Origin of the sequence: Ancylobacter sp. G4_0304 (assembly GCF_047501495.1) — a bacterium.
GTDB lineage: Bacteria > Pseudomonadota > Alphaproteobacteria > Rhizobiales > Xanthobacteraceae > Ancylobacter.
The window spans coordinates 53,660-111,330 of the sequence record NZ_JAZDRM010000013.1; the positions used below are offsets into that span (position 1 = coordinate 53,660).

Below are 57,671 nucleotides of genomic sequence, written 5' to 3' on the forward strand. Positions count from 1 at the left end.
CGGTGCCCTTCGGCACGTCCTTCAGGACGAAATCGGGCGAGCCGCTGCACCATTTGAAGCTCGCCTGAAAGGCGAAGGCGGGAGAGGCGACGGCGAGCAGGAGCCCCGCGGCAAGGACGGTGGACCCCAGGCGAGACAGGCTGCGAGTCATGAGGATGTACCGTGTTGAGGACACAACCAACGGTATCATGATGGCTGTCGTCCGCAAGGTGCCGCGCCGGCGAAAGCGGCCGTCTTTTCACGCCGCGCGCGCGAGGCCCAGCAGCCGGTCGAGGTCGATGTGCGCGGCGAGGTGGGCGGCCAGCGCGTCGAGCGTCTCATCCACCTGCGCCTCGTAATTCAGCGCGCTCGGTCCGGCGCCGAGGCGGGCGAGCCAGGTGCCGCGCTGGCGGTCGTCGCTGAACAGGCCGTGCAGATAGGTGCCGGCAATGCGGCCGTCAGGGGAGAGCGCGCCTTCCGCGCCTTCTCCATCGATCTGCGCGAACGGGCGAGCGCGGCCGGGGCCGGTGGTCACGCCCATATGCATTTCATAGCCGGAGAACGGTACCTCATCCTGCGTGCGGCCGGTGACGGCGACGAGGCGCTTATCGCCGGCAAGCACGGTGTCGACCTCCAGAAGCCCGAGGCCGGCAACGGTGCCGGGCGGGCCTTCCACGCCGTCCGGGTCGGACAGGGTGCGGCCGAGCATCTGGTAGCCGCCGCACAGGCCGAGCACCCGCCCCCCACGCCGGACATGGGCGAGCAGATCGATGTCCCAGCCGGCGCGCCTGAGATCGGCAAGATCGGCCATGGTGGATTTCGAGCCGGGCAGGATCACGAGGTCGGCGTCGCCCGGCAGCGCCGTGCCGGCGCGGATGCGCAGCACCTCGACCATGGGTTCGGCGTCGAGCGGGTCGAGATCGTCGAAATTGGCGATGCGCGGCAGGATGGGCACGACGATGCGCAGCCGCGCGCCGGGTTTCGCCGGGCGAGGGCCGTCGAGCCCCAGCGCATCCTCGGCCGGCAGCCGCGCCGCTTGCGGGAAGAACGGGATGAGGCCGAGCGCGTCCCAGTCGGTGCGGGTCCCAATCTCATCCATGCCGCTGGAAAACAGCGCGGGATCGCCGCGAAAGCGGTTGACGAGGAAGCCCTTGATCATTGCCGCATCGTCCGGAGGCAGCACAGCTTTCGTGCCGACAAGACTGGCGATCACGCCGCCGCGGTCGATGTCGCCAATGAGAATCACCGGCACATTCGCCGCGCGGGCAAAGCCCATATTAGCGATGTCCGCCGCGCGCAGGTTGATTTCCGAGGCCGAGCCCGCGCCCTCGACAAGCACGAGGTCGGCCTCGCTGCGCAGCCGGGCGAAGCTCTCCAGTACCGGGGCGAGGAGGGCGGGCTTGAGCCTCTGGTAGTCGGCCGCCGTCGCGGTGCCGTGGACGCGGCCCTGCACAATCAACTGCGCGCCGACATCGCTCTGCGGCTTCAGCAACACCGGGTTCATATGCACGGAAGGGGGAATGCGCGCGGCGCGGGCCTGCAGCGCCTGAGCCCGGCCGATCTCGCCGCCGTCCGGCGTCACGGCTGCATTGTTGGACATGTTCTGTGGCTTGAACGGGCGCACCTTCAGCCCGCGATTGGCGAAGGCGCGGGCGAGGCCGGCGACGATCAGCGATTTGCCAACATCCGAGCCGGTGCCCTGAAACATCAGCGCGAGGGCGCTCATCGCGAACCCTCGCGCTGGAGACGTGCGCTCAGCCCTGCCGGGCTTCGAGATAGTCGACGCGGCGTTCCAGATTGGCCTCGCGGACCATGCCGGGGATCAGGAACAGGTCGATGATCTGCCCGATGCCGAGCAGGCCGACGGTCAGCAGCCAGAGCGCGCCGGTCCAGTAGCGTCCCGTGTAGAAGCGATGGATGCCGCAGACGCCGATCAGGCCGAACAGCCAGAAAAGATAGGCGACGGGGGTGGAACGCATCGAAGCGTTTCTCCATGAACAAGCCACGCCGCAACAGCCGGCGTCCCCCATAAAATAGGCATGCTGTCCCCAAATTTAAGATCCGCTGGGGAAGCTTATTTTTATACATTAATATATTGACTTTTAAGAGAAAATGTGTTATGCGCCGGCTAGTACCCATCTGGGGCGCCCGCGCCCCAGATGGGTACTAGCCGGACAACGATCTTCCAAACCTTTGATTTTAAAACGATTTTTGTCTTTTGTCAATTTTCTGCGCCGGTTCATGGTCCGTGTCCTCGATGCCCTATTAATAGAGATAATTATACGTCTTTTTCTTGGATAAGTCAATGAAAATAAAGGGTAATTTCAGAATTCGATGCCCTGCTGCGCCTTCACGCCCGCGCTGAAATGATGCTTCACCATCGCCATCTCGGTGACGAGATCGGCCGCTTCCACCAGCGCCGGCTTGGCGTTGCGGCCGGTGACGATGACATGGAGGTTCGGCCGACGCGCGCTGAGCGTCGCGATCACCTCGTCGAGCGGCAGGTAGTCGTAGCGCAGGGCGATGTTCAATTCGTCGAGGATGACGAGGCCGATCGCGGGGTCGGCCATCAGCTCGCACGCCTTGTCCCAGGCGCGGGCGGCGCTCGCTTTGTCGCGGGCGAGGTCCTGCGTCTCCCAGGTGAAGCCCTCGCCCATCGAATACCAGCGCACGCGCGGGCCAAAGCTCTCCAGCGCGTCGCGCTCGGCGGAATGCCAGGCGCCCTTGATGAACTGCACCACCCCGACCGAGCCGCCATGGCCGAGCACCCGCAGGGCAAGACCGAAAGCGGCGGTGGACTTGCCCTTGCCGGGGCCGGTGTGGACGATCAGCAGGCCCTTCTCGATCGTCTTCGAGGCGACCTCGGCGTCCTGCACCTGCTTGCGCTTGGCCATCTTGGCGCGGTGGCGCTCGGCCTCGGCTTCCGAGAGTTCGCTCATCATTTCACCTTCATAGGCAGGCCGGCGACCATGAAGATCACGGTATCGGCCTTTGCTGCCACCATCTGGTTCAGCCGGCCCTGGGCATCGCGGAAGCGCCGGGCCAGCGCGTTGTCCGGCACGATGCCGAGCCCGACCTCGTTCGACACGACGAAGCTCGGCCCCGCACGTCGTGCAAGCCGATCGGCCAGCGCCGCGCTTTCCGCAGCGACATCGGCCTCGGCCAGCATGCGGTTCGACAGCCAGAGGGTGAGGCAGTCGAGCAGCAGCACGGCGTCGGCGGGGACCTCGTCCAGGGTGCGGCAGAGGTCGTGTGGCGCGTCATGAGTCACCCAGCCCGCGCCGCGCCGGGAACGGTGGAGCGCGATGCGCTCCACCATCTCGTCATCATAGGCCTGCGCCGTGGCGATGTAGTGCCACGGCGCGCCCAAGCCTTCGGCCAGTGCCTCGGCATGCGAACTCTTGCCGGAGCGGGCGCCGCCGAGGACGAGGGTGAGGGCCACCGCGCGAACGCCTTCGCCGCTCAGCCCGGAACCACCTGTCCGACCAACGCGGCAAAGCCGATGCCGGCCACCGCGGCGCCGGCAAGGCGCGGGGCGAGGGCCGAGAAGGCGCGCCCGGCCACCACCGCCACCCCGATGGCGAGGGTGGACTGGATAATCACCAGGCCGGCCAGATAGGCATAAAGCGGGGTGGGCTCGGCACCGACGATGGATTCGCCATAGGCGTAGCCATGGAACAGGCCGGCCACGGCGAACAGCGCCAGCCACGCGCCCGTGGCGACGCGAACGCCTCCCGCCAGCAACACGCCCGCCAGCAGCACGGATGCGGCGATGACAAGCTCGGCCGCCGGCAGGTCGACCAGCGCCAGATGCAGGCCGACACCCGCCGCGGAAGCCGCGACGAACGCGACCGGCATCCAGAGCGGCATGGCGCCGACGGCCGTGGCGACGCCGACCGCGACCAGGAAGGCGAGATGATCGACCCCGATCACCGGATGGGCGAGACCGGAAATGAAGCCCTCGGCAAAGGTCGAGGGCATGGCGCCGTCCATGGCGTGATGAGCGGCGGCGGGGGTGGCGGCAAGCGCGAGCGCGGCCGGAACCGCCGCCAGAAGCGCAAGCATGCGCGAATACGAAGACGTCATTGTCATCATCCTATGGCCCGCCTTTGCCGGCAGGCCGGAGAGGGAAAGGGTTACGCCGCCCGCTGGGCGAGGCGCGGACGCAGCCAGCCGGCGAGGCCGCCCAGCAGCACCCAGAACACGAAGCTCGCCACGATGCTCGCCACCACGAAGCTGTGGTGCAGCGATTCCGGGATCGGGCTGTCATGGCTGTCGGGCTGCGGCGCGCCGATGGCGTGCGGCGCCACGATCAGCGCGACGCCCAGCACCGCCAGAAGCGGCGTGCGGCCGAAGGCGATCAGCGCCAGCCCGGCGGCGGTGGCCGCCGCCGTTCCCACCCACCAGACCTGCCGCGCGGCAAGGTCGGCGGCGGGCATGGCGGGCAGCTCCGGGGGCAGGCCGAGCCCGGGCGCGAGGGTGAACACGGCGAAGCCGGCAAGCCCCCACAGCACGCCCTGATGCCAGCCCTTGAGCCCGCCGGCAATCTCGCTCGCGGACACCAGCAGCAGCGCGAAGCCGAAGCCGGTAAGCACGGTGAAGATCACCGTGAGCCCATTGCGCTCGAAGCCGTCGGCCGGGGCCCATTCGTCCGCGCCGTGGGAATGCTCGTGCGCGGCGGTGCCGGGGGCGTGCTCATGCGCGGTCGTTTGCGCCGGCGCTTCTTCACCCGCAGGCTCGAAAGTCTCCGCCTGAAGAATCAGCGGAACGGTGGTGAAGAGGTGAAGCCCCGCGCCGGCAAGGCCGGTGCCGATGCCGGAAAGCGCGGCGACGAACAGAATCGTCCTGAAGACAGACATGGAACGTCCCCCGGTTCAGTGGCAGGGGAAGGCGTTCGCGTGGCGCACGTCATGCGTCGCATTATGCGCGGCGCTGACATGGGAGAAGCCCACGCCGCCGAGAACGACAACGCCGAGCAGGGCGGCGAAGGTGATCTGGATCGCGCGGGAGGCCGGGGATTCGGCGGAAAGGCTGGGGGCGGACGTGGTCCGTTCGGTCGTCATGACAGGCTCCTTTGGCCCTCCACCCGAGGGCCAGTGCGGGTTGCGTCGTCGGCCGGTCTCCTGGCTCGCGGGTCCTCGCCCGTTCCCCGCCTTCCCGGCGCCAAGGCGCCAGTGGCATGTGGAGTGGGCTCGCCGCTTACAGTTGCGGGGGCAGCCGCGGATTCGGCATCCCTCGAAGACCGAGCAATGCCCCACCGCGTTCCCGTCTTGCGTCCCGTGTGGATCACGGGAACCGACGACAGGGCGCGACTATAGCCGCCGTCGCCCCGCCTGCAAATGGAAGATGTGGCGGCATTGGGGCACATCGGCGTTGCGCGGCGCCGCGTTGACATTCCAGCCCTGCGCTCCTTAAGTGCGGCGACCGACGGTTCCTTCCTGCCAGGGAGGGATGAAAAGGGAATGCGGTGAGGGGGCCTTGCGAGAGGCGCCCGATTCCGCGGCTGCCCCCGCAACTGTAAGCGGCGAGCCCGTGCCACAAGTCCACTGGAGCGATCCGGGAAGGCGGCATGAGGGCTGTGACCCGCGAGCCAGGAGACCTGCCGTCGGTTCGGTCCTCATGCCGGCGGGGTGCCCGGCATCGGAGAGCCCCGCGTTTTTGCGCGGGCTCGCGCGGAATGGCTCCGCGGCCGGCGCATCCCGTTCCGCCCTTATGGCCCTCGTGGAGACGCCGCATGACCGCCGCCGCAACCCTTTCAAAGGTGCCGTGCACCATCGTCACCGGCTTTCTCGGCTCGGGAAAGACCACGCTGATCCGCCATGTGATGGAAAACGCCAAGGGCCGCCGCCTCGCGGTGATCGTCAACGAGTTCGGCGATGTCGGCATCGACGGCGAAATCCTCAAGGGCTGCGGCGTCGAGGCCTGCCCGGAGGAGAACATCGTCGAGCTGGCCAATGGCTGCATTTGCTGCACGGTGGCGGATGATTTCGTGCCCGCGCTTGACGCCATCCTCGCACTGAGCCCGAAGGTCGATCACATCCTGATCGAGACCTCGGGCCTCGCTCTGCCCAAGCCGCTGGTGCAGGCGTTCCACTGGCCGGCGATCAAGAGCCGCGTCACGGTGGACGGCGTGGTGGCGGTGGTGGACGGCGACGCGCTCGCCTCCGGCCGGGTGGCGCACGACCACGACGCGCTGGCCGAACAGCGCGCGACCGAGGTGGTGCTCGACCATGACGACCCGATCGAGGAGGTGTTCGACGATCAGATCGCCTGCGCCGACCTCGTGGTGATGACCAAGGCCGACCTGATCGACGCCGATGGCGCCGTGCGCGCCCGTGCCGCGCTCGATGCCGAACTGCCGGCGGGCGTGCGGGTGGTGAGCGTGACGCAGGGCCGGCTCGATCCCGCCGTGCTGCTGGGCCTCGGCGTGGGGACCGAGGACGATATCGAGAACCGCAAGACCCACCATGACGACGAACTCGACCACGACCACGACGATTTCGACAGCTTCGTCGTCGACGTGCCGGAAATCGCCGACCCGGCGGAATTTTCCGCCCGCGTCGCCCGCGCGGCGAGCGAGGCCGATGTGCTGCGGGTGAAGGGTTTTCTCGCGGTGGCGGGCAAGCCGATGCGGCTGCTGGTGCAGGCGGTGGGCCCCCGCGTGGCGCACCAGTTCGACCGCCCGTGGGGCGCCGAGCCCCGCGCCGGCCGGCTGGTGGCCATCGGGCTGAAGGGGCTCGACCGCGCGAGGGTCGAGGCCATTCTCGCCGGGCAACCGGAAACGGTCTGAGCGGCAGGGCGGCGATCGCGCGGAAATCGGACCGCGCGGACATTACCCTGCGGGCGATCCCGGCTCTCGCTAGGCTCGGCCAGGACGAGCGGATGAAACAGGCTCATGCACATTCTCGCCACCACCAGCGCTTCGCTCGACGATCTCGCCGAGCCGGTGGACCTCGCCCAGACGCCGGGCGAGATGGTGGTGGTGTCGTTCACCGACAGTGATCTGGGGGCAATGGCCGCCGCCTATGAAGGCGAGAGCGACAAGCTGCCGAGCCTGCGCCTCGCCAGCCTGCGCGATCTCAAGCACCCGATGTCGGTCGACCTCTGGATCGACCGCGTGGCCGCCCATGCGCGCCTTATCGTGGTGCGCCTGCTCGGCGGGCTGGACTGGTGGCGCTATGGCGTCGACCGGCTGAGCGCGCTGGCGCGCGAGAAAGGCATCGCGCTCGCCGTGCTGCCGGGGGAGGATCGCGACGATCCGCGCCTCGGCGAAGCCTCGACCCTGCCGGTCGAGGAACTGGCCGCGCTGCTGGGCTATTTCCGCGCCGGCGGTCCGGCGAACATGCGCGCCCTGCTGCACCGTATGGCGGGCCATGCCGGGGTGGTGCTGGACGCGCAGCCGCCGCAGCCAGTGCCGCTGGCGGGGTTTTATACGTGGAAGGGCGGCCCCTCACCCCGCCCGCTCCACGACGGGGATATCCGTCCCGTCATCCCCGTCATCTTCTATCGATCCATGTGGCTCGCCGGCGATACCGCGCCGGTCGATGCGCTGTGTGTGGAGCTGGCGGCGCGGGGCCTCGAACCCTGCCCGATCTTCGTCGCCAGCCTGAAGGAGCCGTCCTCCATCGCCTTCCTGCGCGAGGCGCTCACGGCGCGAAAGCCGGCCGTGATCCTGACACTGACCGCCTTCGCCGCCGCCGAGCCTGGGGAGGCCACCGTGCTCGACGCGCCGGGGGTGCCGGTGCTGCAGGCGGTGGTGGCGACCACGCGGCGCGAGGCGTGGCGCGAGGGCGCGCGCGGGCTGACCGGCGCGGACCTTGCCATGCATGTCGTGCTGCCCGAGCTCGACGGGCGCGTCCTCGCTGGCGCGCTCTCGTTCAAGGCGCCGGCGGAGCGTGAGAGCGTGCCCGGCTTCGCGGCGCTGGTGAACCGCGCGGAGCCGGACCGGGTGGCGCAGGTTGCTGACCGGGTGGCGGCGCTGGCGCGCCTTGCCGCGCTTCCTGCCGCCGAAAAACGGATAACGGTTCTCATGCCGGAATATGCCGGCGCACCGGGCCGTACCGGCTGGGCGGTGGGGCTCGACGTGCCGGCGAGCGTGCGGGCGCTGCTCGATGATCTGCGCGCGGCGGGCTATCGCGTCGAGGGCGCGCCTTCGGACGAGCGGCATTTGCTGGAGATTTTGGGCGGGCGCGCCCTTACCCAATCCTCTCGGGCGTTCCCGGGTGAACGGGTCGGCGATGTGCGCCCAGTGGATGCCTCTCCCTCGGTTCACCCCGCCGCGACGCTCGACCTCGCCGCTTACCATGCGCGCCTTGCGGCACTGCCCGACGAGGCGCGTGCCTCGCTCCACGCGGCATGGGGCGCGCCGGAGGACGACCCGGATCTCATCGGCGGCGCCTTCCGGTTCTGCGCCCGTGCCTTCGGCAACGTCACCGTGGCCATCGCGCCCGATCGCGGCAGTTATGCGGAGCGGCGGGCGCAGTATCACGACCCCGCGCTGCCGCCGCGCCATGGTCTTGTCGCCTTCGGTTTCTGGCTTCAGGACCACGCCGACGCGCTGGTGCATATGGGGGCTCATGGCACGCTGGAATGGCTGCCGGGCAAGCAGGCCGCGCTGACCGGCGCGTGCTGGCCCGAGCTGGTTCTGGGCCGCCTGCCGGTCGCCTATCCGTTCATCGTCTCCAATCCCGGCGAGGCCGCGCAGGCCAAGCGCCGCATCGCCGCCGTGACGCTCGGCCATCTGCCGCCGCCGCTCACGGAGGCCGCGCTTGCCGGCGAGGCGCAGGAGCTGGAGCGGCTGGTCGATGAATACGCGCAGGCCGAGGGGCTCGACCCGCGCCGTCGCGAGAAGCTGGCGCGGCTGATCGTGGAAGAGGCCCAGCGCACAGGATTTGCCCGCGACGCCGGGCTGGAGGGCCAGCCCGAGACCAATGAGGCGCTGCGCCGGATCGATGCCTTTCTGTGCGACCTCAAGGATTTGCGGCTCAAGGACGGCTTTCACGTCTATGGGCGCGGCCCCTGCGGCGCGGCCGAGCGTGACGGGCTGCTGGCCGCGCTGGCCGGACGCCGCGTCCCGCCGGGCCCGGCCGGTGCGCCGGGGCGCGGGCGATCCGATGTGATGCCGACCGGCCGCAACCTCTACGCCAGCGACCCGCGCGCGCTGCCCACCCCGACCGCCATGGACCTTGGCCGGCTGGGCGCGGACGAGGTGCTGCGCGCCTATATGCAAGCCCATGGCGACTGGCCGCGCGCCCTGGTGCTCGATTTGTGGGGCAGCGCGACGCTGCGCACCGGCGGAGAGGAGATCGCGCAGGGGCTGGCGCTGATCGGCGCCCGGCCTGTCTGGGACCCGGCGACCGGCCGGGTGACCGGCGTCGAGGTGCTGCCCTGCGCGGTGCTGGGGCGCCCGCGCATCGATGTCACCTTCCGCATCTCCGGCCTGTTCCGCGATTTGTTCCCGGCGCAGATCGCGCTGCTCGACGCCGCGCTGCGCGCAGTGGCGCGGCGGGACGAGAGCGCGGAGGAGAACCCGCTGGCGGCGGCCGGCGAGGACGCGCCGCGCATCTTCGGCACCGCGCCGGGCGCCTATGGCGCGGGGCTCGACATGCTGGAGGCCGACGCCTCACGCGAGGCGGTGGGCGATGCCTATCTCGCCAGCGCCTCCCACGCCTATGGCGGCGCGGAAGGGGAGGCGCGGCCGGTGCCCGGCGCGTTCGTCGCGCGGGTGGCGGCGGCGGACCTTCTGGTGCACGGCGCCGACGACCCCGGCCGCGACCTGCTGGAGGGCGATGGCGACCTCGCCTTCATCGGCGGCTTCGCGGCGGCGGCTTCAAAGCTCGGCCGGCTCCCGGACCTCGTGGTGCTCGACACCGCCGATCCCGCCCGCCCTAAGGCCCGGCCACTGGAGCAGGCTCTGGCGCGGATCGTGCGCGGGCGGGTTCATCCGCGTTACATCGCGGGTCTCACGCGCCACGGCCCGCGCGGTGCGGCGGAAATGGCGGAGACGGTCGACCGGCTGGTTGGCTTCGCGCAGGTGACGCGCGCCGTGCCCTCCCATCTTATCGAGCTGGTGCACGACGCCTATGTCGCCGACGAGGCGGTGCGCGCCTTCCTTGCGCAGTCCTCGCCCGAGGCGGCGCGCTTCATCGCCGCGCGGCTGGAGGAGGCCCGTCGCGGCGGGCTCTGGCATCCGCGCCGCAATGATGCGGCCTTCCATGGCGAGGCGCTGCGGGCGGCGGCGGGGAGCGCGGGATGACGGCTTCCCTGCGCCGAGGCGCCTGCCCGAGCCTGCCCGAGCCGATGAAGACCGGCGACGGGCTGCTGGCCCGCCTCGTCCCCGCCGAACCGCTCACCCCGGCAAAGCTTGCCGGCCTCGCCCGGCTGGCGCGCGAACTGGGCAATGGAGTGGTGGAAGTGACCGCGCGCGGCAAGTTGCAGCTCCGCGGCCTCACCCCGGAAACCGCGCCGCGTCTTCCCGCCGCCATCGCGGCGCTCGGCATCGCGGTGCGGCCGGGGCTGGCGGTGGAAGTTCCAGCGCTGGCGGGACGGGCGCTGGACGCCGCCTTCGACCCCCGCCCGCTGGCCCGCGCGATCGAGAGCGGCGCTGCGCCTTGCGCTCCGGAGCTGGCGCCGAAAGTCTCGGTGGTGGTGGATAGCGGCGGCGCGCTCAACCTCTCGGCGCTCTCCGCCGATCTCGCGCTGACGGTCGGCGACGAGCCGGGATCGGTGCGGCTGGTGCTCGCCGGCCAGCCGATCGGCACCCTACCCGAGGCGGAGGCCGCCGATATGGCGGTCGCGCTGCTGGCGCGCCTCGCCATGCGCGGCCCGGCGGCCCGGATGGCCGAGCTGATGCGCGAGGAGCTCCAGATCGAACCGCAGGACGCGGCGCCAGTCCAAACCGCCGAGCCGGTCGGGCTTCACCCGCTGCGCGAGGGCGGGGTGGCACTAGGCCTCGCACTGGCTTTCGGCCATGGCCAGGCGGATGCGCTGGAGCGGCTTGCCGCTTACGCCGAAGCCGAGGGCGTGGCCGGCATCGAGCCGGCCGCTGGGCGGGCGCTGCTGCTATCAAGCCTGAGCGCGGACGCCGCCGCCCGGCTGTGCGAGCAGGCGCACGGGCTCGGTTTCATCACCAATCCGGCCGATCCGCGCCGCGCCGTCTTCGCCTGCGCCGGCCGGCCCGCCTGCGGCGCCGCAACGCTGGAAACCCGGCCGCTGGCGCTCGCGCTCGCCCCACTCATGCGGGGGCGCACCCTGCATGTGTCGGGCTGTCCCAAGGGCTGCGCGCATCCCGCGCCCACCGCTTTCACCATCGTGGGGCTGGACGAAGGGGCCGGGATCGTGGTCGAAGGCTCCGCGCGCGCCGCACCCGCCGGGATCGTGCCGGTGGCAGAGTTGCGCGCGAGGATGGAATCCATGCTGGCCGCAGAGGGGCAGGAATGACGGCGACCGACGGTTCCGCGCCGTTCGACTATGTCCGCGACGGCACCGCGATCTATGAGCGCTCCTTCGCCATCATCCGCGCGGAGGCCGAGCTCGGCCGCTTCACGCCCGAGGAGGCCGATGTCGCGGTGCGCATGATCCATGCCTGCGGGCTGGTGGAAGCTGCCGCCGCCATCGACTTCGCGCCCGGCGCCGTTCGGGCGGGCCGCCGCGCGCTCGCCGCTGGCGCGCCGATCCTGTGCGATGCGCAGATGGTGGCCCACGGCATTACCCGCGCCCGGCTCCCTGCCGGCAATGAGGTGATCTGCACGCTGAACGACCCGGCCGTGCCGGAGCTTGCCGCGCGGCTCGGCACCACGCGCTCGGCGGCGGCGCTGGAACTGTGGCGCGACCGACTGGAGGGCGCGGTGGTTGCCATCGGCAATGCCCCGACCGCGCTGTTCCATTTGCTGGAAATGCTCGATGCCGGGGCGCCGAAGCCGGCGGTGATTCTCGGCATTCCCGTCGGCTTTGTCGGCGCGGCGGAATCCAAGGACGCGCTGGCGGCCGGCGATCACGGCGTGCCGTGGATCGTGGTGCGCGGGCGGCTCGGCGGCAGCGCGATGACGGCGGCCGCGGTCAACGCACTGGCGAGGCCCGGCATATGAATTCCGGCCATCTGATCGGTGTCGGCGTGGGACCGGGCGACCCGGAGCTGATGACGCTCAAGGCGGTGCGGGCGCTCCAGCACGCCGATGTGGTCGCCTATTTCTCCAAGCTCGGCAATGCCAGCCACGCGCGCGCCATCGCTCACACCCATTTCCGCGCCGGCATCGAGGAACTGCCGCTTGGCTATCCCGTGACCACCGAGATGCCGAAGGACGAGACGCCCTATCGCGCGGCGATCGACGCCTTCTACGAGCAGGCCGCGCAGGTGGTCGCGGGCCATCTCGACGCCGGACGCACCGTGGCGGTGCTCTCCGAGGGCGATCCGCTGTTTTACGGCTCCTATATGCACCTGCATGTGCGGCTGGCCCATCGCTACCCCACGGACGTGATTGCCGGGGTCACCGGTATGTCCGGCTGCTGGTCGCAGGCCGGCACGCCGATCACGCAGGGCGACGACGTGCTGAGCGTGCTGCCCGGCACACTCTCGGAAGACGCGCTCACCGAGCGGCTTGCCGGAACCGATGCGGCGGTCATCATGAAGGTCGGGCGCAACCTGCCGAAGATCCGCCGCGCGCTGGCCCGCGCCGGCCGGCTGGATCGGGCGCTCTATGTCGAGCGCGGCACCATGACAGGGGGCCACCATGTCCCGCTGGCGACGCGACCGGAGGAGCCCGCGCCCTATTTCGCCATTGTGCTGGTGCCCGGCTGGGAGAAGAAGCGGTGAGTGGAACTCTCTATGTGGTCGGCCTCGGGCCGGGCGATCAGCGCTTCCTCATTCCCGAGGCGGCGGACGCGCTGGCGCTGGCCGAGGCGGTCTATGGCTATGGCCCCTATGTCGAGCGCGTGCCGGCGCGCGAGGGGCAGGCGCGCCATGCCTCGGACAACCGTGTCGAGCTGGAGCGCGCGCAGGACGCGCTGGCCCATGCCGCCTCGGGTGCCCGCGTCGCCATGGTCTCGGGCGGCGATCCCGGCGTGTTCGCCATGGCGGCCGCAGTGATCGAGGCGATTGAACAGGGGCCGGAAAGCTGGCGGCAGATCGAACTGCTGATCGTGCCGGGCATCACCGCCATGCTGGCGGTCGCGGCCAAGGCCGGCGCGCCGCTGGGGCACGATTTCTGCGCGATTTCGCTGTCGGACAATCTGAAGCCGTGGGAGGTGATCGAGAAGCGCCTCCGGCTCGCGGCGCAGGCGGGGTTCGCCATGGCGTTCTACAACCCGGTCTCCAAGGCGCGCCCGCACCAGCTCGACACCGCTTTCGACATTCTGCGCGAGGAGCTGCCTTCGAGCGTGCCGGTGATCTTCGGCCGCGCGGTGGGGCGGCCGGACGAGCGGCTGCGCGTCGCCCCGCTCGCCCATGCGCGCGGGCACATGGCGGACATGGCGACCTGCATCATCGTCGGCTCGATCGAAACCCGAATCGTGGAACGGCCGGGCAAGCGGGCGCTGGTCTATACGCCGCGCCGGGCGGTAGATGCATGAGATCGGGATGCATGAGGGCGCGGCTGCCGGCGCTCCAGCCAGGCCAGCGCGTCCTCGATGGTCGCGACGCTCTCCACCGCCGGCCGCGCCGGGCGGGCGAGCATGATCACCTCGATGCCGAGCGCGCGGGCGGCGGCGATCTTGGCATAGGTCTCCGGTCCGCCGCTGTTCTTGGCGAGCACGGCGTCGATGCGGTGGCCGGTGAGCAGGTCGCGCTCGTCCGGTTCCGCGAAGGGGCCGCGCGCTTCGATGTATGCGGCGGAGGGCAGGGCGAGGCGGGGCTCGACCGGATCGATGCTGCGGATCAGGTAATGGTGCTGCGGGGCGCTCTCCAGAGCCTGCACCTCGTTGCGGCCCAGCGCAGCGAACACACGGCGCGGGGCGGCTCCCAGAGCGGTCAGCGCCTCCGCGAGGCTTGCCGCTTCGCGCCAGATGTCGTCGGGTTGCGGCTTCCAGGGTGCGCGGGCCAGCGCCAGCAGGGGAACGCCCGCGATCTGCGCGGCTTCCGCGACATGGGCCGACATGATGGCGGCGAAAGGGTGGGTGGCATCGATCACGGCATCGATGCGCTCGGCTTCGAGATAGGCGACAAGTCCCTCCACCCCGCCAAAGCCGCCGGTGCGCGTCGGCAAGGCGAGCGCCAGCGGGTTGCGCGTGCGGCCGGCAAGCGACACGCTGGCCTCGAATGCGGGCCGGGCCGCCAGCGCCTCGGCGAGGCGACGCGCTTCGCCCGTGCCGCCCAGAACCAGCACGCGCAGCCGCGCGTTCGAGCCTGAAGGCGTGTCGATGTCGGAAGCCGCCATGCCGGACTGTGATCCTCTCGCGCAAGGCGTCGAGCCTGTAGCAGGCCGGCGCTGGTTGTCCATCGTCGGCATCGGCGAGGACGGGCTCGCGGGGCTGTCGCCGGCCGCGCGGGCGCTGATCGAGCGGGCCGGTATCGTCTTCGGCGGCGCCCGCCATCTGGCGCTGGCCGGCGAGGCTGTGCGCGGGCGGGCCGTCGCGTGGGCCAGCCCATTCGAGGAGGGCGTGCGCGAGGTGCTGGCGGCGCGCGGAAAACATGTCTGCGTGCTGGCCTCCGGTGACCCGTTCCTCCATGGCGTCGGCTCGGTGCTGGCGCGCCATGTGCCGGCGGAAGAGATGCAGGTGGTACCGGCTCCGTCCGCCTTCAGCCTTGCCGCCTCGCGGCTCGGCTGGGCGCTACCCGATATCACCTGCCTGTCCGTCCATGGCCGACCGCTCGATCTCATCCGCCCGCATCTGCATCACGGCCGCCGGCTGCTGGTGCTGACCTCGGATGCCGACGGCCCGCGGGCGCTGGCGGCGCTGGTGACGGCGGCGGGGTTCGGCGGCTCGCGGCTTCATGTGCTGGAAGCGCTGGGCGGCGCGCGGGAGCGGGTGCGCGGCGTCGCGGCGGAGGCCTTCGACCTCGCGGACATCAACCCGCTGAACGTGGTCGGCCTTGAGGTCGAGGCGGGAGAGGGCGCCCGGCTCATCGCGCTGACGCCCGGCCTGCCGGACGAGCTGTTCGAGAATGACGGCCAGCTCACCAAGCGCGAGATAAGGGCGACGACGCTCGCTGCGCTGGCGCCGCGCCGGGGCGAGCTGCTGTGGGACATCGGCGCCGGGGCGGGCTCGGTCGCGATTGAATGGATGCTCGCCGATCCCTCGCTGAGGGCTATCGCGATCGAGGAACGCGAAGCGCGCGCCGCCCGTATCGCCCGCAATGCCGGCGCGCTCGGTGTCCCCGGCCTCGTGCTGGTGCAGGGCACCGCACCGTCGGCGCTGGCCGGGCTACCGGCGCCGGACGCGATCTTTATCGGCGGCGGCGCGAGCGAGGCGGGTGTGATGGACGCCGCGCTCGACGCGCTGAAGCCCGGCGGGCGGCTGGTGGTGAACGCGGTGACGCTGGAGACCGAAGCGCTCCTGCTGGCGCGCCATGCCGCGCTCGGCGGCGAACTGATCCGCATCGCGGTTTCCCGCGCCGCACCTGTCGCGAACATGACCGGCTGGCGCCCCGCCATGCCGGTGACGCAGTGGAGCTGGGTGAAGCCGACGGGGACGGCGCGATGATCGTGGCCGGGGTCGGCAGCCGTCGCGGCGTGACCGCGCAGGAGGTCTGCGCGGCGGTGCGCGGCGCCATGGAGCGCCATGGCGTCAAGCTCCACGAAATTTCGCTGATGGCGACCCCGGCGCAGAAGGGCAGCGAAGCCGGCATCATGCGCGCGGCGCTCGATCTCGGCCTTTTGCTGGTGATGGTGCCGCAATCGCAGATGGAAGCCGCCGGCACGCGCGTGCTCTCCCATTCCGAACGGGTGGTGGCGCTGATGGGGGTGCCCTCGGTGGCGGAGGCCGCCGCGCTTGCCGCCGCCGGGCGGCGCTCCACCCTGATCGGTCCGCGCTTCGTGCTCGGCCCCGTGACCTGCGCGCTGGCGCGTGAGGCGGAGGCATCATGACCGTGCATTTCATCGGCGCCGGTCCCGGCGCGGCCGACCTCATCACCCTGCGTGGGCGGGACCTGATCGCGCGCTGCCCGGTGTGCCTTTATGCCGGCTCGATCGTGCCTCGCGAGATGCTGGACTGGTGCCCGCCGGGTGCCCGTCTCGTCGACACCGCGCCGCTGTCGCTGGACGAGATCGAGGCGGAGTTTCGCGCTGCCGATGCCGCCGGGCTTGATGTGGCGCGGCTGCAGTCGGGCGACCTGTCGATCTATTCGGCGGTGGCCGAGCAGATCCGGCGGCTGGAGCGCGCCGGCATCGCCTATACGCTCACCCCCGGCGTGCCGGCCTTCGCGGCGGCGAGCGCGCTGCTGGGGCGCGAACTGACCGTGCCGGGCGTCGCGCAGAGCGTGGTGCTGACCCGCGTCTCCGGACGCGCCTCCGCCATGCCGCCGCGCGAGACGCTGGAGGCCTTCGGCCGCACCGGGGCGACGCTCGTCCTTCACCTCGCCATCCATGCGCTCAGCGAGGCGGTGCGCGAGCTGGCGCCGCTGTACGGCGCCGACTGCCCGGTCGCCGTGGTGGTGGAGGCGACGCGCCCGGCGGAGCGGGTGATCGCCGGCACGCTCGGCGACATCGAGGACCGCGTCGCCGCCGAGCCGGTGGAGCGCATGGCGCTGATCCTGGTCGGCCCGGCGCTGGCGGCGGACGGATTCCGCGAGAGCGCGCTTTACGACGCCCATTACCAGCGCCGGTTTAGGGGGCGCGAATGAGCGCGCGCCTTCGTCGACGGGTGATTTCTTCCTTCTCCCCGAGGAGGAGAGGGGGCATGGCGCGCCATGCTGAGGCCAGCGCATCAGGAATCGCGCAATGAGTCCCCGCGGCCTGACTTCCCAAGGCTTCATCATCGCCGCGCCGCGCTCGGGCTCCGGCAAGACCACGGTGACGCTCGGCGTCGTGGCGGCGCTGGTACGGCGAGGCCTGCGCGTGCGGGCGGTGAAGTCCGGGCCGGACTATATTGATCCCGCCTTCCACGCCGCCGCCAGCGGCCTGCCGGGGCTCAATCTCGACAGCTTCGCCATGGCGCCGGAACTGGTCGATGCGCTGGCGGGCGACGCGGCGCGCGAGGTGGACCTCGTGATCATCGAAGCGTCGATGGGCCTGTTCGACGGCATTGCCGGCGAACCGGGGCGCAGCGGGGCTGCCGCCGATCTTGCCGCGCGGCTGAAGTTGCCCGTGGTGCTGGTGCTCGACATTTCCGGCCAGTCGCAATCGGCCGCCGCCGTGGTGCGCGGCTTTGCCGGCCACGATCCCGGCGTGCGAATTGCGGGCGTTGTGCTCAACAAGGTGGCAAGCGAACGCCATCGGGTGCAGGCGAGCGAGGCGATCGCTGCGATCGGTATTCCGGTCGTGGGCGCGATCCCGCGCGATGCAGCGGTGAGCCTGCCCGAGCGCCATCTCGGCCTGGTGCAGGCCGCCGAGCATCCCGCCTTGGCGGAGCATTTCGATCGGCTGGCGCAGATGGCGCAGGCGCATATCGACCTCGACGCGCTGCTGGCGCTTGGTGCGCCCGTGGCCGCGCGCGTGTCCGCGCCGGTGCCGCTGCCCCCGCCCGGCCAGCGGATCGCGCTCGCCAGCGACGTCGCCTTCAGCTTCACCTACCCTCATGTGGTGGAGGGCTGGCGGCGTGCCGGGGCGGAGATCGTGCCATTCTCCCCGCTTGCCGACGAGGCGCCGCGTAGCGATTGCGATGCCTGCTGGCTGCCGGGTGGCTATCCCGAGCTCCATGCCGGCCGGCTGGCGGGCGCCGCGCGATTCCGCGACGGGGTGCGGGCGTTCGCCGCGGCCGGTGGCATGGTTCATGGAGAATGCGGGGGCTTCATGCTGCTTGGCGAGGCGCTGGAAGATGCCGATGGCCAGACCCACGCGATGCTCGGCCTGCTCGGCCATGCCACCAGCTTCCGCAAGCGCCGGCTCAATCTCGGCTATCGCCGTGCGGTGACGCTGGCGGCCTCCGGCATCGGTCCGGCGGGGCTGCCCCTGCGCGGCCACGAATTCCATTATGCCAGCGTCACACAGGCGGGCGACGATGCGCCGCTGGTCGCGCTGAGCGACGGGCAGGGTAAACCGATGGGCGAGGCGGGCGGCCGGCGCGGGCCGGTCTCCGGCGCGTTCTTCCACCTCATCGCCACGGAGTGAGCCAATGACCCTGTTCCGCCGCCTGATCGTCCTTCTCGCGGGCTTGTTCGGCATGGCCGGGGTCGCCGCCGCCGCCGCCGGCGCCCATGCCTTTTCCGACCCCGCTTTGACGACCGCTGCCACTTTCCTCATGATCGGCGCCTGCGCGCTGGCCGCGACCGCCGCGCTCGCCATCGCGCAGGGGCCGGGCTGGTCCTTCGCCGACGTGTCCGGCGGGATGATCGCGCTGGGCACGGCGCTGTTCAGCGGCGCGCTGGCCGGCCGTGTCGTGTGGAACGTGGTGATTTTTCCCATGGCGGCGCCGACGGGCGGTACTATTCTGATGGCCGGATGGCTGGTGCTGGCGCTGGCCGCGTTCAGGAGGCGGAGCGGCTGACGGCAAGTTGGCCAAAAGGTTGCATAAGGGAAACCGATATCCGCCGATGGGGGCCCGCGCCGATGGCGCCGGTCCGACGGGCCATCGCTTAGGGAGCAGATGCTGCACATGACAGTCGAGGTCGAGGAAAAGATGCTGGACAAGCCGGAGACCCTCTCGCGCGCGATCGCCGACGGCGACGATGTGGCGAAGTTCCGCGCCCAGGTGATTTCCAAGCTCACCTATGCGGTGGGCAAGAATCCGGCGGCGGCGAGCGACCGTGACTGGTTCCTCGCCACGGCCTTCGCCACCCGCGACCGCATCGTCGACCGCTGGATCACCTCGACGCGGCAGACCTATTCGGAAGGCCGCAAGCGCGTCTACTACCTCTCGCTGGAATTCCTGATCGGCCGGCTGCTGTTTGATGCGCTGACCAATCTCGAACTGCTCGACACGGTGCGCGCCGCGCTCGGCGATCTCGGCGTCGATCTCGACCGGCTGCGCCAGGTCGAGCCGGACGCGGCGCTGGGCAATGGCGGCCTTGGCCGTCTCGCCGCCTGCTTCATGGAAAGCATGGCCACGCTCTCCATCGCCGCCTATGGCTACGGCATCCGCTACGATCACGGCCTGTTCCGGCAGGTGGTGAAGAACGGCTGGCAGCAGGAATATCCCGAGGACTGGCTGTCCTTCGGCAATCCGTGGGAATTCGAGCGCCCCGAGGTCTATTACGATATCGGTTTTGGCGGCTCGGTCGAGGCGGTGCCCGCCGGCGGCGACCGCAAGAAGCAGGTCTGGCATCCGGCCGAGACCGTGGAGGCGGTGGCCTACGACACGCCGATCGTCGGCTGGCGCGGCAAGCACGTGAACACGCTGCGCCTATGGTCGGCCCGCGCCGCCGACCCGCTGCGGCTCGACGCCTTCAACCAGGGCGACCATGTCGGCGCGCTGGTAAACCAGGTGAAGGCCGAGGCGATCTCCAAGGTGCTCTACCCGAGCGACGCCACCCCGGCGGGGCAGGAGCTGCGGCTGCGGCAGGAATATTTCTTCACCGCCGCCTCGCTGCACGACCTGATGCGCCGCCACATCGACAGCTTCGGCGACGTGCGCTCGTTGCCCGACAAGGTGTCGATCCAGCTCAACGACACCCACCCGTCGATCGCCGTGGCGGAGCTGATGCGCCTGCTGGTGGATGAGCACGACATCGCCTGGGACGAGGCGTTCGACATCACCACCCGCACCATCTCCTACACCAACCACACCCTGCTGCCCGAGGCGCTGGAGACGTGGCCGGTGCCGCTGATGGAGCGCGTGCTGCCTCGCCACATGCAGATCATCTACCTGCTGAACGCCAAGCACCTCGAAAAGGTGCGCGCCCAGTTCCCCGACGATGACGGCCTGCTCTCGGCCGTGTCGCTGATCCAGGAGGACCATGGCCGACGCGTGCGCATGGGCAACCTCGCCTTCCTCGGCTCGCACTCGATCAACGGCGTGGCCGCGCTGCATTCCGACCTGATGAAGGTGACGGTCTTCAAGGATTTCTACCGCATCTTCCCGGAGCGGATGAACAACAAGACCAACGGCATCACCTTCCGCCGCTGGCTCATGCAGTCCAATCCCGGCCTGACAAAGCTGCTGGTCGAGGTGTGCGGGCCGGAAGTGCTGGACGATCCCGCCCAGCTGAAGAAGCTGGAGCCGCTGGCCGGCGACAGCGCGCTGCACGACCGGCTGGCGGCGGTGCGCCGGCAGAACAAGGTGGCGCTCGCCCGCATCATCCGCGACCGGCTCGACATCAAGGTCAATCCCGGCGCGCTGTTCGACGTGCAGATCAAGCGCATCCACGAATATAAGCGCCAGCTGCTCAACGTGCTGGAGACCATCGCGCTCTACGATGCCATGCGCGCCAACCCGGCCCGCAACTGGGCGCCGCGAGTGAAGATTTTCTCCGGCAAGGCGGCGGCCAGCTATCACATGGCCAAGCTGATCATCAAGCTGGCCAATGACGTGGCGAAAGTGGTGAACGACGATCCCACCGTGCGCGACCTGCTGAAGGTCGTGTTCCTGCCGAACTACAACGTCTCGCTCGCCGAGAGCATCATCCCGGCGGCGGACCTCTCCGAGCAGATTTCCACCGCCGGCATGGAAGCCTCCGGCACCGGCAACATGAAGATGGCGCTGAACGGCGCGCTCACCATCGGCACGCTCGACGGCGCCAATGTCGAGATCAAGGAGCATGTCGGCGACGACAACATCTTCATCTTCGGCCTCACCGCCGAGGAGGTGGAGCAGCGCCGCATCGCCGGCATCGACGAGTTCGGCGCCATTTCCGCCTCGCCGCATCTGGGCGAGGTGCTGACTGCCGTCGAATCCGGCGTGTTCTCGCCCGACGAGCCGGACCGCTTCAAGCCGCTGGTCGACGCGCTGCGCCACCACGACTACTTCCTGGTCACGCCGGACTTCGATGCCTACTGGGATGCGCAGCGCCGCGTCGATGCGCGCTGGCACGCCCGCTCGGAATGGTGGACGTCGAGCGCGATCAACACCGCGAATATGGGCTGGTTCTCCTCCGACCGCACCATTTCCGAATATGCGAAGGACATCTGGAACGTGCCTGTCCGCGCGCCGCGCTGAGCCACGCGCCGAAAGGTCGCACGAACGCCGTCCGGCCTTGCCGGGCGGCCCTTGGGGGAAGCCGGGTGAACCCGGCGGGGGCGTTTCACGCCCCGTGCGGCAGTGAAGTGATTGCGGATAGTGGACTTTGTTTCTGCAGTAACGGAACCTGTACTGCGTCCGTGTCTTGATGGCAGGGATCCGCAGGAAAGGTCGTTGCTGATGCATGCGTGGCAGGCGCCAGATCACGAGGTCGACGCACTGGTTGGCGGTCGCCATGACGATCCTTTCGCCCTGCTAGGGCCGCACGAAGACGGGACGGGTCTGGTCATCCGCGCTTTCGTGCCCCACGCCGTCACGCTGGAGGCGATCGAGGACGATGGCGGCGTCATCCTCACGCTGGACCGCCGGCGAGACGCCGGCTTCTTCGAGGGACGCATCGAGGCGCGCCCCGCCTGGGCGCGCTATCGCCTGCGGGCGCGCAACGCGGGCGGGCAGTGGGAGCTGCGCGACCCCTATTCCTTCGGTCCCGTGCTCGGTCCGCTCGATGACCACCTGCTGATCGAGGGCACCCACCGTCTGCTGTATGAGCGCCTCGGCGCCCATGTCTGCACCCATGAGGGCACAGAAGGCGTGCGCTTCGCGGTGTGGGCGCCCAATGCCGCCCGCGTGTCGGTGGTCGGCGACTTCAATGAATGGGACGGGCGCCGCCACCAGATGCGCAAGCGCGTCGACAGCGGGCTTTGGGAGCTGTTCGCGCCCGATGTCGCCGAGGGCACGGTCTACAAATACGAGATTGTCTCCACCGACGGCCGGCTGCTGCCGCTGAAGGCCGATCCGTTCGGCTTTCGCGGTGAGTTCCGCCCGGCGACCGGGTCGATCGTCGCCCGCACCGACCAGTTCACCTGGGACGACGAGGCGCATGTCGCGGCGCGCGCGGAAGGCGAGGCGATCGCCCGGCCGATGTCGATCTATGAGGTGCATCTGGGCTCCTGGCGGCGCGGCGAGGGCAACCGCTTCCTGACCTATGACGAACTGGCCGACCAGCTCGTGCCCTATGCGGCGTGGATGGGGTTCACCCATATCGAACTGCTGCCGGTCTCCGAGCATCCGCTGGATGCCTCCTGGGGCTACCAGCCGATCGGCCTGTTCGCCCCGACCAGCCGCTTCGGCGACCCGGCCGGCTTCGCCCGCTTTGTCGACCGCGCGCACCGTGCCGGGCTTTCGGTGCTGCTCGACTGGGTGCCGGCGCATTTCCCGACCGACATTCACGGCCTCGCCCATTTCGACGGCACCGCGCTCTACGAGCACGCCGACCCGCGCCGCGGTTTCCACCCGGACTGGAACACGGCGATCTACGATTTCGGCCGCCACGAAGTCGCGAATATGCTGATCGCCAACGCGCTGTACTGGCTCGACCGTTTCCACATTGACGGGCTGCGCGTCGATGCGGTGGCCTCGATGCTCTACCTCAACTATTCGCGCAAGGATGGCGAATGGGCGCCCAACCCGGACGGCTCCAACGACAACAAGGACGCCGTGGCCTTCATCCGCCGCGCCAATGAGACCGTCTATGCCGAGCATCCCGGCACCGTGGTGATCGCCGAGGAATCCACCACCTGGTCCGGTGTTTCCACGCCTATCTATGCCGGCGGGCTCGGCTTCGGCTTCAAGTGGAACATGGGCTGGATGCACGACACGCTCGACTACATGTCGCTCGATCCGGTGTACCGCCCGTGGCACCACGACAAGATCACCTTCGGCTTTACCTATGCCTTCACCGAGAATTTCGTGCTGCCGATCTCCCATGACGAGGTGGTGCACGGCAAAGGCACGGTATTCACCCGCATGGGCGGCTCCGACGACTGGCAGCGCTTCGCCACCCAGCGCGCCTATTACGCGCTGATGTGGGCCTATCCCGGCAAGAAGCTGCTGTTCATGGGTCAGGAATTCGCCCAGCGCGGCGAATGGAGCGAGGAGCGCTCGCTCGACTGGCATCTGGTCGGGCAGGGCGAGCATCATGCCGGCATGCAGAAGCTGGTGCGCGACCTCAACCACCTCTATCGCGACCTGCCCGCGCTTCATGTCGGCGACTGCCGGCCGGACGGTTTCCGCTGGATCGTGGTCGACGATGCCGCGCAGTCGGTGTTTGCCTGGATGCGCCTCGGCGCGGAGAGCGACCCGCCGGTGGTGATGGTGTCGAACTTCACCCCGGTGCCGCGGCCGTTCTACCGGCTCGGCCTGCCGCAGGCGGGCACATGGCGGGAAATACTGAACACGGACAGTGCCGATTACGGCGGTTCGGGCGTTGGGAACATGGGCGTCGTGACAGCGGAGGACGTGCCCGCGCATGGCCAGCCCGCCAGCGCGCAGATCGTGCTGCCGCCGCTCGCGACGCTTTATTTCATATGGGAGCCGGCGTGAGCCTCAAACGGCCGCGCCCACTGGAAACGCCAAGAAGGAGAATGCGAGTATGGCCAGGCCACCGGCACCAAATGCACCCCTCGCCCGCACGGCCATGGCCTATGTTCTCGCGGGCGGTCGCGGCAGCCGCCTGATGGAACTGACCGACCGGCGCGCCAAGCCGGCGGTCTATTTCGGCGGCAAGTCGCGCATCATCGATTTCGCGCTGTCCAACGCCATCAATTCCGGCATCCGCCGCATCGGCGTCGCCACCCAGTATCAGGCCCACAGCCTGATCCGCCACATGCAGCGCGGCTGGAACTTCCTGCGCCACGAGCGCAATGAGAGCTTCGACGTGCTGCCCGCCAGCCAGCGGGTCTCCGAGACCATGTGGTATCTCGGGACGGCCGATGCGGTGTATCAGAACCTCGACATCATCGAGGCCTACGACACCCGCCACATCATCATCCTGGCCGGCGACCACATCTACAAGCAGGACTACGAGATCATGCTCCAGCAGCATGTCGACCAGGGGGCCGACGTGACGGTGGGGTGCCTGGAAGTGCCGCGCATGGAAGCGAGCGCCTTCGGCGTGATGCATGTCGACAAGAACGACAAGATTCTGTCCTTCCTGGAAAAGCCCAAGAACCCGCCGGCCATGCCGGGCCACCCCGACAAGGCGCTGGCGAGCATGGGCATCTATGTGTTCGAGACCAATTTCCTGATCGACCTGCTGCGACGCGACGCCGCCGATCCGCTGTCGACCCATGATTTCGGCAAGGACATCATCCCCTACATCGTCAAGAACGGTAAGGCGGTGGCGCACCACTTCTCGCGCTCCTGCGTGCGCTCCGACATGGAGACCGCCCCCTACTGGCGGGACGTGGGAACGGTCGATGCCTATTGGGAGGCCAATATCGACCTGACCGAGATCGTGCCGGAACTCGACCTCTACGACCGGGACTGGCCGATCTGGACCTATGCCGAGATCACCCCGCCGGCCAAGTTCGTGCACGACGACGAGGGCCGGCGCGGGCAGGCGATTTCCTCGCTGGTCTCGGGCGGCTGCATCATCTCCGGCTCCTCGCTGCGCCGCGCGTTGCTGTTCACTGGGGTGCGGGTGAATTCCTACGGCTCGATCGAAAACGGCGTGATCCTGCCCTATGTCGAGGTCGGCCGCGGGGCGCGGCTGAAGAACGTCGTGATCGATTCCCATGTGCGGATTCCCGAGGGGCTCGTCGTCGGCGAGGACCCCGAGCTCGACGCGCAGCGTTTCCGTCGCACGGAGAAGGGGATTTGCCTGATAACCCAGTCCATGATCGACCGGATCGAATTGTGACGGCTGTGAGCGTGGGCAGGGCAACGTGGCGGATCTGAAGCTTCTCTCGGTCGTCTCCGAAGTGTTCCCGCTGGTGAAAACCGGCGGGCTGGCCGATGTCGCCGGCGCGCTGCCTGAGGCGCTGGCCCCGCACGGCGTGCGCGCGCACACGCTGGTGCCGGGCTATCCCGCGGTGATGGCGGCGCTGGGCGAGGCGGAGGTCGCGCACAGCTTCGATCACCTGTTCGGCGGCCCGGCGCGCCTGCTGGCGGGGCGCGCGGCCGGGCTCGACTTGTTCGTGATCGATGCGCCCCATCTCTATGACCGGGCGGGCGGGCCTTATGTGGGGCTGGACGGGCGCGATTTCGGCGACAACGCCGCACGCTTCGCCGCGCTCGGCGCGGTGGCTTCCGGGATCGGGCTCGGCCTGGTGCCGGGCTTCGTGCCGGACATCGTGCACGCCCATGACTGGCAGGCAGGCCTTGCGCCGGCCTATCTCCACTATTCCGGCGGCCGCCGTCCCGGAACGGTGATGACGATCCACAACATGGCCTTTCAGGGCCAGTTCCCGCCGTCCATCGCGCCAATGCTGGGCCTGCCGCCCCATGCCTTCGCGGTGGACGGCATCGAATATTACGGCATGGTCGGCTATCTGAAGGCCGGCCTCCAGCTCGCCGACCGCATTACCACGGTGTCGCCGGGCTATGCCGGGGAAATCCTCCAGCCCGAGGCCGGCATGGGGCTCGACGGCCTGCTGAATGCCCGCAGCAATGTGCTTTCCGGCATTCTCAACGGGCTCGATCTCAATGCCTGGACGCCGGGTACCGACCCGCTGATCCCGCTGCCATTCGACGAGAAGAAGCCCAAGGCACGCGTGGCCAACAAGATCGCGCTCAAGCAGTCTTTCGGGCTCGATGCCGACCCCGAGGCACTGCTGTTCGGCGTAGTCAGCCGGCTGTCGTGGCAGAAGGGGCTGGACCTGCTGGCCGACAATCTCGGCACGCTGCTCGACCTCGGCGCGCAGCTCGTGCTGCTGGGGGCGGGCGATTCCGACCTCGCCGAGCGCTTCACCGGCGCGGCGCGGGACAATCCCGGCCGCATTGGCGTCCGGCTCGGCTATGACGAAGCGATCGCCCACGGCATCCAGGCCGGCGCCGACGCGCTGATCGTGCCCTCGCGCTTCGAGCCCTGCGGCCTCACCCAGCTCTCCGCCCTGCGCTACGGCGCGCTGCCGGTGGTGGCGCGGGTCGGCGGGCTCGCCGATACCGTGATCGACGTCAACGAGATGGCGCGCGCCGCCGGGGTCGGCACCGGCGTGCAGTTCTCGCCGGTCTCCGCGCCGGCGCTGCGCGGGGCGCTGATGCGCACCCACCAGCTCTGGCAGGACAAGGTGCTGTGGCGCAAGCTGCAGAAGAACGCCATGGCGACCGATGTCTCCTGGGACCGCGCGGCCCGCCAATATTCCCATCTGTTCCGCTCTCTGGTCGCGGAGCGCGCCGGGTGACCGACTGGACGCGCTCGCCCGGCAGCCCGGAGCCGCTCGGCGTCACGGCGGATGCGAACGGCGTGAACGTCGCGGTGTTCTCCGCTCATGCCGAGCGCATCGAGTTCTGCCTGTTCGACGTGTCCGGCGAGCAGGAGCTCGCCAGGATCGAGCTGCCCGAGCGCACCGGCGACGTGTTCCACGGCCATATTGCCGGGGTGCCGCCGGGCGCGCGCTACGGCTTGCGCGCCGCCGGCCCGTGGCGGCCGCAGGAGGGGCATCGCTTCAACCCCTACAAGCTGCTGGTCGACCCCTATGCCAGCCGGCTCGACCGGCCGTTCCGGCTCGACGAGGCGCTGTTCGACCGGCGCGCCCATGGCGCCGAGCGCGACGAGATCGACAGCGCGGCCTTCGTACCCAAGGCGATCGTATCCCCGGCGATCCTGCCCCATCCCGTTGAGCCGGCGCAGCCGGCGACGCCGGGTTTCGGCTGGGGCGACCAAGTGCTGTACGAGCTGCATGTGCGCGGCTTCACCATGCGCCATCCCGAGGTGCCGGTGGAGATGCGCGGAACCTTCGCGGCGCTGGCGCGGCCGGCGGTGATCGAGCATCTGGTGAAGCTCGGCATCACCACGGTCGAGCTGATGCCGGCCTTCGCCTGGATCGACGAGCGGCATTTGCCGCCGCTCGGGCTGACCAATTACTGGGGCTACAACCCCATCGTGTTCGGCGCCCCGGACCCGCGCCTCGCGCCGGGCGGGTTCGAGGAGGTGGCGCTGGCGATCGACGCGCTGCACGGGGCCGGCATCCGCGTGGTGCTGGACGTGGTGCTGAACCACACCGGCGAGAGCGACGAATTCGGGCCGACGGTGAGCCTGCGCGGGCTCGACAACGCGACCTATTACCGGCACGCGGCGGACGATCCCTCGCGCCTGCTCAACGACGCCGGCACCGGTAACACGCTGGCGCTGGAGCGCAGCCCGGTACTGCGGCTCGGCATGGACATGCTGCGGCGCTGGGCCGGGGTCGGGCTGGACGGTTTCCGCTTCGACCTCGCCGCCACGCTTGGCCGCCGGGTGGACGGCTTCGACCCGCACGCCCCGTTCCTCGCCGCCATGCAGCAGGACCCGATGCTGCGCGACCTCGCGCTGATCGCCGAGCCGTGGGATGTCGGGCTAGGGGGCTATCAGATCGGGCGCTTCCCCGCCGGCTGGGGCGAGTGGAACGACCATTTCCGCGACACGGCGCGCCGGTTCTGGCGTGGCGATGCGGGCATGATCGGCGAACTCGCCACCCGCCTCGCCGGCTCGGCCGACGTCTTCGGCGCCGGCGCCCGCCCGCTTTCGCGCGGCATCAATTTCGTCACCGCCCATGACGGCTTCACCCTCGCCGATCTCGTCTCCTTCGAGGCCAAGCACAACGAGGCCAATGGCGAGGACAATCGCGACGGCACCAACGCCAACTATTCCTGGAACCACGGCATCGAGGGCTGGACCGACGATCCGGCGGTGACGGGACGCCGGCAGGCCGACATGCGCGCGCTGCTCGCCATTCTCATCACGGCGCGCGGCACGCCGATGCTCACCATGGGCGACGAATGCGGGCGTTCGCAGGCCGGCAACAACAACGCCTATGCCCAGGACAACGAGCTGACCTGGCTGGACTGGTCGCGCACCGACGAGGACCTCGCCACCTGCACCGCGCGGCTGGTGATGCTGCGCCGCCGCCATCGGGCGCTGCGCCTCGAAACCCCGCTCACCGGGCGCCCGGTCGACGCCAGTGCGATCCCCGATGTCGAATGGCGCGCTCCTTCCGGCGAGGCGGTGGACTGGGACGGGGCGGACACCCGCGCGCTGGTCGCGGCGTTCTACGCGCCCGCGGCCGACGGCGTGCCGGCCGACCGGGTGGCGGTGGCGCTGAACGCCTCGCAGGAGACTTTGCCGCTGGAGCTGCCGGAGCCGCGCGACGGCTTCGCGTGGCGGCTGGCGGCGGACAGCGCGGCGGGCGATGCCGCCGGGGAGGGGCTGCCCGCCCGCGCCGTGCGCATCTTCGTCGAGGAGGCCGCGCCCGCCGCGCCGCAGCGCCCGGCCGATCCGGCCCTGCTGGAGCGGCTCGCCGCCGCCGCCGGCATTTCCAATGAGTGGTGGGACGTTGGGGGCACCCATCACGCGGTGAGCGACGACACCAAGCGCGCGCTGCTCAAGGCGCTGCGCCTGCCGGCTGGTACCTCCGGCGAGGTGCGCGACAGCCTCGCCGGGCTGTCAGACCAGCAGTTCGGCCGCGACCTGCCCTTCGCGCTGGTGCTGCGGCAGGGCGAGGCCGGCGAGGTGCGGCTCGGCGGCGAGGCCGCGCGGGCCCGGCGCCGGCTCGACCTGGACATCGTGCTGGAGGACGGCACACGGCGCGTATTCCCCATACACGCCGATGACGGCATCCGTATGCCGGCGACCCAGCCGGACGGGCGGCTGGCGGTGGTCCGCCGCGTCGCCCTGCCGGAGTTGCCGCCGGGCCGGCACGAGCTGCGTCTACGCGATGTCGTTTGCCGGCTGACCGTGGCGCCACCAGCCTGCTATCTGCCGCCGGCGCTGGAGGAAGGGGGGCGCTGCTTCGGCCTCGCCGCGCATCTCTATACGCTCCGCCGCGACCGGCACGATCAGGGCATCGGCGACTTCACCGCGCTCGGCGAGCTGGGGGCGCTGGCGGCCGGGGAGGGTGCGTCCACGCTGGGGCTCAACCCGCTGCACGCGTTGTTCCCGCAGGATCGCGAGCGGGCGAGCCCCTATCACCCCTCCGACCGGCGCTTTCTCGACCCGATCTATATCGACCTCGCCGCGCTGGGGGCGGATGTCTCCGGCTTTGCCGGCATCGCGGGCGCCGCCAATGTCGACTACACGGCGGTCTGGGCCGCCAAGGAGACGCTGCTGCGCGAGGCTTTCGCCCGCTTCGAGGCGGAGCCCGAGCCCGGCTTTTCCGGCTTCATCGCCGAGGGCGGCGAGGCGCTTGGCCGGTTCGCGGCGTTTCAGGCCATATCCCGCCTGCACCCGAAGCTGGGCTGGCGCGATTGGCCGGCGGGCCTGCGCGAGGCCGATCCCTCCGCGCTCGCCGGCTTTGCCGGGGAGCACCGGCGCGAGGTGGATTTCGCGCTGTGGCAGCAATGGATCGCCGACCGCCAGCTCGGCGCGGCGGCGCGGAAGGCGCGCGAGGCCGGGCTGATTCTTGGCTTCTATCGTGATCTTGCGGTCGGCACCGCGCCGGATGGAGCGGAGGCCTGGGCGGAGCAGGGCATGCTGATGCAGGGCGTGAATGTCGGCGCGCCGCCCGATCCGCTCGGGCCCGAGGGGCAGAACTGGAACCTGCCGCCGCCCGACCCGCTCGCTTTGCAGCGCGACGGCTATCAGGGCTTCGCGCGGCTGGTCGCGGCCAATATGCGCCATGCCGGCGCGCTCCGCATCGACCATGTGATGGGGCTGCGCCGCCTATTCTTGCTGCCGGAGGGCGCGGGGGCGGTCGAGGGGGCCTATCTCGCCTATCCGTTCGAGGACCTTGCCGGGCAGGTGGCCGCCGAGAGCGTGCGCGCACAGTGCCTCGTGGTCGGTGAGGATCTGGGGACGGTGCCGTTCGGCATGCGCGATCAGCTCGCGCGCGAGCGCATGCTGTCCTATCGCGTGCTGTGGTTCGAGCGCTCGGGCGAGGATTTCATGCCGCCGCAGGATTATCCCACTCTCGCGGCGGCCTGCATCTCCACCCATGACCTGCCGACGCTGAAAGGCTGGTGGGACGGCGCGGATATCGAGGAGCGCCTCGCCCTCGGCCTTGCCGACGCGGCGGCTACGGCCGCAGCGCGCGAGGAGCGGATCGCCGAAAAGCACCGGCTGGCGCGCGCGCTGCTTAATGAGGGTCTGATCGCGGCCGAGCCAGAGCCGGACGCCCCGCTTGCCGACGCGTTTCTGGTCGCGGTGCACGCTTATGTCGGGCGCGCGCGGGCGCAGATCGCGCTTGCGCAGCTCGACGATCTTGCGGGCGAGGAAGTCGCGGTCAATCTGCCGGGCACGGACCGCGAGAGGCCGAACTGGCGCCGGCGCCTGTCCGCTTCATGCGAAACCGTGCTGGAGCGTCCGCAAGCCCGCGCGGCGCTGAAGGCCATGGGCGAGACGCGCGCGGAGTAGCCGGCCGGCTCAGGGCGCGGGCGGCGTGGCGGGCGCCGGCGGCGTTACCGGCGCGCCGACCGGCGGGGTCGGGTTCTCGGTCGGCTGGGTCGTGGTGCGGCCGGAATAATCGATCGCGGCATACACCGCGAGCAGCAACACCACGGCGGCGATGACGAGGGTGGTGGTCCGGTTCATCAGGCGTCTCCTGCCGGCCGGCGCGCCGTCTTGAGTTGTTCCAAACGATGTTCCAAGAGGCGCGCCAGTCTATCTTCGTGCATGAATAATATCAGCCCGGACCGGCACGGCGCCGCATTCGGGAAATGTCTCTACGTCAGGTTAAAAATGGCCCGGACGCGGAGATTTTCGTTGTCGAAACGCACGCGAACCCTCAAAGTTCCCCCTGAGAGCCACCTGTGGCGTCGCCCGAGCGACGTTGGCCGGTCCGTGCCAGAGCCGCGCCAAGCGGCCCGCCGACCCGACGCGAGACGGGGCGGTTTCAAAAAAACGAGAGGGAGAATCCATGCCGCACAACGAGTTCGATGTCGTGACGCTTTCGCCTTCCACGGTGCGGGTGATGCATCGCAGCGCGCATCACGTCTACGAATTCGCCGTGGTCGACGATGGTCGGGGCCGCCGCATCGTGTCGAGCGGGCCGGCCATCCAGTTCGGCAAGGATGGGCAGATCGCAGCCTGGGACCTCGTGGCCGCCGCCGAGAAGGCCGCCGCCGCGGCCGCGCGCTCCACAGGCGTCATCGATTAACCGTCGTCGCCGCGAACAGGCTGCCGCACATGAAAAAGGCCGGGCGATGCCCGGCCTTTTGTTTTGGGAATACGTAAGTCCTCAGTCCGCGCCGGGATCGCCGACAAGGCCCGCCGCCGCGATGCCGGCCAGCGCCGCCGCCTCGTCGTTCTCCGACGTGTCGCCGGAGATGCCGACCGCGCCGACCACCTCGCCGGAGCCGTCGCGGATCAGCACGCCGCCGGGCACCGGCACCAGCGCGCCGCCGATCACGTCGGTCACCGAGGCGATGAAGAAGGCCTGCTCCTTGGCACGCTTGAAGAGCGAGCGCGAGCCCATGCCCAGCGAGAGGGCGCCATAGGCCTTGCCATGGGCGACCTCGAAACGCTTCAGGCTGGTGCCGTCCTCCGACGCCGCTGCACGCACCGCGCCGCGCTCGTCGAGAACGACGACGGCCATAGGCTTGAAATTGCCCTTGCGGCAGGCGTCGAGCGCGGTCGCAAGGATGGTCTGGGCGGAGCTGAGGCTCAGGGTCATGCGCGGGTGCCTTCGCTGCTGGCCGGGACGCTGGAATGGCCCCGGATCATGTCGATGAGCTTTCCGATAAGCGGCCAGAACAGCATGATCAAGGCCAGCGTGGTGATGGTGCCCACCAGCTTGTTGGACCAGAAGATGCCGAGCCCGCCGTCGATGCCGATCATCGACTGCCGGAAAGCGTCCTCCGCCTTGTCGCCGAGCACCAAAGCGAGGGTGAGCGGGGCCAGAGGAATGCCGACCTTCTTGAACACGTAGCCGACGATGCCGAAGCCGAGCATCAGCCAGATGTCGAACATGGCGTTCTGCACCGCGAAGGCGCCGACCGCGCAGGACACGATGATCATCGGGGCGATGGTGGCGAAGGGCACGCGCAGCACCGAGGCGAACAGCGGCACCGTGGCGAGCACGATGATGAGGCCGGCGATGTTGCCCAGATACATGGAGGCGATCAGGCCCCACACGAAGTCCTTCTGTTCCACGAACAGCAGCGGGCCGGGCTGGAGGCCCCACACCATCAGGCCGCCGAGCAGCACCGCCGCCGTGCCCGAGCCGGGAATGCCGAGCGCGAGCATGGGCAGCAGCGCCGAGGTGCCGGCGGCATGGGCGGCGGTCTCGGGGGCGAGCACGCCCTCAATCTTGCCCTTGCCGAACTGCGCGCCGTCCCGCGAGAAGCGCTTGGCGAGGTTGTAGCCCATGAACGAGGCCGCGATTGCACCGCCCGGCGTGATGCCGAGCCAGCAGCCGATGGCCGAGGAGCGCAGCAGCGTCGCCCAGTAGCGCGGCAGCGACAGCCAGGTGCGCCATACCACGGTGAGGCGGATCTTGGCCTCCTGTCCCTTGAAGGCGAGATGCTCCTCCATGGCGAGCAGGATTTCCGACACGCCGAACAGGCCGATCACCGCGACCAGGAAGTCGAAGCCGCGCAGCAGTTCGATCGAGCCGAAGGTCATGCGCAATTCGCCCGACACCGTGTCCATTCCGACCGCCGCCAGCAGGAAGCCGATGGTGAGCGAGATGATGATCTTGTGGCGGGATTCCTTGCCGAGGCCTACGAAGGAACAGAAGGTGAGGAAATAGACGGCGAAGAATTCCGGCGGCCCGAAGCGGATGGCGAAGCTCGCTATCCACGGCGCGAGGAAGGTGATGAGCATCACCGCCACGATGGAGCCGACGAAGGAGGCGGTGAAGGCCGCGGTCAGCGCTTCCGCCGCCTCGCCCTTCTGCGCCATGGGATAGCCATCGAATGTCGTGGCCACCGACCACGCCTCGCCTGGAATGTTGAACAGGATCGAGGTGATGGCGCCGCCGAACAGCGCGCCCCAGTAGATGCACGACAGCAGCACGATGGCCGAGGTCGGGTCCATGGTGAAGGTGAGCGGCAGCAGGATGGCGACGCCGTTCGGACCGCCGAGGCCGGGCAGCACGCCCACCAGAATGCCGAGGCAGATGCCGATCAGCATCAGCGTGAGGTTATGAAAGGTCAGAAGGACCCCGAAACCGTGAAACAGTGACTCAAGCGCTTCCATGATCGCCTCCTCAGAACCCGAACGCCGCTTCGAGCGGGCCCTTGGGCAGCAGCACGTTGAATTCCACGTCGAAGATGAAGAACATGCCGATCGAGAAGATCAGCCCGGTCAGCACCGACTTCCACACGGCGATCTTGCCGATGAGGATCATGAACAGGCTGACGAACAGGAAGCTCGACACGTAGATGCCGAGGATCTGCACGCTCAGCACGAAGATCACGGTCGGGATGAACACGCGCAGCACGCGGCCGAAGGCGGAGCGGCCGACGAAGACCTCCTCGCGCAGGGCAGGGTCGCGCAGCGCCGAGACGATGCCGACCAGGCTCGCCCCGCCGAGCAGGACGGAGAGGTAGAACGGGAAGTAGCCGGCCTGCGGCCCGTCCGGCGCCCAGCCCGCGCCGATGCGCCAGTTGTCCCAGCCGAGGAAGACGGCGACGGCCAGCAGCAGGGCCATCACCACGACTTCGACGTTGCGTGTGGATACGAGCGACGCGTCGGCGACCTCGTGCGGGTCATCGGACATCGTTGATCTCCAGAATATCGAAAAGGGAAATTCGAGCGCGCCGTGGGGCGCGGAGCGGCGGTAACGCGCGACACGACCCGCCCATGCCGGCGCCCGGACGGACGCCGGCATGGGCGATCGCTCAGTTGGCGACGAAGCCGAACTTGGTCATGAGGTCCTTGTAGAGGGCCTCGTCCTGCTCAAGGAACTTCACCATCTCGGCGCCCTTGAGGCCGGAAGGCTTCAGCGCCTGCTTCTCAAGGTATTCCTTGAATTCGTTGGTCTCGACCAGCTTGCCCAGCATATCCTGATAGAAGGCGGTCTGGTCGGGGGTGACGTTCGGGGGCAGGAACACGCCGCGCAGCATGATCCACTGGAAGTCGATCCCCTGCGAGGCGCAGGTCGGGATGTCCTTCCACGACATGTCGGTGGTGACCTTGGCGTCGTAGTTCATCACTTCCTTGTCGAACACGCAGAGCGGGCGGACCTGACCGGCGCGCCACACGGCGATGTTCTCGGAAGGGTTGTTGACGTTGACCTTGATGTGGTCGCCGACGAGCTGGGTCGCCGCCTCGCCGCCCGACTTGTAGGGGATGTAGCTGAACTTTACGCCGGTGATGTTCTCGATGGCGGAAGAGAGAATGTGGTCCTCGCGCTTGGAGCCGGTGCCGCCCAGCTTGTAGGCGCCGGCGGGCTCCTTCTTGGCTGCGTCGATGAATTCCTGCGCCGTCTTGTAAGGCGCCTCGGCATTCACCCACAGCACGAAATTGTCGAAGGCGAGGATGCTGACCGGGGTGAGCTTGCGCCAGTCGAAGGGCAGCTTGTTTGCGAGCGGGAGCGTGTAGATGGCGGAGTTCGAGATGACGAACTTATAGGGGTCGCCAGCGCTCGCCAGCATGTCCATCAGGCCCTCGCCGCCATTGGCGCCGCCCTTGAGCGTGACCACGACGGGGGTGGGCGAGAGCTTATTGTTCTGGATGGCGGCCTGCATCATGCGCGCCATCTGGTCGGAGGCGCCGCCGGCACCGGCGGGAACGATGATCTCGATCGGCTTGGTCGGCGCCCAGGCGGCAAAGGCCGACGAGAAGGTGAGGCCGGACAGGCAGGCTGCCAGCACGGCCGAGCGCTTGGAGACGAACTTCTCCCACATAGTATTTCCTCTCTTGTAAAGGCGGTCCCGGTGGCTGCCGGTCGGCCAAGGCGTTTCCTGAGGTCTTTTTGAGTTATGCATTCATTATGCAATCGACGTGATCACGAGGCAAGCTGAGTTTGGCGGCTTCTCCCTGATTATCGTCCCGACGGCCGGGTCTTCTACTCGGCCGCCACCATCGCGCGGATGGTCTCCGGCTGGCGCGCGGAGACCACGGAGCGGGCGAGGATCTGCACCACATGCACGGCGTCGCGCTGGGCGCCGTCGTGGATCTGATGGCGGCAGGAGGTGCCGTCGGCGACGACCAGCGTGCCGGCATCGGCCTTGCGCACCGCCGGCAGCAGCGAGAGCTCGGCCATGGCCAGCGAGGTGTCGATGGTCTCGGAATGATAGCCGAAGGCTCCGGCCATGCCGCAGCAGCTCGACTCGATGGTCTCAACGGCAAGGCCCGGCACCAGACGCAGCGTCTTCTCCACCGCGCCCATCGCGCCGAACGATTTCTGGTGGCAATGACCGTGCAGCAGCGCCTTGTCGCCCACCGGGCCGAGGTCGAGGGTGAGGCGTCCGGCCTCATGCTCGCGGGCGAGGAATTCCTCGATCAGCAGCGCATGGGCGGAGAGCCGCTGCGCGCTCTCGCCGGGGAACATCGAGGGCAGCTCGTCGCGGAATGCGAACAGGCAGCTCGGCTCCAGCCCGACCACCGGCACGCCGCGCGCGACGAACGGGGCGTAGGTATCGAGCACGCGCCGGGCCTCGGCCTTCGCCTGATCGACGAGGCCGGCGGAGAGGAAGGTGCGCCCGCAGCACAGCGCGCGCGCCTTGCCGTCCGACGGCGCGGGCATGTGCACGCGGTAGCCGGCGGCGGTGAGCACGGTGAGCGCGGCCTTGATGTTCTCGCTCTCGAACCAGCGATTGAAGGTGTCGGCGAACAGCACTACCTCGCGCCCGTTTTCCGGGCCAAAGGTGGTCCCGTCGCCGCAGAAGCCGTCGGAGCGCCATTTCGGCAGGGTGCGCCGGGCGCTGAACTGGGCAAACTTCTCCGAGAGCTTCGCCGCGCCGGGCAGCCGGTCGCGCAGGTTGAGCAGCCACGGCACTTTCGAAGCGAGCGCCGCGTAGTGCGGGAGATAGGCGACGAGGCGCTGGTGCAGGGTGATGCCCTTGGACTTCGCCCGCGCGGCCAGAGCCTCGATCTTCATCTTCGCCATGTCGACGCCGGTCGGGCATTCGCGCCGGCAGCCCTTGCAGGAGACGCAGAGCTTGAGCGTCTCCATCATCTCGTCGGAGGCGAGCGCGTCGGGGCCGAGCCGGCCGGAAATGGCGAGGCGCAGCGTGTTGGCGCGCCCGCGCGTCACGTCGCGCTCGTTGCGCGTGACGCGGTAGCTTGGGCACATCACCCCGGCCACCGCCTTGCGGCAGGCGCCGTTGTTGTTGCACATCTCGATGGCGCCCTGCAGGCCGCCGCCCTCGCCGGAATAGCCGGACCAGTCCAGCGCCGCCTTGATCGGCGCGACCTTGTAGTCCGGGGCGTAGCGGAACAGCGATCGGTCGTCGAATTTCGGCGCGCGCACGATCTTGCCGGGATTGTACAGCCCGTTCGGATCGAAGCGGTCCTTCACCTCCTCGAACACCTTGACGAGGTGCGGGCCGAACATGGTCTCGTGGAATTCCGAGCGCACGATGCCGTCGCCATGCTCGCCGGAATGCGAGCCCTTGTACTCGCGCACCATGTGGAACGCTTCCTCGGCGATGGCGCGCATCGCCTTCACGTCCTGCTCCTGGCGCAGATTGAGCACCGGGCGCACATGAAGGCACCCCTCTGAGGCGTGGGCGTACCAGGTGCCCTTGGTACCGTGCTTCTCGAACACTTGGGTCAGCCGGGCGGTATAGTCGGCCAGATGCGGCAGAGGGACCGCGCAGTCCTCGACGAAGGAGACGGGTTTGCCCGCCTGCTTCATCGACATCATGATGTTGAGGCCGGAGGTGCGCACATCCGCGATGGCGGCCTGGAGCCCGGGGTCGCGCACGTTCACCACGCCGCCCCAGCGCTCCCCGCTTTTGTCCCAGCCGAAGCCGAGATCGCCCATGGTCTGCTCCAGCAGCTTCAGACGGCGCTCGTTCTCGTCCTCGTCCTCGGCGAACTCGACCAGCAGCACGGCGGCCGGCGTGCCGCGCACGAACTGGCGCAGCGTCGGCTGGAACATCGGAATCTCGCCGGCCAGCGCCAGCAGCGTCTCGTCGACGAGCTCGACCGCGATGGGCCCGAGCTTCACCAGATGCTGGGCCGCGTCCATCGCCTGATAGAAGCTGCCGAAATGGCAGGCACCGAGCACCTTCTTGCCGATGACCGGCCAGAGCTTGAGCTCGATCCGGGTGGAGTAGGCGAGGGTGCCTTCCGAGCCGACGAGGAGATGAGCGAGGTTGTAGCCGGCCGGGTCCGGCACCAGCGCATCGATATTGTAGCCGCCGACGCGGCGCTGGACGCTGGGAAAGCGGGCGGCGATCTCGCCGGCCTCGCGGGCGCCGATATCCAGCAGGTCGCGCGCCAGCGGCATCAGCGGCGAATCCGTGGAGAGGCCGGACAGATTATGATCGACCCGGCCGAAATGCGCCTTAGCGCCGTCGGCCATCATGGCGTCGATGGAGATCACGTTGTCGCGCATCGTGCCGTAGCGCAGCGAGCGGCCGCCGCAGCTGTTGTTGCCGGCCATACCGCCGATGGTCGCGCGCGAGGCGGTGGAGACGTCCACCGGGAACCACAGGCCATGTGCCTTGAGCTGGCGGTTGAGATCGTCCAGCACGATGCCGGGCTCGACCACGCAGCGCCGCTCCGCGACGTCGAGTTCGAGGATGCGGTTGAGATATTTCGAGCCGTCCACCACGATGGAATCGTTGATGGTCTGGCCGCATTGCGAGGTGCCGCCGCCGCGGGCGGTGACCGGCACGCCTTCCGACCGCGCCAGCGCGATCGCCCGCTCGGCTTCCTCCACCGTACGGGGAACCACGACACCCAGCGGCATGATCTGGTAGAACGAGGCATCGGTGGCGTAGCGCCCGCGATTAAAGCGGTCGAACCACACGTCACCCGTGATCTCGCTCTTCAGGCGCCGCTCAAGTCCCGGCGTGAGCCGTGCCGCCATGTCATTCCTCCCTATGCCCGACGTTAAAGACGCAAACAGCGCTCCGACGGGCTTGACTGAATTTTGCATTCATAATTCATATATGCAAGACAGTCGGTGCGGAAAGTGGTTTTCCGCGTCGTGAGGCAGAACCGGAACGCGGATCGAAACGCCGCGCCGTCAAGGGAGAGAACCAAGATGTCCAGCAATTCCGCCCGGGTCGCGGGTCGCCACTTCCTGCAGATTCCGGGGCCGACCCCGGTGCCGGACCGCATCCTGCGCGCCATGGACATGCCCACGATCGACCATCGCGGCCCCGAATTCCAGAAGCTCGGCCATCGGGTGCTGGACGGCATCAAGACCATTTTCAAGACGCAGAGCCCGGTGATCATCTATCCCGCGTCCGGCACCGGCGCCTGGGAAGGCGCGCTCGCCAATGTGCTCTCGCCCGGCGACAAGGTGCTGATGTTCGAGACCGGCCATTTCGCCACGCTGTGGAAGAACATGGCGATCAAGCTCGGCCTCAAGCCCGACTTCATCGCCTCCGACTGGCGCATCGGCGCCGACGCCGCGCAGATCGAGGCCAAGCTGCGTGAGGACAAGAACCACGAATACAAGGCGGTGTGCGTGGTCCATAACGAGACCTCCACCGGCTGCATCACCCGCGTCGACGAAGTGCGCAAGGCGATCGACGCCGCCGGCCACCCGGCGCTGCTGCTGGTCGACACCATCTCCTCGCTGGCCTCGATCGACTATCGCCACGACGAATGGGGTGCAGACGTCACCGTTTCCGGCTCGCAGAAGGGCCTGATGCTGCCGCCGGGACTGTCTTTCAACGCGCTCTCCGACAAGGCGCTGGCCGCGGCCAAGACGTCGACCATGCCCAAGCTGTTCTGGTCGTGGGAAGAGATGCTGCCGCACAATGCCAAGGGCTTCTTCCCCTACACGCCCGGCACCAACCTGCTCTACGGCCTCGCCGAGGCGATCGACATGCTGCACGAGGAAGGCCTCGACAACGTGTTCGCCCGCCACGACCGCCATGCCGAGGCCACCCGCCGCGCGGTGCGCGCCTGGGGTCTGGAAGTGCTGTGCCGCGAGCCGAAGTACTATTCGTCCTCGCTGACCGCCGTGATGATGCCGGAGGGCCACGACGCCGACGCCTTCCGCGAGAAGACGCTGAACCATTTCGACATGTCGCTCGGCACCGGCCTCACCAAGCTCACCGGCCGCGTATTCCGCATCGGCCATCTCGGCGACACCAACGACCTGACCATGATGGGCGCGCTCTCCGGCGTCGAGATGGGCCTGTCGATTGCCGGCGTCCCGCACAAGAAGGGCGGCGCGCAGGCGGCGATGGACTACCTGACCGAGTGCGCGCAGGCCCCGGTTCGCGCTGCGGCATGATCGCGCTAATTGCGTCGGCCGGCGGCTCAAGTGGCTTGCCAAAGTCGCCGGTCGGCGCAATCTAAGGGCCTGAATCGACACACGCAGGAGATGTTCGCCTCATGGCGATGTCGGGCACGGCCATTATTCCTCGTCGCAGCCTGCACGGCGAACTCGCCGCGCAGTTGCGCGACATGCTGATGCGCGGTGACCTCAAGGCCGGTGAGAAGATTTCGGAGCAGGCGCTGTGCGCCCGCTTCGGCGTTTCCCGCACCCCGCTGCGCGAGGCGCTGAAGGTGCTCGCCAATGAGGGGCTGCTGATCCTCTCGCCCAACCGCGGGGCCTCGGTCGCGCGGGTGTCGCCGGAGGAAGTCGACGAACTGTTCCCGATCATGGGCGCGCTGGAAGCCCTCGCCGGCGAAGCCGCCTGCGCGCGCGCTACCGACGCCGATGTCGCCCGCCTCCAGGCGATGCACGACGAGATGCTGGTGCATTACCGGGCGAATGACCCCGCCGCCTATCTGCGGTTGAACCGGGCGATCCACGAGGCATTCTTCGAGATCGCCGGCAACACTTCGCTGTTCCAGCTTTACCAAACGCTGATGGTGCGCATCCATGCGGTGCGCTTCATCGCCCAGAAATCGACCGACCGCTGGCGCGAGGCGGTGGACGACCATGAGGAAATGATGGCCGCTCTGCGGGCGCGCGACGGCGCGCGGCTCGGCGAGATCCTCAAGCTGCACCTGCGCCACAAGGCGGCGATGGTGCACGAATCGCTGGGTCCGATGGACAGCGCGGCCGCCGAATAGGCGCGTATTCTTCCGCCGTTCTCTTCCACGTTGAGTATCAGGCGCGCGCCAGCTCTGGCGCGTCTCGTCGAGGGTGAGCGCGAGATTGCATCTTTAATTATTGATGAAAAATGCATGATCGGTTAGCGTGTCGCAGCCTCAACGGCAGGATATCCTCCCATGAACGCCCCACAGCTCGTCCGTCATTCGCTCCATGAATCGCTCGTGGCACCGGTGCGCGAGATGATCCTCAACGGCGAATTGCGCCCGGGCCAGAAGGTGCCCGAGGAGCAGCTCTGCGAACGCTTCGGCGTCTCGCGCACGCCGATCCGCGAGGCATTGAAGGTGCTGGCGGCCGAGGGGGTGCTGCAGATCCTTCCGCATCGCGGCGCCATCGTCGCGCGCATCACCGCCGAGCAGGTCGAGGAGTTGTTCCCGATCATGGCGTCGCTGGAGCGGCTCGCCGGCATCCTCGCTTGCGACAGAGCCACCGAGGCCGACATTGCCCGGCTCGGCGCGCTGCATGACGGAATGATGGCCTGCTTCGAGGCGGGCGAGGAGGTGGACTATCTGCGCTACAACCGGCTGATCCATGAGGGTTTCTTCGCGATCGCCGGCAATGCCACGCTGAGCACCTACTACCAGCAGGTGCTGACCCGCATCCATTCCTGCCGCTTCGTGATGCGCAAGAGCCGCGAGCACTGGCTGGCCGCCGTCGCCGAGCACCGCGCGATGATGGACGCCTTCGCCGCGCGTGACGCCGCCCGGCTCGGCGCGCTCATGGAAGCGCACATCACCGGTACCACGGCGGGCATCGCCCGCGCCTTCATCCATGGCGAACCCGGCCCGGAGCCGGCCGACACGCCCGACAGCCGAACCGGAAAGGCCCGCAACCGATGACTGACGTTCTGGACGAGACGCGCCCGCCGCAGCCGGCTGCTGCCGCCGCTACCCGCCCGCTGCCGCTCGCCGGGGTGCGCGTGCTCGATGTCGCGCAGGTGATGGCCGGGCCGTTCGCCTGCATGATGCTGGGCGATCTCGGCGCCGACGTCATCAAGGTCGAGCCGCCCGGCACCGGCGACCAGACCCGCGGAGCCATGGGGTTCAAGATGAAGGGCCCGGACAGCATGGGCTTCCTCAACATGAACCGCAACAAACGCTCCGTGACACTCAACCTGAAGAGCGAGGCCGGCCGCGAGCTGTTCTACGAGCTGGTGAAAAGCGCCGACATCCTGATCGAGAACTACCGCCCCGGCGTCATGAAGAAGCTGAAATGCGACTATGACACCGTATCGAAGCTCAACCCGCGCTTGGTCTATGCCTCGATTTCCGGCTTCGGCCAGAGCGGCCCCTGGGCGAGCCGTCCCGGCTTCGATTTGATGGCGCAGGCCATGTCCGGCGTGATGAGCGTGACCGGACATCCCGGCGGGCTGCCGGTCAAGGCCGGCGTGCCGGTCGCCGATATCGGCTGCGGCCTGTTCGCCACCTATGCCGTGCTCGCCGCCTATATCGGCGCCAAGAGCACCGGGCAGGGGCAATATATCGACGCCTCGCTGTTCGAGGCCGCGCTCGCCTTCTCGGTGTGGGACATTTCCGAATATTGGGGCCGCGGCACCTATCCGATCCCGCTCGGCACCGCCAATCGCATGAGCGCGCCGTATCAGGCGGTGAAGTCCAAGGACGGCTATTTCGTCATGGGCGCCACCAACCAGAAGCTCTGGCTCTCGCTATGCGAGACCATCGGCCGACCCGATCTGCTGGACGATGCGCGCTTCGACACCAACCCGCACCGGCTCGACAACCGCGAGGCGCTGATCGAGGAGTTGGAGAAGACCTTCGTCACGCGGACCTCCGAGGAATGGGTCGAGGCGCTGCTGGCGGTCGGCATTCCCGCCGGCACCATGTATTCCTACCCCGAGGCATTCGAGAGCGAGCACGGCCGCCATCGAAACATGCGCATGGAGATCGACCACCCCCATGAGGGCAAGGTCTCCACCATCGGCTTCCCCGTGAAGCTGATGGGTACGCCCCAGCAGGTGCGCCTGCCGCCGCCGCTGCTCGGCGAGCACACGCAGGACATCCTGAAGGAAATCGGCCTCGACGCCGATGCTGTCGCCGCGTTTGGCGCGCGCGGGGCTTTCGCGGCATGAGCGCGACCGGGAGCCCGGCCGCCGAGGCCGACGACAAGGGGCGGGTGCGCTTCATCGTCGAGGGGCCGGTGGCGCGGATCATCTTCGACCGGCCCGCGGCCCGCAACGCCATGACCTGGCGTATGTATGAGGAACTGGAGCAGGCGTGCCTCGCCATCGCGGCGGACCCGTCGATCCGGGTCGCGGTGCTGCGTGGGGCCGGGGGCAAGGCCTTCGTTGCCGGCACCGATATCGACCAGTTCCGCGCCTTCACGTCGGGCGAGGACGGGGTAGCCTATGAGCAGCAGGTCGAGCGCTTCGTCGGCGCGGTTGAGCGCCTGCCGGTGCCGACGATTGCGGTCGTGGAAGGCTGGGCGGTCGGCGGCGGCATGGTGATCGCCAATGCCTGCGACCTGCGCCTCGCCACGCCCGGCACACGCTTCGGCGTGCCGATCGCGCGCACGCTCGGCAATTGTCTGTCCACCATCAGTTTGAGCATGCTCACCGCGACGCTGGGTCAGAACCTGGTCAAGCGCATGTTGCTGCTGGCAGAGATGCCGACCGCGGAAACCATGCCGCCCGGCTATGTCGGCGTGGTCGCGCCCGACGCGCTGGAGGCCGAGATCGACGCGCTGTGCGCGAAGCTGGTGTCCCATGCCCCGATCACCATGCGGGTGACCAAGGAGGCGCTTCGGCGCCTGCGCCTCGACCCGCAGGCTTCTGCTGCCGATCTGGTGCGCGAGACCTATGGCAGCGCCGATTTCCGCGAGGGCGTCGACGCCTTCCTCGCCAAGCGCCCGCCGCAATGGCGCGGGGCGTAGCGCTTTCCGTCGCCGCGTCCGCACAGGCAATGCCGGTCGTTATCAGCGGCGCGCCCTCTCCGGCGCGCCGTCTTTATTTTCGCACGCGAGATATCTACATGAAGAGCATGGTGAAATATTCAAGTTATTGATCTTGAAAGAAAACGGCATTTCCCGGCGAGGATCTACCCTATATGGGTGCGACAATCGCACCATGAGACGGGCGACCTGATCCGGAATAGCGAGATCATCTTGTATTGCGAAAAGGAGGACTTGTTTTTAAACTGAAACTGGAAATGAATTTCAGTGCAGATGCGGCAAAAAAGTACAATGAACGAGTTGCCCGTCTGATTTTTTCGTGTTTCTTGACTTTTAGATCTCTCTCGGAATGGGAGGGGTGTGCGGTGCGTTGTCCATAAAAGGTATCATAGAACTATAGAATTCGAAGATCGGGATCGCGACGTCAAGGGGCTCAGGGGTCATGGCGAAGGTCGAGAATATTGATTTCAAGGCGTCGAATATTAATTTCAACGCTTTTTTGAACCTGCCGCCGACCGTAACAACTCTGAATATCGCCTCGGATACGATTTCTGGATTGCCTCAAAGCTCAGGCAGTGTCGCGGGTCTGTCGTTCAACTATGGCGGCGGCGATACCTCGTATTCGCTCGATCTCAAGCTCGGCGCTGCGAACCTCGGCACGGGCGCCCTCAACTACGGCACGCTGATTTCGCTGGATGCGCCGCAGACAGTGGAAGCTGGCTCCTCCTTCCAGGTAGGTGCCGGCAGCACCTTTCTAAGCGACAACTACACCTTCGCTGCCGAGGGACTTTCGCTTGGCAGCGTGGAGCTGCTGTTCAGCCTCTATCAGACGCCGATCACGGTGACGGACCTGATCTATACGGCGCCTCTCGGCCTGTTTACTTATGATGAGTTTCCCGATCTCGCCTATAGCGGGGTCCGGATCGATGATCTCAGCCTGGTATCGCTTACGCGGAATATGTCGGACTGGAGCAAGGAAGTCGGTGAATTCGAGATTTCCGCGAAACTTCCGCTGAATGGCAAGGAAACGAATGGAGACAAGAGTTTCGTCGGTAACCAGTCGCTTGGCGTGGCCAGCGTCAATGTTGTCGAGCCGATCCTCGATATCGAGGGGAACATCATCGAGCTTCTGGAGGAATTGCCGATTCCTCGGCTGGATACACTCGACTATTTGTCGGAAGATTATGAATTCACGATTCCGTTCACCGATCTGAAATTCGAATTCGAATATACGCTGTTCAGCCTTCCAATAAATGTGAGCTATTCGCTCAGCCAGAAATTCACCTTCGTTCCCAATACCTCGTCGGCGATCATGTCGAGTATCACGGTCGAGGGCGAGACCCGAACCGGCGGCATGGGCGACAGTTTCAGCTTCACCGCGCCGGATGAAGCCACGACGCTGACGGGTTCGGCGATCTTCGACATGGCTGGCGACCTGATCGTCGAATACGTCCTCACGCCGTCGGTCACGATCGGCTACAAACTCCTCGGGATGTCGCTGGACTCCAACAGCTCCCGTATCCCCGAGATCGAGGTCGGTCCGCTCGACAGTGGGAGCAAGACCTTCACCTTCGGCTCGGATTATCAGATCAGGCTTTTCGAGAGCCGGTTCAATCTCGGATATGACGCCTTCGAGGACGTGAAGGTCGACTTCACCATCGCGGTCACCGACGACGACGATGACGACGATGACGACGGTGATGACGACGGCGATGACGGCGACTTCCCGGATTTCGTCGACGACACGCGCGACGATTTCGACCGCGCCGAGCAGACCCGCAGCCCGCTGGTGCTCGACCTCGACGGCGATGGCGTGGAGACGCTCGGCCTGTCCGATCGGGTGCATTTCGACCATGACGGCAACGGCTTCGCGGAGCTGACCGGCTGGGCCGCCGCCGATGACGGCCTGCTGGTGTTTGACCGCAACGGCAACGGAACCATCGACGACGGCACCGAGCTGTTCGGCAGCGAGACCTTGCTGGCCGGCGGCGTCACGGCCTCGAACGGCTTTCTCGCGCTCCGCGCGATGGATACCAACAACGACCTGATGGTCGACAGTGCCGACGCCAACTTCACCCGGCTCGGCGTCTGGCGCGATCTTGACGGCGATGGCGTGACCGATGGCGGCGAGCTGTTCTCGCTGAACCAGCTCGGCGTCAAGAGCCTCTCCATCGCCTATGAGGACCGGACGGCGACGGATGCCGACGGCAACCGTCATCTCCAGGCCGGCACCTACACCACCACGGCCGGCGCGCCCCGCGAGATGGTGGATGTCTGGTTCGCCGTCGACACCGCGCGCACCGTGGACAAGAACGAGGTCGCGATCTCCGAGGTCATCGCGGCGCTGCCCGACATGGCCGGCTTCGGCAATATTCCCAGCCTGCATCAGGCGATCGCCCGCGATGCGAGCGGGCAGCTCCAGCTTCTGGTCGAGCAATATGTCGCCGAGAACGACCCGACCGCGCGCGCGGCATTGCTCGACGACCTGATCTATCGCTGGGCAGGGGTCTACGACATCGCGCCCGACAGCCGTGCGGCGACGCAGATCTACGGCAACGTGATCGGCGATGCCCGCAAGCTCGCCACGCTGGAGGCGCTGCTCGGCGACGACTATCTCGGGGTCTGGTGCTGGGGCGAACTCGACGCCAACCCCCATGGCCCGGCGGCGGCGATCCTGCTTCGGGCCTATGACAAGCTTTCCTTCTATGTCGCCGCGCAACTCGATCGCCAGAGCCATTCCGCCGATCTCTACGGCCTCTTGGAAGTCGGCTGGGACGAGGCGACGTCCGGGCTCGCCGTGGACGTGACCGCCGTCACGGCGCTGTTGCGGGAGCGCTATCTGGCAGACCCGGTGGGCACCCTTCTGGAGATGCAGAGCCTCGCCCTCGACTTCCGCTATGGCGGCCTGTTCGGCGCGGAGGTGCTGGAGGCGCTGCGCGCGGCCGGCGACCCGGAAGGTGACGAATTCTCCGTGGTGCTGTTCGGCATCGGCCGGGCCTCCACGGTCGGCGATGGTGGAAACAACAACATCGACGGCAGCGAAAACGCCGAGGTGCTGCTCGGCCTCGGCGGCGACGACGCGCTGTATGGCGCGGGCGGCGACGACACGCTGATCGGCGGCCGCGGCAATGACTATCTGGTCGGCGGCGCGGGCGGGGATACCTACAGCTTCAGCCGCGGCGACGGGCGGGACACGATCAACAATGGCGACGGCGACGGCGGAGCCGGGCGGCCGGATATCCTAACCTTCGGCGAGGATGTGGGGCCGGGCGACGTGGTCGTGCGCCGCGACTATTACGACCTCGTGCTCGAAATCGCCGGCACCTCGGATTCCGTGCGCATCTACAGCTTCGCCAATGAGGGCGGCGCCACGCCCTATGCGATCGACGAGGTGCGTTTCGCCGACGGCACGGTGTGGACCATCGCCGACATCATGACATGGCTCAACCGGCCGAGCGAAGGTGCCGACTATCTGACTGGCTCGAACGGGGCCGACCAGTTCGACGCGCTCGGCGGCAGCGACATCGTGGAGGGACGGGGCGGCAACGACGTGCTCTCCGGCGGCGCGGATGACGACTGGCTCTATGGCGGCGGGGGCGACGACACGCTCGACGGCGGCTCGGGTTCCGACTGGCTGGAGGGTGGAGCGGGCTCCGACACCTACCGCTTCGAGTATGGATGGGGCCAGGACACGATCAACAACTACAATCCGTGGTCGGAGGCCGGGCAGGCGGTTGCGGACGTCATCGTGTTCGGTGAAGGCGTCTCGGCCGCGGACATGCTCGCCCGGCGCCAGGGCGACGCGCTGGTGCTGGTCTATGCCAATGACGACCGGATCACGATCGGAGGTCATTTCTACGGCAATGGCTATGAAATCCGCGAGGTGCGCTTCGCCGACGGCGAGGTCTGGACCAGCGCGGAGATCGCCGCGATGGTCCGCAGCGGCACGGAGCGCGACGACGATCTGGTCGGCACGGACGGTGCCGACGTGCTGGACGGAAAGGGCGGCAACGACGAGATCGAGGGCGGTGACGGCAATGACAGCCTGACCGGAGGGGAAGGGAACGACTGGCTGCGCGGCAGCGCCGGATCAGACACCTACCGCTTCAATCTCGGCTGGGGCAATGACCGGATCGACAATGCCGACTGGTCGGCGTCGGGAGGGACGGATACCATCGACTTCGGCGCTGGAATTTCCACCGCCGACATCAGCGTGCGCCGCGAATGGTCCGACCTGGTGCTGATCCACGCCAATGGCGACCGGATCACGGTGAGCGGCCATTTCTACGGCGAGAGCTACCGCATCGATCAGGTGCGCTTCGCCAATGGCACGGTGTGGAACGCGGCCAAGCTCGCATCCATGGCGGTCGCCGGCACAGCGGGCGACGATTATCTGGTCGGCGAAAGCGGCGCGGACGCGCTGGACGGCAAGGGCGGCGACGACACGATAGAGGGCGGCGCCGGCAACGACACGCTGACCGGCGGTGCCGGCGACGACCGGCTGACCGGTGGTGCGGGATCGGACGTCTACCGCTTCAATCTCGGCTGGGGAGCCGACGTCATCGACACTTCCGACTGGTCCTGGCCGGTGCCGGAGGACAAGATCGACGCCATCGTCTTCGGGGCCGGGATCGTCGCCGCCGATATCGTGGTCCGGCGCGACGCCGGCGATCTCGTGCTGGAGCATGCCGATGGCGACCGGATCACGGTGAGCGGCCATTTCTACGGTGAGAGTTACCGCATCGATCAGGTGCGCTTCGCCGACGGCAAGGTCTGGAGCGCCGCCGAACTCGCGCAGATGGTGCTCGCCGGTTCGGACGGCGCGGATTATCTGGTCGGCGGCGACGAAGCCGACACGCTGGACGGCAGGGCCGGCAATGACACGATCCAGAGCGGCGGCGGCGACGATATCCTCATCGGCGGAGCAGGGGACGACGAACTGACCGGCGGTGCCGGGTCGGATGTTTACCGCTTCCAGCTCGGCTGGGGCAATGACCGGATCCAGAATGCCAGCTGGAGCGGGTACGGCGAGGATAACCCGGACAAGATCGACGCCATCGTCTTCGGCGCCGGCATTTTCTCCGGCGACATATCGGTTCGGCGCGAGTGGAACGACCTGGTACTGGTGCACGCCAATGGCGACCGGATCGCGGTGTCCAGCCATTTCTACGACGGCTATTACGCGATCGACGAGGTGCGGTTCGCCGATGGCGAGGTGTGGGACATCGCCGAGCTGGAGTCCCTTTCGAAGGTCGGAACCGAGGGCGACGACGAACTGACCGGCGGCGGCGTCGCCGACGTGCTGGACGGCAAGGGCGGTAACGATTCTCTGGATGGCGGGGCCGGCGACGACCGCCTCACCGGCGGTGCCGGCGACGATTTCCTCACCGGCGGCGCAGGCTCCGACCGCTACCTGTTCTCCGCGGGCTGGGGGAACGACACGATCTCGAATTACGACTGGTCGGCGTATTCGGAGCCCGGTGCAGGCCCGCTGGACACGATCGAGTTCGACGCCAGCGTGTCGCGCGATGGCGTCGGCGTGCGCCGCCAAGGCTCGGATCTCGTTCTCACATGGGGAGAGAGCGACCGGATCCTGGTGTCCGGGCATTTCTACTATACACACTACGCGATCGACGCCGTGCGCTTCGCCGACGGCACGGTGTGGGATGCCGCGGAACTGCAGCGGCTTTCCAGCCTTGGCACCGAGGGTAGCGACTGGCTCACCGGTGGCGCCGGTCACGATGCGCTCGACGGCAAGGGCGGCGCCGACACGATCTATTCCGGCGACGGCAACGACGTGCTCATCGGTGGCGCCGGCAATGATTACCTCTCCGGCGGCAGCGGCTCCGACGAATATCGCTTCGCCACCGGCTGGGGTCAGGACACGATCAACAATTACGACTGGAGCACAAACGGCGCGGCGGCACGGGACGTCATCGTCTTCGGTACCGGCATCCTGGCAGGCGACATCCGGGCGGTGCGGCAGTGGAGCGACCTGCTGCTGCTCCATGCCAATGGCGTGGACCGGATCGTGGTCGACCGACATTTCGACGGCGACGACTTCCAGATTGACGAGGTCCGCTTCGCCGACGGCACGGTGTGGACAGCGGAGATGATCGTGGTCCTCACGCAGCTCGCCTCGGATGGTGCCGACGAGTTGGGGGGCGGCTCCGTCGCCGACACGCTGGACGGCAAGGGCGGTGACGACACTCTTTTCGGCAACGGGGGCCCCGATATCCTGATCGGTGGCGCCGGCGACGACTATCTGCGCGGCGACCAGGGCGCGGACACTTATCGCTTCGCAGTGGGGTGGGGCCGGGACACCATCGACAATTACGACTGGGTCTGGGAGGACGCGCTCGAAACCACCGACAAGATCGTGTTCGAGGCCGGAATCGCCCCGGGCGACATCCGCGTACGGCGCGACGGCAACGCCCTCAATCTCAGCCATATCAATGGCGCCGACAAGATCGCGATCCAGAACCATTTCTACGCCGACCATTATCAGATCGACGAGGTGCGTTTCGCGGATGGCACCGTATGGGACGTGGCGGAACTGCTGGCGCGCTCCCAGCTGAGCACCTCCGGCGATGACAACATCCAGGGCGGCAACGATGCCGATGAACTGGAGGGCCAGGCCGGCAATGATGTGATCGGCGGCGGCGACGGCGACGACACGCTGATCGGCGGCACCGGCAATGACATTCTCAGCGGCGACTGGGGATCGGACACCTATCGTTTCGCCGCCGGCTGGGGGCAGGAAACGATCAATAATTACGACTGGAGCGATGTCGACGAGCCACGCGCGACCGATGCCATCGTCTTCGAGACAGGTGTCGCGCCGGGCGACATTCGTGTGAGGCGCGACGGGTCCAACCTCGTGCTGTCGCACACCAACGGTATCGATAACATCACCGTCTTCAGTCACTTCTACAGCGAGGATCAGCAGATCGACGAGGTGCGTTTCGCCGACGGCACTGTATGGGACGTGGCGGAACTGCTGGCTCTCACCCGCAAGAGTACCTCCGGCGATGACACCATCGAGGGCGGCGATGGCCCGGACGAACTCGATGGCCAGGCGGGCAATGACGTGATCGGCGGCGGCGACGGCGACGATACCCTGATCGGCGGTACCGGCAATGACACCCTCAGCGGCGACTGGGGATCGGACACCTATCGTTTCGCGGCCGGCTGGGGTCAGGACACGATCGACAATTACGACTGGATCTTCAGCGGCAATCCGCCCACGACCGATGTGATCGTGTTCGGCACGGGGATCGCGCCCGGCGACATCAAGGTGAGGCGCGACTGGTACAGCCTCGTGCTGACACACAGCAACGGTACCGACAAGATCACCATCCAGAACCATTTCTACGCGGATTACTACCAGATCGACGAGGTTCGCTTCGGCAACGGCACGGTCTGGAATGTTGCCAAGCTGTTTGAGCTCAGCCAGGCCGGCTCGTCGGGCGATGACGTGCTCGAAGGTGGCGATGGCGGCGATACGCTGGACGGCAAGGCGGGCGACGACAATCTATCGGGGGCCGGCGGCGACGATACGCTGATCGGCGGCACCGGCAACGACACTCTCAGCGGCGGCGAGGGCGCGGACACTTACCGCTTTGCGCCCGGCTGGGGTCGGGACGTGGTCAATGATTACGACTGGACCTTCGACGAAGGTCCGCCCCCGACCGACGAGATCGTATTCGCCACGGGGATTGCGCCCGGCGATATCCAGGTGCGGCGCGACTGGTACAGCCTCGTGCTGACGCACATCAACGGCACCGACAAGATCACGATCCAGGATCATTTCTACGCGAAATCCTACCAGATCGACGAGGTGCGTTTCGCGGATGGCACCGTATGGGATGTCGCGCAACTGCAGGCGCTCACCCGGATCGGCTCAGCGGGTGATGATGAGCTCGACGGGAGCGACAGCGGCGAAACGCTCGACGGAAAGGCCGGCGACGATACGCTCTATGGCTATGGCGGCGATGACATCCTGATCGGCGGCTCCGGCGACGATTACCTGAGCGGCGACGCGGGATCGGACATCTACCGTTTCGCCGCGGGCTGGGGCGCCGACGAGATCAGCGATTATGAGTATCTGTTGAATGGCGGTGTGGCGGGTAAGGACGCCATCGTCTTCGACGCCGGCATCGCCCTCGGCGATCTCAGCTTCCGGCGGGACATCAATGCGTTGATGATCGAGCACCGGAACGGCACCGATTCCATCAAAGTCTACAGCCAGTTCGGCAACCCGAACTTTCCCGTCGAGCAGGTGCGCTTCGCGGATGGCTCGGCTTGGACCGTGGACGCGCTCCTGGCGCTGCAGGGCACCGGCGTCGCCCCCGTCATCACCTCCAATGGCGGTGGTTCGGCGGCGACGGTGAGCCTTGCCGAGAACAAGACGCCGGTGACGACCGTGGTGGCGACGGACGCGGATGCCGGGTCGACGCGCAGCTTTTCGATCGCCGGTGGGGCGGATGCTGCGACGTTCGCGGTGAATGCATCGACCGGAGCGCTCAGCTTCAAGGTCGCGCCGAATTTCGAGGCACCTGCCGACAGTGGTGCTAACAACGTCTACAACGTCGTGGTGCGCGTCACCGACAATTCGGGCCTGTTCGATGAGCAGGCGCTCGCGGTCACGATCACCAATGTCAACGAGGCGCCGGTCATCACCTCCAATGGCGGCGGCGCGTCGGCGGCGATCAGCCTCGCCGAGAACAGGACGGCGGTGACCACGGCCACGGCGACCGACCCGGAGAAGGGCGCCGTCACCTGGTCGATCTCGGGCACCGATGCCGCGCTGTTCAGCATCGACGCAAAGACCGGCGCGGTGGCGTTCAAGAAGGCGCCCGATTTCGAGGCGCCGACCGATGCCGGCAAGAACAATGTCTATGACGTGACGATCAAGGCCACCGACCCGACCAAAGCTTCCTCAACGCAGGCCCTGAAGGTCACGGTGACCAATGCCAGCGAGGCGCCGGTCATCACCTCCAATGGCGGCGGCGCTTCGGCGGCCATCAGCCTCGCCGAGAACAGGACGGCGGTGACCACGGCCACGGCGACCGACCCGGAGAAGGGCGCCGTCACCTGGTCGATCTCGGGCACAGACGCCGCGCTGTTCAGCATCGACGCCAAGACCGGCGCGCTGGCGTTCAAGAAGGCGCCCGATTTCGAGGCGCCGACCGATGCCGGCAAGAACAATGTCTATGACGTGACGATCAAGGCCACCGATTCCGGCAAGCTGAGTGATATCCAGGCGCTCAAGGTGGCGGTCACCAATGTCAATGAAGCGCCGGTCATCACCTCCAGTGGCGGCGCGTCCTCCGCGGCGGTGAAGATCGCGGAGAACGGGGTGACGGCGCTCGCTGCCAAGGCGGCGGATCCCGAAAAGGGTGCGGTGACCTGGGCGCTGGCGGGCGGGGCCGATGCCGGCCTGTTCGTCATCGACGCCAAGACAGGCGTGCTGTCGTTCCGTAAGGCGCCGGACTTCGAGGCCCCGGCCGACGCCGGGCGGAACAATGTCTATGACGTCACGATCAAGGCGAGCGACGCCGCCAAGCTGGCCGATAGCCAAGCACTACAGGTGAGTGTGAGTGATGTCGGCGGCAAGACCTTCACCGGCTCGGCCAAGGCCGATACTCTGGCCGGCACCGGCGAGAGCGACACGCTCGACGGCAAAGCGGGCGCGGACCGGATGTCGGGCGGCCGGGGTAACGACACCTATGTCGTCGACAATGCTGGCGACGCGGTGATCGAGAAGCCCGGCGAGGGCACCGATTTGGTCAAGGCAGCGGTGACCCACACGCTGGGCGCCGACGTCGAGAACCTGACGCTGACCGGAAATGTGGCAATTTCGGGCACCGGCAACGCCCTCGCCAACATCCTCACCGGCAATGCCGTGGCGAACACGCTGAAGGGCGGGGCCGGCAACGATACGCTAAACGGTGCGGCCGGAAATGACACGTTGCAGGGCGAGGCCGGTAACGATGTGCTGTATGGCGGGGTCGGCGCCGACAGGATCTATGGCGGCGCGGGCGCCGACAGCTTCGTCTTCAAATCCGTGAGCGAATCGACCTCTGCTGTGGCCGGCCGCGACATGATCTTCGACTTCAACGGCGCGGGTGGCGACCGGATAAATCTGACCGGCATCGACGCCATGACCAATGTCGCCAACGATCAGGCGTTCTCCTTCATCGGCACCAGCGCCTTTTCGAAGAAGGCTGGCGAATTGCGCTACCAGCAAAGCGGTGGCGACACCTTCCTCTATGGCGACGTTACCGGTGACGGCGTCGCCGATCTGGTGGTTCAGTTCGACGCGCTGTTGAGCTTCAACAAAGGCTACTTCCTGCTGTAGCCCTTGGGCGCGGATGTGACGCCGTGCTCCCCAAACGAAAATGGCCCGGCGAACCGGGCCATTCTCATCGTTCAGGCGCGGGCGTCAGCGGATCGGCGGGGCGTACTGGATGCCGCCGGCGCTCCAGAGCTGGTTGATACCGCGGGGGATGCCAAGCTTGGAGCCGGTGCCGATATTGGCCTCGAATACCTCGCCGTAATTGCCGACATTCTTGACGATAAGCGCGGCGAAATCCTTGGTCAGGCCGAGTTGTTCGCCATAGGCGCCCTCAGTGCCGACGAGGCGCTTCACGTCCGGCTTCTCGGACTTCAGCGCCTGGTCGAGGGTCTGGGACGACACGCCCAGCTCCTCGGCGTTCAGCATGGCGTAGAGCGTCCACTTTACCACGTTCAGCCACTGGTCGTCGCCCTGGCGCACCACGGGGCCGAGCGGCTCCTTGGAGATGACGTCGGGCAGCACGATGTGGTCGGCGGGCTTGGAGAGCTTGAGGCGCAGCGCGTAGAGTTGCGAGACGTCGGTGGTCAGCGCGTCGCACTTGCCAGCGTCGTAAGCCTTGGTCAGCTCCTCGACGTTCGGCAGTTCGACGAGCTGGAACTCCATCCGGTTCTGCTTGAAATAGTCGGTAACGTTGAGGGCGCTGGTGGTGCCGGCCTGGGTGCAGACCTCGAAGCCGCCGAGCTCCAGCGCGCCGTTGACGTTCTTGGCGGCCGGGACCATGAAGCCCTGGCCGTCATAATAGGACACACCCGCAAACATCAGGCCCAGATCGGCCTCGCGCGAGAGCGTCCAGGTGGAGTTGCGCGAGAGCAGGTCGATATCGCCCTTCTTGAGGGCGGGAAAGCGCGCCTCGGCGGAGAGCGGGACATACTCGACCTTGGCGGGGTCGCCGAGCACGGCCGCGGCGACCGCGCGGCACAGGTCGACGTCGAAACCCTTCCACTCGCCCTTGTCGTCCTTGGCGGAAAAGCCCTGCAGGCCCTGGCTGACGCCGCATTTCAGCGTGCCGCGCGCCTTGACGTCGGCGAGCGTCGCGGCGTCGGCGGCCGTGGAGTGCCCGATATGCGACACGAAAAGGGCGCCGGCGACGGCCAGCGCGGTTCCAAGCTTGTTCATAGATCCCCCAGTGGGTTCAGCCGATGATCGGGCTGTCAGAGTTCGGGCGCTTGCCGGATGACGACCTTGGTGCCGACCGGCACCCGGTTGAACAGGTCCTGAACGTCGGAATTCACCAGACGGAAGCAGCCGGACGAGACGGCGCTGCCGATGGTCTGCGGCTGGTTGGTGCCGTGGATGCGGTAGACGGTGGAGCCGAGATAGAGCGCGGCGGCACCCATCGGGTTGCCCGGTCCGCCTGCCATGAAGCGCGGCAGATAAGGCTGGCGCTGGATCATTTCCGGCGGCGGCGTCCAGTCCGGCCACTCGGCCTTGCGCGAGACCTTCTGCAGGCCGGCCCACTGGAAGCCCTCGCGACCGACGCCGATGCCGTAGCGCAGCGCGCTGTTGGGACCGAGCACGAGGTAGAGGAAGCGCTCATTGGTATGGATGACGATCGTGCCGGGCGCCTCGTTGCTGCGGAAATAGACCGGCTGGCGGCGGAAGGCGGGATCGAGCTGTTCTTCTTCCGGGCTCGGCACGTAGCCGGGCTTCTCCGGCACATCGAGAATCTGGTTGCCCATGCCGGCGGCAGGACGCATCTGCGCCTGGGCGGAAGACAGGGAGAGGGCCGCGACGACCGTCAGCGCCACCCCTAGAATGCCAGAACGCATGGTATCGCGCATGGTCGTGGTTCCTTTCACATCTTGCCGCCCCTCGCGCCTTGCCCGGCGAGGGTTGCGATTCAAGGTCGCTCCCGAGGAGCGATCGAAAGGATTAATTCACCATAAGTCAATTACAGCGAGGTTAATTCGCCGGCTCTCGCGCCGGACGCCACGGTAAAATGATCGGCGGCTTTTCCAGAGCGTCCCCCGGCTCCGGTGCAGGCAGGGGGTCGACATATATGACCAAAGATCGCCATTGCGGCCTGACGCGGCGGGACTAACTTCCGCCCGCCTCGCTCGCCGTCGCCCCGGCGAAGAAGAGGCAAACCGGCCCTGCCGTCTCGGCATGGTTGGTATCGGCCGGCTCTGCACGGGTCCCCAGCCCGTCGGGGGCCGGCCGATGACATGTTTCACGCCCGATAGCCGGGATATGTCGGTCGGTTGCGCTGAGCCGCGCTAGAAAATGAAGAATGGCTGACCGACGCCGCCGGGGGGCGGAGCGAAGGGGCGCGGGTCCATCGGGATCGCGCCCCTTCTGCGTTCTCAGCGGAAGTAGCTGCCCGCGAGCGCTTCCAGCCGCTCCTGGCGGCCCGAGCGCGGCTGCGGATCGAGGTTTTCGGCCTCGACGCGCGCGGCGATGCTCTCCAGCGAGGCGCCGGGCGCCAGCATCGCCTTGTTCTCCGGGGTGTCCCAGCCGGCATAGCGCTCATCGACCGCCTTCTTGAGCGCGCCGTCCTCGATCATGTCGGCGGCGATCAGCAAAGCGCGAGCGCAAACATCCATCGCGCTGGCATGGGCGAGGATCAGGTCCTCCGGCTCGATCGACTGACGGCGGATCTTGGCGTCGAAATTGGTGCCGCCCGTGGTGTAGCCGCCGGCCTTGAGGATTTCGTACATGGCGAGCGCGGTGTCCTCGACATTGGTCGGGAACTGATCGGTGTCCCAGCCGGACTGGGCGTCGCCCTTGTTCATGTCGATGGAGCCGAAAATGCCGAGGGCCGCCGCCATGGCAATCTCATGCTCGAAGGAGTGGCCGGCCAGCGTGGCGTGGTTGGCCTCGATATTGACCTTCACTTCCTTCTCCAGCCCGGCGCGGGCGAGGAGGCCGTAAACGGTGCCGACATCGAAGTCGTACTGATGCTTGGTCGGCTCCTGCGGCTTGGGCTCGATCAGGATCGTGCCCTTGAAGCCGATCTTGTACTTGTGCTCGACCACCATGTTGAGGAAGCGGCCCATCTGGTCCAGCTCGCGCTTCAGGTCGGTGTTGAGCAGGGTCTCATAGCCCTCGCGGCCGCCCCACAGCACATAGTTCTGCCCGCCGAGCTCATGGGTGACTTCCAGCACGTTCTTCACCTGCGCGGCGGAGTAGGCGAACACGTCCGGGTCCGGATTGGTGGCCGCGCCGGCCATGAAGCGGCGGTTGGAGAACAGGTTCGCGGTGCCCCAGAGCAGCTTGACCTTGGACGTCTCCATCTTCTTCGCGAAGATGTCAGCGATGGCGCGGACATTGGCGTTGCTCTCGGCCAGCGACTTGCCTTCCGGGGCGATGTCGCGGTCGTGGAACGCGAAGAACGGCACGTCGAGAATGCGGAACAGCTCGAATGCCACGTCCGCCTTGGCGCGGGCGAGCGCCATCTCGTCGCTGCCGTGCATCCACGGGCGCAGGAAGGTCTCGCCGCCGAACGGATCGCCGCCCGGCCAGGTGAAGCTGTGCCAATAGGCGACGGCGAACCGCAGATGCTCTTCCATGGTCTTGCCGAGCACGACCTTGTTCTTGTCGTACCAGCGGAAGGTCAGCGGGTCGCGGCTGTCGCGGCCGGCAAATTTCAGCGGCTCGCTATTGGCGAAGAAGCGCGCGGGGGCATTGATCGGGGCATTCATGAGGTCACTCCCTTGAGAGCGGGATACAGCGCACGGTAGCGCGCGTAACGTTCCGCATAGGCTTGTTGAAGAGCCGGGATCGGCTCGATGGTCTCGATGCGCCGGGGCGGCAGGCAGATGTCGGCAGGGGCCTCGCCGGTCGCGGCCATGCGGGCGAGCCGCGCGGCGCCGAAGGCCCCCCCACGCTCGCCTTCATCGACGCGGTGAAGCGGCAGGCCGAGCACATTGGCGAGCACGCTAATCCAGTAGCCGGAACGCGAGCCGCCGCCGATCACGTCGGCGCTGGTCAACTGCGTGCCGGCCTGCCCAAGCGCTTCCAGGCAGTCGCGGAAGGCGAAGGCGACGCCCTCCAGCACAGCCTGCGTCAGCGTCTCGCGCGAGGTGTCGTGGTCGAGCCCGACAAAGGCGCCGCGAATCGCGGTGTCGTTGTGCGGGGTGCGCTCGCCGGAGAGATAGGGCAGGAAGGTG

At 67.9% G+C, this 57,671-nt stretch carries 42 protein-coding genes and 2 riboswitches (2 of these 44 running past the window's edge); of the genes, 23 read left to right on the top strand and 19 right to left on the bottom strand.

Annotation, left to right across the window (positions count from 1 at the left end; translation table 11 throughout):
* The 8 genes from VRZ77_RS09575 to VRZ77_RS09610 all read right to left on the bottom strand — a co-directional run.
* Positions 1-151, bottom strand: the beginning of a protein-coding gene (locus VRZ77_RS09575; protein ID WP_414592423.1) for a phospholipid-binding protein. It extends 230 nt beyond the left edge of the window; 151 of the gene's 381 nt are visible here — the first part of the coding sequence; the start codon lies at positions 149-151; the stop codon falls past the left edge of the window.
* 87 nt (positions 152-238) lie between these two features.
* Positions 239-1,705, bottom strand: coding sequence for a cobyric acid synthase (locus VRZ77_RS09580; protein ID WP_414592424.1), 1,467 nt, complete (start codon positions 1,703-1,705; stop codon positions 239-241).
* Between the two features lie 28 nt (positions 1,706-1,733).
* Positions 1,734-1,958, bottom strand: coding sequence for an NINE protein (locus VRZ77_RS09585; RefSeq protein ID WP_414592425.1), 225 nt, complete (start codon positions 1,956-1,958; stop codon positions 1,734-1,736).
* Positions 1,959-2,303: 345 nt separating this feature from the next.
* Positions 2,304-2,918: a cob(I)yrinic acid a,c-diamide adenosyltransferase gene (gene cobO, locus VRZ77_RS09590; RefSeq protein WP_414592426.1), complete on the bottom strand. Its 615-nt coding sequence runs from the start codon at positions 2,916-2,918 to the stop codon at positions 2,304-2,306.
* On the bottom strand, positions 2,918-3,421 hold the full coding sequence (gene cobU / locus VRZ77_RS09595; RefSeq protein WP_414592427.1) for a bifunctional adenosylcobinamide kinase/adenosylcobinamide-phosphate guanylyltransferase: 504 nt from the start codon (positions 3,419-3,421) through the stop codon (positions 2,918-2,920). The genes cobO and cobU overlap by 1 nt, the downstream gene beginning before the upstream one ends.
* A gap of 20 nt (positions 3,422-3,441) precedes the next feature.
* Entirely contained in the window at positions 3,442-4,065 is a 624-nt protein-coding gene (locus tag VRZ77_RS09600; RefSeq protein WP_414592428.1) for a HupE/UreJ family protein, read from the bottom strand.
* Between the two features lie 50 nt (positions 4,066-4,115).
* Entirely contained in the window at positions 4,116-4,838 is a 723-nt protein-coding gene (locus tag VRZ77_RS09605; protein WP_414592429.1) for a CbtA family protein, read from the bottom strand.
* 15 nt (positions 4,839-4,853) lie between these two features.
* Positions 4,854-5,042 carry a CbtB domain-containing protein gene (locus tag VRZ77_RS09610; protein WP_241616571.1) on the bottom strand — a complete coding sequence of 63 codons (189 nt, stop codon included), beginning with the start codon at positions 5,040-5,042 and terminating at the stop codon, positions 4,854-4,856.
* A 32-nt stretch (positions 5,043-5,074) separates the two neighbouring features.
* Positions 5,075-5,294: riboswitch (cobalamin riboswitch) on the bottom strand.
* A gap of 96 nt (positions 5,295-5,390) precedes the next feature.
* Positions 5,391-5,601, top strand: a riboswitch (cobalamin riboswitch).
* A 112-nt stretch (positions 5,602-5,713) separates the two neighbouring features.
* On the opposite strand from VRZ77_RS09610, the gene cobW reads away from it, so the two are divergent.
* The 6 genes from cobW (at position 5,714) to VRZ77_RS09640 (ending at position 13,545) form a co-directional block, all read left to right on the top strand.
* Positions 5,714-6,769 (top strand): cobalamin biosynthesis protein CobW, encoded by a 1,056-nt coding sequence (gene cobW / locus VRZ77_RS09615; RefSeq protein WP_414592430.1) that lies wholly within the window; start codon positions 5,714-5,716, stop codon positions 6,767-6,769.
* A 105-nt stretch (positions 6,770-6,874) separates the two neighbouring features.
* Entirely contained in the window at positions 6,875-10,234 is a 3,360-nt protein-coding gene (gene cobN / locus VRZ77_RS09620; RefSeq protein WP_414592431.1) for a cobaltochelatase subunit CobN, read from the top strand.
* Positions 10,231-11,418, top strand: coding sequence for a precorrin-3B synthase (gene cobG / locus VRZ77_RS09625; RefSeq protein WP_414592432.1), 1,188 nt, complete (start codon positions 10,231-10,233; stop codon positions 11,416-11,418). Before cobN ends, cobG begins: the two co-directional genes overlap by 4 nt.
* Positions 11,415-12,065 carry a precorrin-8X methylmutase gene (locus VRZ77_RS09630; protein ID WP_414592433.1) on the top strand — a complete coding sequence of 217 codons (651 nt, stop codon included), beginning with the start codon at positions 11,415-11,417 and terminating at the stop codon, positions 12,063-12,065. Before cobG ends, VRZ77_RS09630 begins: the two co-directional genes overlap by 4 nt.
* Positions 12,062-12,790, top strand: a complete 729-nt coding sequence (locus tag VRZ77_RS09635) for a precorrin-2 C(20)-methyltransferase (protein ID WP_414592434.1) — start codon at positions 12,062-12,064, stop codon at positions 12,788-12,790. The genes VRZ77_RS09630 and VRZ77_RS09635 overlap by 4 nt, the downstream gene beginning before the upstream one ends.
* Entirely contained in the window at positions 12,787-13,545 is a 759-nt protein-coding gene (locus VRZ77_RS09640) for a precorrin-3B C(17)-methyltransferase (protein WP_414592435.1), read from the top strand. Before VRZ77_RS09635 ends, VRZ77_RS09640 begins: the two co-directional genes overlap by 4 nt.
* On the opposite strand, the gene VRZ77_RS09645 is transcribed toward VRZ77_RS09640, so the two are convergent.
* The gene (locus VRZ77_RS09645) at positions 13,515-14,348 is read right to left on the bottom strand and encodes a cobalt-precorrin-6A reductase (protein WP_414592436.1); all 834 of its coding nucleotides are present in this window, start codon (positions 14,346-14,348) and stop codon (positions 13,515-13,517) included. The genes VRZ77_RS09640 and VRZ77_RS09645 overlap by 31 nt on opposite strands.
* Between VRZ77_RS09645 and cbiE the strand changes: the two genes are divergently transcribed.
* The 10 genes from cbiE to glgX all read left to right on the top strand — a co-directional run bounded on the left by cbiE (position 14,347) and on the right by glgX (position 30,511).
* Positions 14,347-15,615 carry a precorrin-6y C5,15-methyltransferase (decarboxylating) subunit CbiE gene (gene cbiE / locus VRZ77_RS09650; protein WP_414592437.1) on the top strand — a complete coding sequence of 423 codons (1,269 nt, stop codon included), beginning with the start codon at positions 14,347-14,349 and terminating at the stop codon, positions 15,613-15,615. The two genes, VRZ77_RS09645 and cbiE, sit on opposite strands and share 2 nt — an antisense overlap.
* Complete coding sequence (locus tag VRZ77_RS09655) at positions 15,612-15,998, top strand: cobalamin biosynthesis protein (protein WP_414592438.1); 387 nt, start codon at positions 15,612-15,614, stop codon at positions 15,996-15,998. Before cbiE ends, VRZ77_RS09655 begins: the two co-directional genes overlap by 4 nt.
* On the top strand, positions 15,995-16,753 hold the full coding sequence (gene cobM / locus VRZ77_RS09660) for a precorrin-4 C(11)-methyltransferase (RefSeq protein ID WP_414592439.1): 759 nt from the start codon (positions 15,995-15,997) through the stop codon (positions 16,751-16,753). The genes VRZ77_RS09655 and cobM overlap by 4 nt, the downstream gene beginning before the upstream one ends.
* Positions 16,754-16,865: 112 nt before the next feature.
* Positions 16,866-18,179: a cobyrinate a,c-diamide synthase gene (locus VRZ77_RS09665; protein WP_414592465.1), complete on the top strand. Its 1,314-nt coding sequence runs from the start codon at positions 16,866-16,868 to the stop codon at positions 18,177-18,179.
* Positions 18,180-18,183: 4 nt separating this feature from the next.
* Positions 18,184-18,555 (top strand): DUF423 domain-containing protein, encoded by a 372-nt coding sequence (locus VRZ77_RS09670; RefSeq protein WP_414592440.1) that lies wholly within the window; start codon positions 18,184-18,186, stop codon positions 18,553-18,555.
* Positions 18,556-18,663: 108 nt separating this feature from the next.
* Positions 18,664-21,162, top strand: a complete 2,499-nt coding sequence (locus VRZ77_RS09675; protein WP_414592466.1) for a glycogen/starch/alpha-glucan phosphorylase — start codon at positions 18,664-18,666, stop codon at positions 21,160-21,162.
* A gap of 201 nt (positions 21,163-21,363) precedes the next feature.
* The gene (gene glgB / locus VRZ77_RS09680; RefSeq protein WP_414592467.1) at positions 21,364-23,565 is read left to right on the top strand and encodes a 1,4-alpha-glucan branching protein GlgB; all 2,202 of its coding nucleotides are present in this window, start codon (positions 21,364-21,366) and stop codon (positions 23,563-23,565) included.
* Between the two features lie 49 nt (positions 23,566-23,614).
* Positions 23,615-24,883 (top strand): glucose-1-phosphate adenylyltransferase, encoded by a 1,269-nt coding sequence (gene glgC / locus VRZ77_RS09685; protein WP_414592441.1) that lies wholly within the window; start codon positions 23,615-23,617, stop codon positions 24,881-24,883.
* Between the two features lie 25 nt (positions 24,884-24,908).
* Positions 24,909-26,366, top strand: a complete 1,458-nt coding sequence (gene glgA, locus VRZ77_RS09690) for a glycogen synthase GlgA (RefSeq protein WP_414592442.1) — start codon at positions 24,909-24,911, stop codon at positions 26,364-26,366.
* Positions 26,363-30,511: a glycogen debranching protein GlgX gene (glgX, locus tag VRZ77_RS09695; RefSeq protein WP_414592443.1), complete on the top strand. Its 4,149-nt coding sequence runs from the start codon at positions 26,363-26,365 to the stop codon at positions 30,509-30,511. The genes glgA and glgX overlap by 4 nt, the downstream gene beginning before the upstream one ends.
* Before the next feature lie 9 nt (positions 30,512-30,520).
* Here the strand turns inward: glgX and VRZ77_RS09700 are convergent, their stop codons facing one another.
* Positions 30,521-30,688, bottom strand: a complete 168-nt coding sequence (locus tag VRZ77_RS09700) for a hypothetical protein (protein ID WP_414592444.1) — start codon at positions 30,686-30,688, stop codon at positions 30,521-30,523.
* Between the two features lie 325 nt (positions 30,689-31,013).
* Here VRZ77_RS09700 and VRZ77_RS09705 point away from each other — a divergent pair, with 325 nt between their 5' ends.
* A complete protein-coding gene (locus VRZ77_RS09705; protein ID WP_414592445.1) occupies positions 31,014-31,253 on the top strand; it encodes a hypothetical protein in 240 nt (79 codons plus the stop codon).
* A gap of 81 nt (positions 31,254-31,334) precedes the next feature.
* Here the strand turns inward: VRZ77_RS09705 and VRZ77_RS09710 are convergent, their stop codons facing one another.
* The 5 genes from VRZ77_RS09710 to VRZ77_RS09730 form a co-directional block, all read right to left on the bottom strand.
* Positions 31,335-31,769, bottom strand: a complete 435-nt coding sequence (locus VRZ77_RS09710; protein WP_414592446.1) for a GlcG/HbpS family heme-binding protein — start codon at positions 31,767-31,769, stop codon at positions 31,335-31,337.
* Positions 31,766-33,295 (bottom strand): tripartite tricarboxylate transporter permease, encoded by a 1,530-nt coding sequence (locus tag VRZ77_RS09715; RefSeq protein WP_414592447.1) that lies wholly within the window; start codon positions 33,293-33,295, stop codon positions 31,766-31,768. The genes VRZ77_RS09710 and VRZ77_RS09715 overlap by 4 nt, the downstream gene beginning before the upstream one ends.
* A 10-nt stretch (positions 33,296-33,305) precedes the next feature.
* A complete protein-coding gene (locus tag VRZ77_RS09720; protein ID WP_414592448.1) occupies positions 33,306-33,818 on the bottom strand; it encodes a tripartite tricarboxylate transporter TctB family protein in 513 nt (170 codons plus the stop codon).
* A gap of 121 nt (positions 33,819-33,939) precedes the next feature.
* Positions 33,940-34,947, bottom strand: coding sequence for a Bug family tripartite tricarboxylate transporter substrate binding protein (locus VRZ77_RS09725; RefSeq protein ID WP_414592449.1), 1,008 nt, complete (start codon positions 34,945-34,947; stop codon positions 33,940-33,942).
* Positions 34,948-35,108: 161 nt separating this feature from the next.
* Positions 35,109-38,084 carry an FAD-binding and (Fe-S)-binding domain-containing protein gene (locus VRZ77_RS09730; RefSeq protein ID WP_414592450.1) on the bottom strand — a complete coding sequence of 992 codons (2,976 nt, stop codon included), beginning with the start codon at positions 38,082-38,084 and terminating at the stop codon, positions 35,109-35,111.
* 177 nt (positions 38,085-38,261) lie between these two features.
* On the opposite strand from VRZ77_RS09730, the gene VRZ77_RS09735 reads away from it, so the two are divergent.
* The 6 genes from VRZ77_RS09735 (at position 38,262) to VRZ77_RS09760 (ending at position 53,565) form a co-directional block, all read left to right on the top strand.
* Positions 38,262-39,467 (top strand): pyridoxal-phosphate-dependent aminotransferase family protein, encoded by a 1,206-nt coding sequence (locus VRZ77_RS09735; protein ID WP_414592451.1) that lies wholly within the window; start codon positions 38,262-38,264, stop codon positions 39,465-39,467.
* Positions 39,468-39,568: 101 nt separating this feature from the next.
* A complete protein-coding gene (locus VRZ77_RS09740) occupies positions 39,569-40,255 on the top strand; it encodes a GntR family transcriptional regulator (RefSeq protein WP_414592452.1) in 687 nt (228 codons plus the stop codon).
* A 159-nt stretch (positions 40,256-40,414) separates the two neighbouring features.
* Positions 40,415-41,134, top strand: a complete 720-nt coding sequence (locus VRZ77_RS09745; RefSeq protein WP_414592453.1) for a GntR family transcriptional regulator — start codon at positions 40,415-40,417, stop codon at positions 41,132-41,134.
* Positions 41,131-42,384 carry a CaiB/BaiF CoA transferase family protein gene (locus tag VRZ77_RS09750; protein WP_414592454.1) on the top strand — a complete coding sequence of 418 codons (1,254 nt, stop codon included), beginning with the start codon at positions 41,131-41,133 and terminating at the stop codon, positions 42,382-42,384. The genes VRZ77_RS09745 and VRZ77_RS09750 overlap by 4 nt, the downstream gene beginning before the upstream one ends.
* Complete coding sequence (locus VRZ77_RS09755) at positions 42,381-43,184, top strand: enoyl-CoA hydratase/isomerase family protein (RefSeq protein ID WP_414592455.1); 804 nt, start codon at positions 42,381-42,383, stop codon at positions 43,182-43,184. The genes VRZ77_RS09750 and VRZ77_RS09755 overlap by 4 nt, the downstream gene beginning before the upstream one ends.
* A 574-nt stretch (positions 43,185-43,758) precedes the next feature.
* Positions 43,759-53,565, top strand: a complete 9,807-nt coding sequence (locus VRZ77_RS09760) for a calcium-binding protein (protein WP_414592456.1) — start codon at positions 43,759-43,761, stop codon at positions 53,563-53,565.
* Positions 53,566-53,649: 84 nt separating this feature from the next.
* On the opposite strand, the gene VRZ77_RS09765 is transcribed toward VRZ77_RS09760, so the two are convergent.
* From VRZ77_RS09765 to VRZ77_RS09780, 4 genes are all read right to left on the bottom strand, one after another.
* Positions 53,650-54,678 carry an amino acid ABC transporter substrate-binding protein gene (locus VRZ77_RS09765; RefSeq protein WP_414592457.1) on the bottom strand — a complete coding sequence of 343 codons (1,029 nt, stop codon included), beginning with the start codon at positions 54,676-54,678 and terminating at the stop codon, positions 53,650-53,652.
* Between the two features lie 35 nt (positions 54,679-54,713).
* Complete coding sequence (locus VRZ77_RS09770) at positions 54,714-55,343, bottom strand: L,D-transpeptidase (protein ID WP_414592458.1); 630 nt, start codon at positions 55,341-55,343, stop codon at positions 54,714-54,716.
* A gap of 522 nt (positions 55,344-55,865) precedes the next feature.
* Entirely contained in the window at positions 55,866-57,191 is a 1,326-nt protein-coding gene (xylA, locus tag VRZ77_RS09775; RefSeq protein WP_414592468.1) for a xylose isomerase, read from the bottom strand.
* Positions 57,192-57,199: 8 nt separating this feature from the next.
* Positions 57,200-57,671, bottom strand: part of the annotated coding region (locus VRZ77_RS09780; RefSeq protein ID WP_414592459.1) for a xylulokinase (this coding region is incomplete at its 5' end). 23 nt of the annotated region lie beyond the right edge of the window; 472 of its 495 annotated nt are in view.

Bases quoted from the DNA above. Each gene is read 5' to 3' on its own strand.
- VRZ77_RS09580 (WP_414592424.1), bottom strand. From the start codon at position 1,705: ATGAGCGCCCTCGCGCTGATGTTTCAGGGCACCGGCTCGGATGTTGGC.
- VRZ77_RS09585 (WP_414592425.1), bottom strand. From the start codon at position 1,958: ATGCGTTCCACCCCCGTCGCCTATCTTTTCTGGCTGTTCGGCCTGATC.
- cobO (WP_414592426.1), bottom strand. From the start codon at position 2,918: ATGAGCGAACTCTCGGAAGCCGAGGCCGAGCGCCACCGCGCCAAGATG.
- VRZ77_RS09600 (WP_414592428.1), bottom strand. From the start codon at position 4,065: ATGACGTCTTCGTATTCGCGCATGCTTGCGCTTCTGGCGGCGGTTCCG.
- VRZ77_RS09605 (WP_414592429.1), bottom strand. From the start codon at position 4,838: ATGTCTGTCTTCAGGACGATTCTGTTCGTCGCCGCGCTTTCCGGCATC.
- VRZ77_RS09610 (WP_241616571.1), bottom strand. From the start codon at position 5,042: ATGACGACCGAACGGACCACGTCCGCCCCCAGCCTTTCCGCCGAATCC.
- cobW (WP_414592430.1), top strand. From the start codon at position 5,714: ATGACCGCCGCCGCAACCCTTTCAAAGGTGCCGTGCACCATCGTCACC.
- cobN (WP_414592431.1), top strand. From the start codon at position 6,875: ATGCACATTCTCGCCACCACCAGCGCTTCGCTCGACGATCTCGCCGAG.
- cobG (WP_414592432.1), top strand. From the start codon at position 10,231: ATGACGGCTTCCCTGCGCCGAGGCGCCTGCCCGAGCCTGCCCGAGCCG.
- VRZ77_RS09630 (WP_414592433.1), top strand. From the start codon at position 11,415: ATGACGGCGACCGACGGTTCCGCGCCGTTCGACTATGTCCGCGACGGC.
- VRZ77_RS09635 (WP_414592434.1), top strand. From the start codon at position 12,062: ATGAATTCCGGCCATCTGATCGGTGTCGGCGTGGGACCGGGCGACCCG.
- cbiE (WP_414592437.1), top strand. From the start codon at position 14,347: ATGCCGGACTGTGATCCTCTCGCGCAAGGCGTCGAGCCTGTAGCAGGC.
- VRZ77_RS09645 (WP_414592436.1), bottom strand. From the start codon at position 14,348: ATGGCGGCTTCCGACATCGACACGCCTTCAGGCTCGAACGCGCGGCTG.
- VRZ77_RS09655 (WP_414592438.1), top strand. From the start codon at position 15,612: ATGATCGTGGCCGGGGTCGGCAGCCGTCGCGGCGTGACCGCGCAGGAG.
- cobM (WP_414592439.1), top strand. From the start codon at position 15,995: ATGACCGTGCATTTCATCGGCGCCGGTCCCGGCGCGGCCGACCTCATC.
- VRZ77_RS09670 (WP_414592440.1), top strand. From the start codon at position 18,184: ATGACCCTGTTCCGCCGCCTGATCGTCCTTCTCGCGGGCTTGTTCGGC.
- VRZ77_RS09675 (WP_414592466.1), top strand. From the start codon at position 18,664: ATGACAGTCGAGGTCGAGGAAAAGATGCTGGACAAGCCGGAGACCCTC.
- glgB (WP_414592467.1), top strand. From the start codon at position 21,364: ATGCATGCGTGGCAGGCGCCAGATCACGAGGTCGACGCACTGGTTGGC.
- glgC (WP_414592441.1), top strand. From the start codon at position 23,615: ATGGCCAGGCCACCGGCACCAAATGCACCCCTCGCCCGCACGGCCATG.
- VRZ77_RS09700 (WP_414592444.1), bottom strand. From the start codon at position 30,688: ATGAACCGGACCACCACCCTCGTCATCGCCGCCGTGGTGTTGCTGCTC.
- VRZ77_RS09705 (WP_414592445.1), top strand. From the start codon at position 31,014: ATGCCGCACAACGAGTTCGATGTCGTGACGCTTTCGCCTTCCACGGTG.
- VRZ77_RS09710 (WP_414592446.1), bottom strand. From the start codon at position 31,769: ATGACCCTGAGCCTCAGCTCCGCCCAGACCATCCTTGCGACCGCGCTC.
- VRZ77_RS09715 (WP_414592447.1), bottom strand. From the start codon at position 33,295: ATGGAAGCGCTTGAGTCACTGTTTCACGGTTTCGGGGTCCTTCTGACC.
- VRZ77_RS09720 (WP_414592448.1), bottom strand. From the start codon at position 33,818: ATGTCCGATGACCCGCACGAGGTCGCCGACGCGTCGCTCGTATCCACA.
- VRZ77_RS09725 (WP_414592449.1), bottom strand. From the start codon at position 34,947: ATGTGGGAGAAGTTCGTCTCCAAGCGCTCGGCCGTGCTGGCAGCCTGC.
- VRZ77_RS09730 (WP_414592450.1), bottom strand. From the start codon at position 38,084: ATGGCGGCACGGCTCACGCCGGGACTTGAGCGGCGCCTGAAGAGCGAG.
- VRZ77_RS09735 (WP_414592451.1), top strand. From the start codon at position 38,262: ATGTCCAGCAATTCCGCCCGGGTCGCGGGTCGCCACTTCCTGCAGATT.
- VRZ77_RS09740 (WP_414592452.1), top strand. From the start codon at position 39,569: ATGGCGATGTCGGGCACGGCCATTATTCCTCGTCGCAGCCTGCACGGC.
- VRZ77_RS09745 (WP_414592453.1), top strand. From the start codon at position 40,415: ATGAACGCCCCACAGCTCGTCCGTCATTCGCTCCATGAATCGCTCGTG.
- VRZ77_RS09750 (WP_414592454.1), top strand. From the start codon at position 41,131: ATGACTGACGTTCTGGACGAGACGCGCCCGCCGCAGCCGGCTGCTGCC.
- VRZ77_RS09755 (WP_414592455.1), top strand. From the start codon at position 42,381: ATGAGCGCGACCGGGAGCCCGGCCGCCGAGGCCGACGACAAGGGGCGG.
- VRZ77_RS09765 (WP_414592457.1), bottom strand. From the start codon at position 54,678: ATGAACAAGCTTGGAACCGCGCTGGCCGTCGCCGGCGCCCTTTTCGTG.
- VRZ77_RS09770 (WP_414592458.1), bottom strand. From the start codon at position 55,343: ATGCGCGATACCATGCGTTCTGGCATTCTAGGGGTGGCGCTGACGGTC.